A 55,505-nucleotide genomic window follows, 5' to 3' on the forward strand; every position below is an offset into this window, starting at 1 on the left:
TTACATTCCGAACCCGGAAGTTAAGCTTCTCTGCGCCGATGGTACTGCACTCGCCAGGGTGTGGGAGAGTAGGTCGCCGCCGCACAAATATTGGTCAGTAGGGCCCGCCGTGGGTTTCCCGGCGGGCTCTACTGCGTTGCACGAGGGTTAGGCCCGTCCGGGTGTCCGGGCGGGCCTTTTTGCGTTTACTGAGGCTTCTCGCGGAGGCCGGCCCATGTCCAAGCCAGGGAAACACATGATCGGGTTTGGCCCGGGGCGCGAGCCGTACCCGCAGATCAGTAGGGTTGAGGGTGTGGAGTACAGAGCAGTGGAGCGCGCCATCATGGAGCGCGGTGTCGAGTGGGACTTCGAGCCGACGCTGGGGCGGGTGACCGCGCTGCTGGAGTTGCTCGGGGAGCCGCAGAAGGCGTACCCGATCGTGCACATCGCGGGGACGAACGGCAAGACGAGCACGGCGCGGATGACGGAGACGCTGCTGCGCGAGCGCAACCTGCGGGTGGGGCGGTTCACCAGCCCGCACCTGGTGACGATGCGCGAGCGGATCGTGGTGGACGGCAAGCCGCTGAGCGAGGAGCGGTTCGTCGAGGTGTTCGAGGAGGTGCTGCCCTACGTCGATCTGCTGGAGCGCGACGGCGGGCGGCGGGTGCAGTTCTTCGAGGTGCTGACCGCGATGGCGTTCGCCGCGTTCGCGGACACGCCGGTGGACGTGGCGGTGATCGAGACCGGGATGGGCGGCACGTGGGATGCCACGAACGCCGCCGACGGGGACGTGGCCGTCATCACGCCGATCTCGCTGGACCACACCGACCGGCTGGGCGAGGACATCGCGACCATCGCCGGGGTGAAGGCCGGGATCATCAAGCCCGGCGCGACGGTCATCCTCGCGCAGCAGGAGCTGGAGGCGGCCGAGGTGCTGATGCGCCAGGCCGCCGAGACCGGCGTGGTGGTGGCGCGGGAGGGTCTGGAGTTCGGGGTGCTGGCCCGCGAGGTGGCGATGGGCGGGCAACTGCTCACGCTGCGCGGGCTGAAGGGCGCCTACGACGAGGTGTACCTGCCGCTGTACGGCGCCCACCAGGCGAGCAACGCGGTGTGCGCGCTGGCGGCGGTCGAGGCGATGACCGGGGGCGACGAGCCGCTGGCCACCGACCTGGTCCGGCAGGCGTTCGCGCAGGTGACGTCGCCGGGCCGGCTGGAGGTCGTGCGGCGGGGCCCGACGGTGGTCGTGGACGCGGCGCACAACCCGGGCGGCATGCAGGCGACCATCGAGGCCGTGGAGGAGTCGTTCGACTTCGCCAAGGTGATCGGTGTCGTCGCGGTGATGCGCGACAAGGACGTGTCGGGCATCCTCGAACTGCTGGAGCCGGTGCTGGAGGAGGTCGTGGTGACGACGAACTCCTCGCCGCGGGCGATGCCGGCCGCGGAGCTGGGCGTGCTGGCCGAAGGCTATTTCGGGGCGGACCGGGTGCACGTGGTCGAGCGGCTGGACGACGCGATCGACCGCGGCATCGGGATCGCCGACGCGCAGGGCGAGTTCAGCGGCACGGGCGTGCTGATCACCGGGTCCGTGGTGACCGCGGGGGACGCACGGCATCTGATGAAGGCCGGGGACGAGGAGTGAGCCGCGCGGAGCTGGAGCCGGCGCGGCGAGAGGCTGGAGACGAGACGTGAAATTCGTCGTGACACCGGGACTGCGCCGCCTGTGCGCCACGGTGCTGGGCATGGAGGCGATCGTCGTCGGGCTGGTCACGCCGGTGGCGATCAAGCTGAACGACGTGGCCCCCGCGCTGGCGGTGACCGCGGGCGTGGGCCTGGCGGTGTTGTGCGTGCTGGTGGCCGGGATGCTCAAGCGGCCGTGGGCGTACGCGGCGGGCACGGTGGTGCAGGTGCTGGCGATCGCCACCGGTTTCCTGGTGCCGACCATGTTCTTTCTTGGCGGACTCTTCGCCGTGCTGTGGATCACGGCGATTATCGTCGCTCGCCGTGTCGAGGGCGTGACTTCGCGCTAAAGTCGGCCTACATGGCCGTCCCCCCAATTCAGCGGTCCCAGCAGGCGGCTGCCGCGGGACCGGGCACCAGCGCAGGCTGGTACACCTCACCCCTCCTCTTCGACGTCGTGCTCGGGGCGCTGCTGCTGGTCGCGCTGCCGCTCGCGATCGTCGCCATCCCCAACACCGTCTCGGTCGTGGGCGATCTGCTGCCGCAGGAGATGGACCGCGTCGGGCTGATGCGCGCGCACGGGTTGTCCGTGCCGGCGACGATGCTGACCGTGCCCTTGGCGGCGATCGTGCTGCGCAAGGTGAAGGTCGCGCATCTGCTGGTCGGCGGGCTCGCCCTGCTGGCGGTGGCGGACGTGCTCGGCGGGTTCGCCGGCTCGACCTTCATGGTCGGCGTGCTGCGCGTCCTGCACGGCGTGGGCGCCGGGTTGCTCATCCCCGCGACGCTGGTCGCCGCCTGGGACCGCGGGCCTGCGCTGCGCGCGGTCTGGGCGGGACTGCTGGCCGCGAGCCTGCTCTGCGCGCAGGCGCTGGCGTTGTGGCCGCTCGACGGGGTCACGAGCTGGAAGATCACGCTGCAGCCGTACCCGCTGCTGACCGGGGTGGCGCTGGCGCTGGCGGCCGGATACTTCGTGCTGTGGGTGCTGCGCGGCGAGAACGCGACGCCCGCGCCGCAGGGCGTCGAGCACAGCCGGTTGTCGCTGTCGGCCGTGCCCGCCGCGGGCATCGCGGTGCTGGCGATCGGCACGACCTACAGCGACTGGGGCGCCTTCCTGGTGCTGGCCGCGGCCGCGCTCTCGGTCGGCGCGCTGCTGGCGCTGGCGTCGATCGGCAACCGGGAGGGCCGCACGCTGGCCTACGCGGTGGTCGCGGTCGGCACGGTCGTGCTGCCGACCGCCGCGCAGACCACCATGGTCGAGATGGGCGGTATGGGCGGTCCGGGGCTGAAGGGGCTGTGGGCGCCGTTCCTGATCGCGGCCGTGCTGACCGTTGCGGCCGCGTTCTGGGCAGGCGTGTACGGCGGAGCCATGCGCCGGTGGCTGGTCTCGGCCGGGCTGCTCAGCATGGTGATGGGGCTGTGCGGGATCCGCCTCATGGTGCCGACGTCCGAGGGGATCTGGCTGGCCGTGCCGTTCGCGCTGCTCGCGGTCGGGGCGGGGGTCGCGCTCGTGGGGGCGTTGCGGCAGGCCGGGGTGGGGTCGGCGTTGTTCGCGTTGACGTTGTGCTTTCCCGGGGTGCTGGCCGGATACCTGCTCGGTACCGGGGTGCAGGTGATGCGGGTCGCCGGGTCGCGGACGCGGCAGCAACTGGTGGACAACTTCGTCGGCGCGCTGCACGGGTGGGCGCTGGTGGGTGGGTTCCTGGTCGTCGTGGTCATTCTGCTGGCCTCGTTCCTGGCTCGCGGGCCGGGGGCGGAGACCGAGGCCGAGGGTGACGCTCCTCCGTCGGAGGAGGCCGTCGTCGCGGCTCCCGAGGTGTCGCCGCCGGTGTTCGCCAAGCCGTACGCGACCAAGAAGCCCGCCGAGGAGCGGGAGATGGTCACCGTGTCGGCGCAGGGGGACACGGGGGGCGCGAACGCGGCGGCGAAGGCGCCGGCGGGCGAGGCGGGGCGACGGAAGACGCCTGCTGAGCCGGAGAAGGGGCCGGATCAGGCGGAGGCCGAGGAGGCCGAGACCCGCGCCGAAGGCACCGAAACCACCGGAAGCCCCGAGAGTGCGGAGAGTGCCGAGAGCGCGGTGGTGGCGGAGGACGAGGCCGACGACGCGCCGACCGGGGAGGTGCCGAGGGTGGTCACCAGCGCCCAGCTCCCGGTCGTGCCACCCCCGGCCCAGTCACCAGAGGACGGGGACCGGCTGTAACCGAGAGGGCGGGGGTGCGCGTAACGGTAAGCTGTGCGACGTCACGCGCATCTGTCGCGACCAAGATCTGTTCAAAGGAGAACCTCCCGTGTCCGAGCGCACTCTTGTCCTGATCAAGCCCGACGGGGTGAAGCGTGGCCTCATCGGTGACGTGATCGCCCGCATTGAGCGCAAGGGCCTCAAGATCGTCGCCATGGAGCTGCGTCAGCTCGACGCCGAGGTCGCCAAGGCGCACTACGCCGAGCACTCCGAGCGTCCGTTCTTCGGCGAGCTGGTGGAGTTCATCACCTCCGCTCCGCTGGTCGCGCTGGTCGTCGAGGGCCCGCGCGCGGTCGAGGCCTTCCGCGCCCTGGCCGGCCTCACCGACCCGGTGAAGTCCGCTCCCGGCACGATCCGCGGCGACCACGCCCTGGAGATCGGCGAGAACGTCGTGCACGGCTCCGACTCGCCCGAGTCCGCCGCTCGCGAGATCAAGATCTTCTTCCCGGACCGCTTCTAAGGTCTGCCGGAAACGCCGGATCCCACGGGGGTCCGGCGTTTCTGCTGTTCAGGGACGGTGGAAAAGGGCGAGCCGGTGTAAAAGGAGGGTCGGCTAGCGAGGAAAGATTTTTCTGGTGCGGAAGCGCTCATTGCGCCACAGGGTGGGTACGTCACGTTACGATTCGGGTGCGATCCGTAGTCATCCGCGTACGACGTGACGGAAGGCCACTTTCCCCATGGGCAGCAAGCTCGCCTTTCTCGGCCGCGACATGGCGGTCGACCTCGGCACCGCAAACACGCTGGTCTACGTGCGCGGCCGCGGCATCGTCCTGAACGAGCCCTCGGTCGTCGCCATCAACACCGCGACCGGAAAGATCGTGGCGGTTGGCATCGAGGCCAAGCGCATGATCGGCCGGACGCCCGGCAACATCGTCGCCGTGCGGCCGCTGAAGGACGGCGTGATCGCCGACTTCGACGTGACCGAGCGCATGTTGCGCTATTTCATCCAACGCGTGCATCGGCGACGCCATTTCGCCAAGCCGCGCATCATCATCGCGGTGCCGAGCGGCATCACCGGCGTGGAGCAGCGCGCGGTGAAGGAGGCCGGCTACCAGGCCGGGGCCCGCAAGGTCTACATCATCGAGGAGCCGATGGCCGCCGCGATCGGCGCGGGGCTGCCGGTGCACGAGCCGACCGGGAACATGGTCGTCGACATCGGCGGCGGCACCACCGAGGTGGCGATCATCTCGATGGGCGGCGTGGTGACCAGCCAGTCGATCCGGGTCGGCGGCGACGAGCTGGACCAGGCGGTGATCAGTTTCGCCAAGAAGGAGTTCAGCCTCATGCTCGGCGAGCGCACCGCCGAGGAGATCAAGATGGCGATCGGCTCGGCCTGCGAGACGGGCGACGAGTGCCATGCCGAGATCCGCGGGCGCGACCTGGTGAGCGGGCTGCCGAAGACCGTCGTGATCAGCGGCGAGGAGATCAGGAAGGCCACCGAGGAGCAGGTCAACGCGATCGTCGACGCGGTGCGCACGACCCTGGACAAGTGCCCGCCCGAGCTGTCGGGCGACATCATGGACCGCGGCATCGCGCTGACCGGCGGCGGGGCGTTGCTCAAGGGAATGGACGACCGCATCCGGCATGAGACAGGGATGCCCGTCCACCTGGTCGACAACGCGCTCGACTCGGTGGCGCTCGGCTCCGGCCGGTGCGTGGAGGAGTTCGAGGAACTGCAGCAGGTTCTGGTTCCGGAGGCACGGCACTCATGAGGGACACGCGCCGCGCCCGGCTGATCCTCGGACTGCTGCTGACCGCGGCGCTCGTGATCCTGACCGTCGACCATCGCGCGGGGGACGGCTCGCCGCTGGGCCCGCTGCGCGGGATCGGCGCTTCGGTGTTCGGTACGGCGCAGCAGGTCGGCTCCTCGGTGACCCGCCCGATCGGGTCGTTCTTCAGCGCGCTGGTCGACGCGCCCTCGGCGCAGGAGCGCATCAAACGGCTGGAGGCGGAGAACGCCCGGCTGCGCTCGGGGCTGGCGACGGCCGCGCTGGACAAGTCCCGGTCGGCCGAGCTGCAGCGGATGCTGGGGCTGGCCGGCACGGGCGGGTACACGGTGCTCCCGGCCACCGTCATCGCCCGGCGCGGGCACCCCGGGTTCGAGGACGCGATCGAGATCGACGCCGGCACCGCCGACGGGGTCCGCCCGGACATGACGGTGCTCAACGGCGACGGCCTGGTCGGGCGGGTGGTCGCGGCCAGCGGCAGCACGGCGACCGTGGTCCTGCTGAGCGATCCCGCCTCCTCGGCGGGCGCGCGGGTGGAGGGCGGCAACGAGCTGGGCGTGGTGAGCGGCGTCGGCAACAGCGGGCGGCTTGTGCGCTTCCGGCTGCTCGACTCGACCGCGCCGCTCGCGCGGGGGCTGCGGCTGGTGAGCTTCGGGTCGGAGAAGGGCACGCCGTACGTGCCGGGGGTGCCGATCGGGGTGATCGAGCAGGTCGAGGCCACGCCGGGCGAGCTGACGAGGAGCGCCTACGCCCGGCCGTACGCGAACTTGAGCGCTCTGGACGTGGTGGGCGTGGTGGTGCGGGCGCCGACGCGGCAGCCGCGGGACGCGGTGCTGCCGCCGGCGGCCAAGGAGTCGCGGTGATCGCCGCGCTGGCGCTGGTCGCCGCGCTGCTGGTCCAGATGACGCTGGTGAACCGGCTGCACCTGCCGGCAGGTGGGGTGCCCGACCTGGTGCTGCTGACCGTGATCGGGCTGGCCTCGACGCGCGGGCCGGTGGCGGGGGCGGTCATGGGCTTCTGCGCCGGGCTGCTGGCCGACCTGATGCCGCCGGCGGCGCACCTGGTGGGGCAGTACGCCTTCGTCTACGCGCTGATCGGCTTCCTGGCCGGGCGCGGCGTCGGCGGGCCGGTGACGACCGTCGTGCTCTGCGTGGTGCTGGCGCCGGTGCTGGCCGCGGCGGTGGGCGGGCTGATCGGCGACTCGCGGGTGACGATGGCGACGCTGACCGAGATGGTGCCGGTGACCATGGTGTACACGCTGATCCTGGCGCCGGTCGTGGTCTGGACGATCTCGTGGAGCGGCAGGGGGAGGCTGGCGACGTGACCCGGATGCGGACTCGGCTGGTCGTGCTGCACGTGCTGGTGCTGACGCTGCTGGCCGTGCTGGCGGTGCGGCTGTGGCAGGTGCAGGTGGTCCAGGGGCACGAGTTCGTGTCGGCCGCCGCCGAGACCCGCAACCGCAACGTGGTGGTGCCCGCGGTGCGGGGACAGATCCTCGACTCGTCGGGACGGCCGCTGGTGCGCAACCGCACGGCGCTGGTGGTGTCGGTGGACCGCCAGCAGGCGACCAGGAACCCGAAGGTGCTGCAGCGGCTGGCGGAGGTGCTCGACCGGCCGGTCAAGACGCTGGAGAAGCGCATCAGGCCGTGCGGTCCCGGCGTGACCCGGCCGTGCTGGACCGGCTCGCCGTACCAGCCGATCCCGATCGACGACCGGGTCAGCACCCGGGAGGCGCTGACCATCCTGGAGCGCCAGGAGGAGTTCCCCGGCGTGACCGCGGAGGTGCAGGCGGTCCGCGAGTACCCCGGCGGCCGGGCGGGCGCCCAGATGCTCGGCTACCTGCAGCCCGTCACCGAGGAGGAGCTGGAGCGGCGCGACGGCCTGAAGGCCGGCTTCTCCGGCGTCGACCTGGTCGGCCGCGACGGGCTGGAGGCGACCTACGACGAGGAGCTGCGCGGCAAGCCGGGCCTGCGCAAGGTGCAGGTCGACCGGCTGGGCAAGCCGATCGGGGTCGAGCAGCAGGTCGCGCCGATCCCCGGGGACACGCTGGTGACCAGCATCGACGCGCGGATCCAGGGCTTCGTGGAGAAGGCGGTGCACGGGGCGATGAAGAAGGCCCCGCGGGCCGACGGCGCGGCGGGCGTCGTGCTGGACGCCAAGACCGGCCGGGTGATCGCGCTGGCCAGCGCGCCGGGCTATGACCCGGCGGTGTGGGCCGGCGGCATCTCCGAAGCGGAGTACCAGCGGCTGCTGTCGGAGAAGGCGGGCAAGCCGCTGGTGTCGCGGGCGATCAAGGGCGAGTTCGCGCCGGGTTCGACCTTCAAGGTCTCCTCGGTGGCGGCGATGTTGCGCTCCGGCTACCCGATCAAGGGCACGTACGGGTGCCCGGGCGCGTTCATGGTGGGCGACCGGCCCTTCCACAACTTCCGCGGCATCGGGCTGGGCACGCTGACCATGCACACCGCCCTGGTGAAGTCGTGCGACACCATCTTCTACAAGGCCGCCTACGAGGAGTGGATCCGCGACGGCGGGCTGCACGCCGGCCCCAAGGCCAAGGAGCGGTTCGCCGCGACCGCGCGGGCCTTCGGCTTCGGCTCGCCGACCGGGATCGACATCCCGGGCGAGTCGGCCGGGCGCATCCCGGACCGGGCGTGGAAGAAGAACCTGTGGGCGCAGACCAGCGCGGAGACGTGCAAGCGCTCCCGCACCGGCTACCCCGAGGTGAAGAGCGCGTCGCGGCAGGCCTTCCTCAAGCGGCTGGCCCACGAGAACTGCGTCGAGGGCTACCTGCTGCGTCCGGGTGACGCGGCCAACTTCTCCATCGGCCAGGGCGACGTGCTGTCCACGCCGCTGCAGCTCGCGCGGGCGTACGCGGCGCTGGTGAGCGACGGCAAGCTGCGCAGCCCGCGCATCGGCTGGGCGCTGGTGCGGCCGGACGGCACGCTGGTCAAGAAGATCGAGGTGCCGGTGGTCGGGAAGCTGCCGGTCAGCCCCGCCGAGCGGGCCTACATCAAGAACGCGCTCAGCCAGGTCGCCTCCGACGGCACCGCGGCCGGGGCCTTCTCCGGCTTCCCGATGGACCTGGTGAAGATCGGCGGCAAGACCGGAACCGCCGAGGTGTACGGCAAGGCGGACACCTCCTGGTTCGCCTCCTTCGCGCCGACGCAGAACCCGAAGTACGTGGTCGTGGTGATGGTCTCGCAGGGCGGCATGGGCGGCCAGACCGCGGCGCCTGCCGTACGGGAGATCTACGAGGGCATCTACGGCATCAAGGGCACCGAGCCCGTCAAGCCGGTCACCAAGCTGCCGACGATCGCCCCGGACGGGACGGTGCAGCGATGACCGAACGCACGTTGCTCGCCAGGAGGCGGCCCTTCACCCGGGCGGGGGCGCGGGCGGCGGTCTGGAAGCTGGACGGGGTGCTGCTGGTCGCGGTGGTGGCGTTGTGCGTCATCGGCACGCTGCTGGTGTGGTCCTCGACCCGCACCTGGGCGCCCGGCTCGACGGGACTGGTGAAGAAGCACCTGCTCAACGTGGCGATCGGGCTGGCGCTGAGCAGCGCGGTGGCGATGCTGGACTACCGGCTGCTGCGGGCCTACGCGCCGGTGATCTACGCGGTCACCGTGATCGGACTGGTGCTGGTGCTGACGCCGCTCGGCACCGAGGTGAACGGCTCGCACTCCTGGATCATGCTGGGCGGCGGCTTCGCCATCCAGCCGTCGGAGTTCGCCAAGCTGGGGCTGGTGCTGTTGCTGGCCATGCTGCTGGCCCGGCCCAAGGAGGGCACCGACCGGCCGCGCTGGCTGGACGTGTTCCTGGGCGCGCTGGCGGCGGCGCTGGCGATGGGGCTGGTCATGCTCCAGCCCGACCTGGGCACCACGCTGGTGATGGGCGTCATCTTCGTCGGCGCGCTGGCCATCGGCGGGGTGCGCAAGCGGCTGCTGATCGGCCTGGCGCTGGCGGCGGTGGGCGGGGCGGCGGCGGTCTTCTACTTCGAGCTGCTGGAGCCGTACCAGCTCGCGCGGCTGACCGCCTTCATCGACCCGAGCACCGACCCGCGCGGCGTCGGCTACAACAGCACGCAGTCGATGATCGCCATCGGCTCGGGCGGGCTGTTCGGCAAGGGCCTGTTCGACGGCGGGCAGACCACCGGGCGGTTCGTGCCCGAGCAGCACACCGACTTCGTCTTCACCGTGGCCGGTGAGGAGTTCGGCTTCCTGGGCTCGGTGACCGTGGTGGCGCTGCTCGGCGTGGTGCTGGTGCGGGGGCTGAACATCGCGCGGCTGTGCGACGACCGCTTCGGGACGCTGGTCGCCGGGGGGATCGTGTGCTGGTTCGCCTTCCAGATCTTCGAGAACATCGGGATGACCGTCGGCATCATGCCGATCACCGGCCTGCCGCTGCCGTTCGTGTCCTACGGCGGGACCGCCACCTTCGCCAACCTCATCGCGGTCGGCCTGTTGCAGGCCATCCGGATGCGTGACCAGGCCTTCACCTAGGCAGGCCCGGCCATGCCCGGCGTCCCGATAGTCTTGGGGTATGTCTGTCGAGTCGATTTTCCCGCGCCTGGAGGCGCTCCTGCCCGCGGTGCAGAAGCCGATCCAGTATGTGGGGGGTGAGCTCAACTCGACCGTCAAGGACTGGGACGAGGCCGAGGTCCGCTGGGCGTTGATGTACCCCGACGCCTACGAGGTGGGCCTGCCCAACCAGGGCGTGGCGATTCTCTACGAGATCCTCAACGAGCTGCCCGGCACGCTGGCCGAGCGCACCTACGCGGTCTGGCCCGACCTCGAGAAGCTGATGCGCGAGCACGGCGTCCCGCAGTTCACCGTGGACGGTCACCGGCCGGTGCGCGCCTTCGACGTCTTCGGCGTCTCCTTCTCCACCGAGCTGGGATACACCAACATGCTCAACGCGCTCGACCTGGCGGGCATCCCGCTGGTCGCCGCCGAGCGTGGCGAGGACGACCCGATCGTGGTGGCCGGCGGGCACGCGGCGTTCAACCCCGAGCCGATCGCCGACTTCCTGGACGCGGCCGTGCTGGGCGACGGGGAGCAGATCTCCATCGCGATCAGCGAGGTCGTCCGCGAGTGGAAGGCCGAGGGACGGCCCGGCGGGCGCGACGAGCTGCTGATGCGGCTGGCCGAATCCGGCGGCGTGTACGTGCCGAAGTTCTACGACGTGACCTACCACCCCGACGGGCGCATCGCCCGGGTGGCGCCCAACCGCTCCGGCGTGCCGTGGCGCGTGCACAAGCACACGGTGATGGACCTCGACGAGTGGCCCTACCCGAAGAAGCCGCTGGTGCCGCTGGCCGAGACCGTGCACGAGCGGTTCAGCGTCGAGATCTTCCGCGGCTGCACCCGCGGCTGCCGCTTCTGCCAGGCCGGGATGATCACCCGGCCGGTGCGCGAGCGGTCGATCACCACGATCGGCGACATGGTGGAGAACGGCATCCGCGAGTCGGGCTTCAACGAGGTCGGCCTGCTGTCGCTGTCCAGCGCCGACCACTCCGAGATCGGCGAGGTCGCCAAGGGGCTGGCCGACCGCTACGAGGGCACCAACACCTCGCTGTCGCTGCCCTCGACCCGGGTCGACGCCTTCAACATCGACCTGGCCAACGAGTTCTCCCGCAACGGCCGGCGCTCCGGCCTCACCTTCGCGCCCGAGGGCGGGTCCGAGCGCATGCGCAAGGTGATCAACAAGATGGTCACCGAGGAAGACCTCATCCGCACGGTGACCACCGCCTACGCGCAGGGGTGGCGGCAGGTGAAGCTGTACTTCATGTGCGGGCTGCCCACCGAGACCGACGAGGACGTGCTCGGCATCGCCGACCTGGCCAAGAAGGTCATCGCCGCGGGCCGCGAGGTCACCGGCTCGCGCGACATCCGCTGCACCGTCTCCATCGGCGGCTTCGTGCCCAAGCCGCACACGCCCTTCCAGTGGGCCGCGCAGGCCGACGCCGAGACCGTCGACCGGCGGCTCATGGCGCTCAAGGACTCGCTGCGCAACGACAAGCAGTACGGCAGGTCGATCGGTTACCGCTACCACGACGGGAAGCCGTCCATCGTCGAGGGCCTGCTCTCGCGGGGCGACCGTCGGGTCGGGGCGGTCATCCGCGCAGTCTGGGAGGACGGCGGGCGCTTCGACGGGTGGAGCGAGCACTTCTCCTACCAGCGGTGGCTCAAGTGCGCCGAGCAGGCCGGAGTCGACGTGGCCTGGTACACCACGCGCGAGCGCGAGGAGAACGAGGTCCTGCCGTGGGACCACCTCGACGCCGGGCTCGACCGCTCCTGGCTCTGGCAGGACTGGCAGGACGCGGTCAACGGGGCCGAGGTCGAGGACTGCCGGTGGACGCCGTGCTACGACTGCGGCGTCTGCCCGACGATGGGGACCGAGATCCAGATCGGGCCCACGGGCCGGAAGCTGCTCCCGCTCACCGTCGTCTGACGCTGCGGACCTGTCGGTGGCCCTCCTTCTAGGGCCTGAGCTGACGCTGCCTACGGTTTGAGGAACTCGCGGGCGCCGCGCAGGGCGGGCCATCGGGTGCTGCGCAGGCGGGTGTCCAGCGGGTACGGCTGCGCCGCCCGGGCGGAGCACACGCTCGCCGGGTCGAGGCCGTCGCGGGCGGCGATCAGCCGGCCCAGCTCCAGGCGGCTCACGTCGTCGGCGCCGGCCAAGTGCACCACGCCGGTGAGACCGGAGCCGGCCAACTCCACCAGGGCCGCGGCCAGGTCGGTCACGTGCACGGGAGTGCGGAGCACGTCCTCGAAGCAGGGGATCCCGTCATGGACCAGGCGCTCGTGCGGGCTGGCCCCGCCGTCGCCGATGACCAGGGAGATGCGCACGATCACCGCGTCGGGGCACAGCCGGGTGACCGCCTCCTCGGCCGCCGCCTTGGCTCTGCCGTACGGGGTGATCGGGGCGGGCGAGGCGCTCTCGTCATAGGGAGCGCGGTCGCCGCCGAAGACGGCGTCGGTCGAGACGTGCACCAGCCGGGCCCCGGTACGGCTCGCCGCCGCGGCGACCGCGGCGCTGCCCTGGACGATGACCCGGTCGTCGCCGTACCTGGCGGCGGTGTGCACGATGACGTCCGGCGCGAGCCGCGTCACGAGGGCGAGGGTGGCGTCGTCCCGGGTGAGGTCGAGGCGTTCCCAATGTCCGCTTCCGGACAGGCGGGTGCCGTGCACGGCGAAGCCCGCCGCGGCGGCGGCCGCGGCCGTGACACCGCCGACGAATCCGCTCGCACCGGTGACCAGCATGCTTTTCATCGCATGATGATGGCACGTGACCGGGACGTGACCGGAGCGGACAAGATCGTGGAGGTCAGCGGGGGTTGATGGCTTGCCCGCGGCCTTATCCTGAGGGGGAAGAACTTCCAACAGGATGGAGAGGCAGCCCACCCGCCGGGTACGGCTCGCCTTGACGTGAGAAAGGAAAGACAGGCTCTGAAATCTGTTCCCGAAGGGCCGGCTCCCGCGCCGACGGCGCAGCGCCTTCGCGTGCGCTACGCCAAGCGTGGCCGCCTGCGATTCACCAGCCACCGCGACATCTCGCGGGCGGTGGAGCGGGCGGTTCGCCGCGCCGGAATCCCGGTCGCGTTCAGTGCGGGTTTCTCACCCCACCCCAAGATCTCCTACGCGGGAGCGGCGCCGACCGGCGTCGCCAGCGAGGCCGAATACCTCGAGATCGGCGTCACCGAGCCGTGTGACCCGGGCCGGCTGCTGGCCGATCTGGACGCCTCGCTGCCCCCCGGCCTCGACGTGCTCGACGTCGTCGAGGCGCGCACGGCGGGCTTCGCCGAGCGGCTGGAGGCCTCGGTCTGGGAGTTGCGCCTGCCCGGAGCCGACGCGGGGTCGGCTCGGAGCGCGGTGGAGAAGTTCCTCGCGGCCGAGACCGTGGAGGTGGAGCGCCTCACCAAGAAGGGCATCCGCCGGTTCGACGCGCGCGAGGCTGTGCTCAGCCTTGAGGAAACAGACAGAACCGCAGCTCAGGTGCCCGGGCAGTCGTGTGTCATACTGCGCATGGTTGTTCGGCACATGACTCCTGCCGTTCGACCCGACGACGTGCTCGCAGGTTTGCGTCATGTGGCCGACTTCGCGCCGCCGATTCCCCCCGAGGTGATCAGGCTGGCGCAGGGGCCGCTCGATGCGACCGGTGAGCCTGCCGACCCGCTCGACCTTGACCGCGACACGACGCGCGGCGGCGACACGGGACCGGCGGGCGAGCACGGCGGCGGTTAGGCAACGCCCCACCAGGTGTTGCCGCCCCTGACAGGACTTGGCGCCCGCGCCCTCTCCGGAGGACGCGGGCGGACAACGAGACACGAGAGCTCCCGCGCGGCGCAGACCCTGCGCCCGGGAGCTGACGGGAGAACGCCCGCATGCTCGACAACGAGCCCAACGCCGGCGCCGCAGGCGCCGACGGGGACACAAACGAGGAACGAAGCACCGCCAAGCGGCGCAGGTCGGCCAGCCGGCCCGCCGGCGCACCCGTGGACGACACGCCGAGCGTGATCGTCGTCAACCCGGGAAAGCCGGAGGACTCGGCCGAAGCCGGCGGCTCGGCCGGGACCGGGGGTACGGCCGGCAGCGCGAGCTCCGCCGGGACCGGAGGTACGGCCGGCAACGTGAGCTCGGCCGGGACCGGAGGTACGGCCGGCGCCGCGGGCTCGGCTGAGGCCGGGAGCCCGGTCGAGGCCGCGGTGGGTGCGGTGGTCGAGGAGGCCGTCGCCAAGCCCAAGCGCGCTCGCCGGACCACCAAGAAGGCCGCCGCCGAGGCCGCCGCTGCCGAAGAGGCCGCCGCCACTGCGCCCGCCACCCCCACCGCTGCGGGCGGTGCCCCGGTGAGCGACGCCGCCGGTGCTCCGGCTGGCCAGGCCGACGCCTCCGCGGGAGCGGGGGCGGGGGCGGGTGCCGGGGCCAGGCGTGCGCCGGTGAAGAAGGCCGCGCGGGCTGCCGGTCCGCCGCCCGAGGTGGAGGACGAGGCGCCGAGTGCGCCGGTCACCCGGCTGGCGGGGTCGGCGTCCGAGGTGGTCGTGGCTCCGGCCGCGCCGGTCGCGGAGTCCGGGCCGGTCAAGAAGGTGACGCGGGCCGCCGGTCCGCCGCCCGAGGTGGAGGACGAGGCGCCGAGCGCGCCGGTCACCCGCCTTGCGGGGTCGGCTTCCGAAGTCGTCGTGGCGCCGGTCGCTGGGGAGAGCCCGGTCAAGAAGGTCACCCGCGCCGCCGGTCCGCCGCCCGAGGTGGACGAGAGCGCCGGACCGCGGGCCCAGAGCGCTGAGGCGGCCGCTCAGCCGGTCAAGGCCACCAGGGGCACCACGAGCCGCACCCGCCGGTCCAAGGCCGCGGAGAGCGCTCCCAGCGCCGCCGAGACCGCTGCCCAGCCCGCGACCGCTCAGCCCGCGACCGCTCAGCCCGCGACCGCTCAGCCCGCGACGGCTCAGCCGACGACTGCCCAGCCGACCGTCGCCCAGCCGTCCGCCGCTCAGCCGTCGGGCCTCGAGGCCGCGACCGCTCAGCCCGCGACCGCCGCGCAGCCGGTAGAGGCGTCCGTCCAGGGCGAAGGCTCGGCGGAGCAGCCGGTCAAGGCGGTCAAGCGGACCCGCACCCGGAAGAAGGCCGAGCCGGAGCCGGTGGTGGACGAGGTCGCCGCCGACATCCTGGAAGTGCTGCCCGAGGACGAGCCGCTCGACGACGAGCCCGCAGGTGAGGACCTCGACGAGGAGCCGATCACCCGCCCCGGCCTGCTGTCCGACCCGTTCGGGTTCACCGCGCGCCGCGACGACCAGCCGGTCTTCCAGCGCCCCGCGGCCATCTTCACGCCGCTGTTCCAGGCGCCCGACCCGAGCCAGGCGATCCCGGCCCGGCCGGAGCCGGTCGTGCCCGCCGTACCGCAGGTGACGGTCACCGAGACCGACGACACCGAGCTGGACGAGGCGGAGGACGACGAGAGCGAGGACACCGAGGACGACGGCGACCGTGAGGAGGCCGGAGGCCGCCGCAGGCGCCGCCGGCGCGGTGGCCGGGGCCGCGGCAAGTCCCGCGAGCGCGACGACGCCGACGAGGCGGAGGAAGGCGCCGAGGAGGAGGCCGCGGAGCAGGAGGAGGAGCAGGACGAGGAGTCCTCGTCCGGCTCGCGCAGGCGGCGTCGCCGCCGGCGTCGCGGCGACGACTCCGACGAGCCGGCCGCCACCCCCGACGACCCGCCGAACACCGTGGTGCGCATCCGCGCGCCGCGCACCGGCCGCGCGGCCCTGCTGGACGTGGCCGCCGACGGCGTGCAGAGCGTGCGGGGCTCGACCCGGCTGGAGGCCAAGAAGCAGCGCCGCCGCGAGGGCCGCGAGCTCGGCCGCCGCCGTCCGCCGATCATCACCGAGGCGGAGTTCCTGGCGCGCCGCGAGTCGGTCGACCGCATGATGGTGGTCCGCCGCACCGGCGACCGCACGCAGATCGCGGTGCTCGAGGACGGCATCCTGGTCGAGCACTACGTCAACCGCGAGGCCAGCCAGTCCTACGTGGGCAACGTCTACCTGGGCAAGGTCCAGAACGTGCTGCCCTCGATGGAGGCGGCCTTCGTCGACGTCGGCAAGGGCCGCAACGCGGTGCTGTACGCCGGTGAGGTCAACTTCGACACCGCCGGGCTGGAGGGCCAGCCCAAGCGCATCGAGACCGCCCTGAAGTCGGGGCAGTCGGTGCTGGTGCAGGTCACCAAGGACCCGATCGGGCACAAGGGCGCGCGGCTCACCTCGCAGATCTCGCTGCCGGGCCGCTACCTGGTGTACGTGCCGGACGGGTCGATGACCGGCATCAGCCGCAAGCTGCCCGACAAGGAACGCACGCGGCTCAAGAGCATCCTGAAGAAGGTCATGCCGGAGAACGCGGGCGTCATCGTGCGCACCGCGGCCGAGGGCGCTTCCGAGGACGAGCTGGCGCGCGACGTGGCGCGGCTGTCGGCGCAGTGGGAGGCCATCCAGAAGAAGGCCAAGTCCGCCTCGCCGCCCGAGCTGCTGTCGGCCGAGCCCGACCTGACCATCCGGGTCGTGCGCGACGTGTTCAACGAGGACTTCACCTCGCTGGTCGTGCAGGGCGAGGACGCCTGGGAGACGGTCGACGAGTACGTGAAGTACGTCGCGCCGCATCTGGAGGACCGCCTGTCGAAGTGGGACGGGGCCGAAGGCGACGTCTTCGCGCACTACCGCATCGACGAGCAGCTCGGCAAGGCGCTGGAGCGCAAGGTGTGGCTGCCCAGCGGCGGCTCGCTGGTGATCGACCGGACCGAGGCCATGACCGTGGTCGACGTCAACACCGGCAAGTTCACCGGCCAGGGCGGCAACCTGGAGGAGACGGTCACCAGGAACAACCTGGAGGCCGCCGAGGAGATCGTGCGCCAGCTCCGGCTGCGCGACATCGGCGGCATCATCGTGATCGACTTCATCGACATGGTGCTGGAGTCCAACCGCGACCTCGTGCTCCGGCGGCTGCTGGAGTGCCTGGCGCGCGACCGGACCAAGCACCAGGTCGCCGAGGTCACCTCCCTGGGTCTGGTGCAGATGACGCGTAAGCGGGTCGGCCAAGGCCTCCTGGAGGCCTTCTCGACGCCGTGCGACTGCTGCAACGGCCGCGGGGTCATCGTCTCGACCGAGCCGGTCGAGTCGAAGCCCGAGCCGCGTGGCACGCAGGGCAAGATGGCTGTCGAGAAGGCGGTCGCGGATAAGGTCTCGGCAGCTAACGGGGCTCCGAGTCGTGATACTGTGACCGGTGCGCTGGAGGACGTTCCTCACGAGGACGACCAGGCAAACCAGACTTCTGGCAGGGGGCGGCGACGCTCCCGCCGAGCCAAGTCCGCCGACTGATTCGGCGGACGGCCGACGATCCGTCCGGTTCGACGACGTTGCCGTTCATCCGGTAACCTAGTAAACCGGTGCGCTCAGTGGCGCGCCTTCTTTGCGCGCCCACCTGGGTCGTCGGTTTTCCTGACGGAGACGGGTGCTCGGGCGCAGCATTCGGCGATTGGTGACCGGTCCTCCCGGGCGCCCATCGCACAGCAGACAGTAGAAGGGTTCCGCGGTGTACGCGATCGTTCGTAGCGGCGGCAGGCAGCAGAAGGTGTCCGTCGGCGACGTCCTTGAGATCGACCTGGTCGCCGGTGAGGTCGGTTCCTCGGTCTCGCTGCCGACGGTGCTCGTCGTCAACGATGGCGATGTCACCACCGAGGCGGGCAAGTTCACGGTGTCGGCCGAGATCCTCGGCGAGACCAAGGGTCCGAAGATCCGCATCCTCAAGTACAAGAATAAGACCGGTTACAAGAAGCGCCAGGGTCACCGCCAGCGGTACACCCAGGTGAAGGTCACCGGAATCGACAAGGCCTGATTGGGAGTTTGAGAAATGGCACACAAGAAGGGCGCATCGTCCACTCGGAACGGCCGTGACTCCAACGCCCAGCGCCTTGGCGTCAAGCGTTTCGGCGGCCAGCTCGTCAACGCGGGCGAGATCATCGTCCGTCAGCGTGGCACCCACTTCCACCCGGGTGACAACGTCGGCCGTGGTGGCGACGACACGCTGTTCGCGCTGACCGCTGGTCACGTGCAGTTCGGCTTCAAGCGCGGTCGCAAGGCCGTCAGCATCGTCCCGGCCGCGGAGTAATCGCGCGCCGACGAGCGTTGATGCGAGGGGTGGATCGACAGGTCCGCCCCTCGTTTCGTGTTTTCGGGGGTCGGTTCGCCGGCTGCCGGGGCATGGATGGGGTACGGCACGCGTTCCGTTGACCAGGGGGCGGTCGCGGGGGGAACCGCGCGGCTCGGCCCGGCTGGACCGGCCGGGAAGACCGGCCCTGGCTGCCCAGGCCTCCGACGGGCTCGGCGTAGCTGACCCGTGGCCCCGAGTGGGCCGGGCGTAGCGGGGCCGGCCCCGTGGGTCTCGTCGGCCGTCTCCCTGGAGGGGGCCCGGCCACGTGCGGCGGTTGGGCCTGACCGGGCGCCAGCCGTACAGAATCTAGGTTTTTGGCTTTGGAGGCGGAAATGCCGGACTTTATCGATCAGGTGGTGCTGCACATCACCGCCGGCGACGGGGGACACGGCTGCGCCTCGGTCCACCGGGAGAAGTTCAAGCCGCTCGGCGGCCCCGACGGAGGCAACGGCGGGCGCGGCGGCGACGTGATCCTGGAGGTGGACCCCAACACGGCCACCCTGCTGGACTACCACCGCAGGCCGCACCGCAAGGCGGAGAACGGCAAGCAGGGCCACGGCTCCAACCGGGACGGCGCCAACGGCGGCGACGTGATCCTGCCGGTGCCCAACGGCACGGTGGTGAAGGACGCCTCGACCGGCGAGGTGCTGATCGACCTGGTCGGCGCGGGCACGCGGTACGTCATCGCGAAGGGCGGCCAGGGCGGGCTGGGCAACGCGGCGCTGGCCTCGACCAAGCGCAAGGCGCCCGGGTTCGCGCTGCTGGGCGAGCCGGGTGACGGGCTGGACGTGGTGCTTGAGCTGAAGAGCGTCGCGGACGTGGCGCTGGTCGGCTTCCCGAGCGCGGGCAAGTCGTCGCTGATCGCGGCGATCAGCGCGGCCCGGCCGAAGATCGCCGACTACCCGTTCACCACGCTGGTGCCCAACCTGGGCGTGGTGACGGCGGGGGAGACGGTGTTCACCGTCGCGGACGTGCCGGGGCTGATCCCGGGGGCCTCCGAGGGCAAGGGCCTGGGCCACGAGTTCCTGCGGCACGTGGAGCGCTGCGACGCGCTGGTGCACGTGATCGACATGGCGACGATGGAGCCCGGGCGCGACCCGATCTCCGACTACGAGGCCATCGAGAAGGAGCTGCACGCCTACGGGCAGCTCGAGGACCGGCCGCGGATGGTCGTCCTGAACAAGGCGGACGTGCCGGACGGGCGCGAGCTGGCCGAGATCGTCACGCCGGAGTTCGAGGCGCGCGGGATGCGGGTCTTCACCATCTCGGCGGCCACGCACGAGGGCCTGAAGGAGTTCATCTTCGCGATGGGCGAGTGGGTCGCGGCGGCGCGCGCGGCCAAGCCGGTCGAGGAGCCGACGCGGCTGGTCATCCGGCCTCGGCAGCTCGGCGAGGCGGGCTTCACCGTCCGCAAGGTGGGCGAGAACACCTTCCAGGTCACCGGTGAGAAGCCGGAGCGGTGGATCAGGCAGACCGACTTCACCAACGACGAGGCCGTGGGCTACCTGGCCGACCGGCTGGAGCGGCTCGGCATCGAGGACGAGCTGGCCAAGGCGGGCGCCACCGCCGGGGCCGAGGTGGTCATCGGCTCGATGGAGAACGGCTACGTCTTCGACTGGCAGCCGACCCTCAACGCCGAGGCGGTCCGCCAGGGCCCGCGCGGCACCGACAACCGCCTGGGCTGACCCCCGTACAGCACTTGAGCTCACGCGGCCTGGGCGACTCGCCCGGGCCGCTTCGGCATCCGGCTCCGCCGCCGTCTCGGATGGCGAAACAGCGGCGGGCCGGGTGACCGGTCTCAGATAGGGTTTTCGCGTGCGGGAACAGATCAGCGCGGCGTCGAGGGTAGTGGTCAAGGTCGGCTCCTCCTCCCTCACCACGCCACAGGGCATGATCGACGTCGATCGCGTCGACGCCCTCGTCGACGTGCTGTCGGCGCGCCGCCGCACGGGCACGCAGCTCGTCCTGGTCTCCTCGGGCGCCATCGCCGCCGGGCTCGGCCCGCTCGGCCTCAGCGCCCGGCCGCGCGACCTGGCCACCCAGCAGGCCGCCGCCTCGGTCGGCCAGGGGGTGCTCGTCGCCCGCTACACCTCCAGCTTCGCGCGGTACGGCCTGCGCGTGGGCCAGGTGCTGCTCACCGCCGACGACATGATGCGCCGCGCCCACCACGCCAACGCCCAGCGCACCCTCGACCGGCTGCTCGACCTGGGCATCGTGCCGGTGGTGAACGAGAACGACACCGTCGCGACGGATGAGATCCGTTTCGGCGACAACGACCGGCTGGCCGCGCTGGTGGCCCACCTGATCAGGGCCGACGCGCTGGTGCTGCTGTCGGACGTGGACGCGCTCTACGACGGGCCGCCGTCCAGGGCCGGTTCACGCCGGCTGGCGGAGGTGCGCGGGCCGGAGGACCTGGCCGGGGTCGAGATCGGCCGCAACGGTTCTGCGGTCGGCACCGGCGGCATGGTCACCAAGGTCCAGGCGGCGCGGATCGCGACCGGCGCGGGCATCCCGGTGGTGCTCACCGGCGCCGCGCACGCGGCCCACGCGCTCGCCGGAGCCGACGTCGGCACCTACTTCCACCCCGGCGGCCGCCACCCGGGCACCAGGCTGCTCTGGCTCGCGCACGCCACCACCGGGCGCGGCCGGCTGACGCTGGACGACGGCGCGGTCGAGGCCGTGGTGACGCGCCGCAAGTCGCTGCTGCCCGCGGGCGTGCTCTCGGTCGAGGGCGACTTCGCCGCCGGCGATCCGGTGGACCTGGTGGGGCGCGGCGGCGGCGTGGTCGCGCGCGGGCTGGTCAACTTCGACGCGGGGGAGATCCCGGGGCTGCTCGGGCGCTCGACCAAGGAGCTGGCGAGCACGCTCGGCCCGGAGTACGAACGCGAGCTGATCCATCGCGACGACATCGTCATACTTGAATCCCACCAGCCTTAGGAGAGCGCGATGTCCGAGGAGTTCCTGAAGGTCGCCCACGCGGCACGAGCGGCCGCCGCCGAGCTGGCCCCGCTGCCGCGGGCGCCGAAGGACCGGGCGTTGCGCGTGCTGGCCGACGCCCTGGTCGCGGCCACCGCGCAGATCGTCGAGGCCAACGGCCGCGACGTGGAGCGGGCCCGGGAGGCGGGCACGCCGGAGGCGATGATCGACCGGCTGCGGCTCGACGCCGGGCGCGTGGCGGCCATCGCCGAGGCGGTGCGCCAGATCGCCGACCTGCCCGACCCGGTGGGCGAGGTGGTGCGCGGCAACACCCTGCCCAACGGCCTGGAGCTGCGCCAGGTGCGCGTGCCGCTGGGCGTGATCGGCATCATCTACGAGGGCCGCCCCAACGTCACCGTCGACGCCGCGGCGCTCTGCCTCAAGAGCGGCAACGCGGTGCTGCTGCGCGGCTCCTCCAGCGCCTACGAGTCCAACACCGCGCTGGTGCGGGTGATGCAGGAGGCACTGGCCGGCACCGACGTGCCGGCGGGCGCGGTCCAGCTCGTGCCCGGCCTGACGCGCGAGTCGGTCAAGGAGCTGATGCGCGCTCGCGGGCTGGTGGACGTGCTGATCCCGCGCGGCGGGGCGTCGCTGATCACCTCGGTGGTGGAGGAGTCCACGGTGCCGGTGATCGAGACCGGCGTGGGCAACTGCCACGTCTACGTGGACGCGGGGGCCGACCTGGGCATGGCGCTGGAGATCCTGCTCAACTCCAAGACGCAGCGGACCTCGGTGTGCAACGCGGCCGAGTCGCTGCTGGTGCACCAGGAGGTGGCCGCGGAGTTCGTGCCGCTGGCCATGGCGGCGCTCCAGGCGGCGGGCGTGACGGTCCACGGCGACGCCGCGTTCGTCGCGCACGGCGCGGTCGAGGCGACGGAGGAGGACTACTTCACCGAGTACCTCTCGCTCGACCTGGCCGCCAAGGTGGTCGGCTCGCTGGAGGAGGCCGTCGCGCACATCCGCACCTACGGTTCCGGGCACACCGAAGCGATCGTCACCCGCTCGCAGCAGGCCGCCCGCCGGTTCGTCTCGCTCGTCGACTCGGCGGCGGTCGCGGTCAACGCCTCCACCCGCTTCACCGACGGCGGCGAGTTCGGCTTCGGCGCGGAGATCGGCATCTCGACGCAGAAGCTGCACTCCAGGGGCCCGATGGGGCTGCCGGAGCTCACCTCCACCAAGTGGATCTACACCGGAGAGGGTCACGTCCGGGATTGAGCGGCGTGTCATCGTGCCCTGACGGTGGGTAAACGCTTGACTGGGCGCATGGAGATCGTCGTCGCGCTCGCCTTCTCGGCGGCGGTGCTGTTCGGGGCCGACCGGCTGCTGCTGTGGCTCGAGGCCAAGGGCCACGTGAACTGGCGCCGCAAGGGCCGCAAGCGGCTGAACGACCAGCCGGCGGCCGGTCTCGACAAGCTCCTTCGGAAGTAACGGCGCGCCTTGAGTAATTGGCGTGCCCTTCAGCGTTAAAGTTGTGCCCTTATGGGCGCAGGGGAGGGACGGTGAGCAAGCTCGGCAAGGTCGGGCCCTACGCCCTTCTTGAACGGCTGGGCCGTGGCGGGATGGGTGAGGTCTACCTCGCCACCAGCCGTCGTGGCGATCAGGTGGCCGTCAAGGTGCTTCGCGACCTGGTCAACGATGACAACGCCAGGATCCGGCTGGATCGCGAGGTGCGCGCGCTGCGCAGGGTCGAGAGCCCCTATGTCGCCCGCGTGCTCGACGCCGACCTGGAGTGCTCGCGTCCCTACCTGGTCATGGAGTACATCGACGGGGACACCCTGCTCCACCGGGTACGGCGAAGCGGCCCGCTGCTCGGCGCCGACCTGCTCGAACTGGCCCGCGGCATCGCGACCGCGCTGGCGATCGTGCACGCGGCCGGGATCGTGCACCGGGATCTGAAGCCGGCCAACATCCTGATGAGCGACGACGGCCCGGTGCTGATCGACTTCGGCATCGCGCAGGTCAGCGACGCCACCCGGTTGACGCTCACCGGCACCTTCCTCGGCACGCCCGGCTACGCGCCGCCCGAGCTGTTCGCGGATGAGCAGGTGGCCGAGCCGGCCGATGTCTACGCGTGGGCGGCGACGGTCGCGTTCGCGGCCACCGGGCGGCCCACCTTCGGGCGGGGCACGGCCGAGGCGCAGATGTACAACGTGCTGAACGGGCAGGCCGACCTCAAGGGGGTGCCCGCCGGGCTGCTGCCGCTGGTGCGGGCCTCGCTGAACCGGGAGCCGGCCAAGCGGCCGACCGCCGCGATGCTGGCCGACCGGCTTTCCCGGCTGGTCAAGGCCGCCTCCGACGCCGAGCCGCCCAAGCCTCGCACGCCTGCGGACGGGCGGGTGCGGGGGCGCACGATCGTGGAGGAGGGGCAGGGCGCCGGCGAGCGCGGCCGGGCCGCCCGGCCGGCGCCGGAGGAGGACGGGACGACCCGGACCGGTCGCCGCGCCACCGACGACGGAGCGGCTCGTCCCGGGCGTGGCCGTGCCGCGGAGGACGGGACGGCTCGCCCGGGCCGGAGCCGCGTGATGGACGAGGGAACGGGGCGGGCTGCCCGGGGCCGCGCCGCCGATGACGGCGCCGCACGGTCGTCCCGTGGGGACGGGGCGGCGCGTTCCGTGCGGGGCCGGGCGGCGGAGGAGTCTCGCGGGCGGGCGGCGGAGGAGGCCAGGGGACGGGCGTCGGAGGAGTCGCCGGGCCGGCTCCTGCGGGGGCGGGCTGCCTCGGACGACGGGCCCGGCACCGGTGAGCGCGTGCGTGGACGGCTGCCCGGGCGGGGCCGGGGCGAGGCCCGTGGGGGAGTCGTCGCCCGGGTGGCCGCCGAGGCGCGGCCCGGGGTGGCCGGCCGTACCGCGGGGGTGGCCAAGGTGCGGCGGGCCCGCCGGACGGCCGAGGCCGGGGCGGAGGCCCCGGCGACCGCGCTGCCGGCCGGGAACGTGGCGTTGCTGGTGCTCGCCGTCCTCGCCGTGCCGTGCGTGGTGGCGACGGTGATCTGGCCGGTGGCGACCTTCGGGATCACCGCGGCCTTCGTGATCCTCACCCGGACCCTCTGGGCCGGGCACTGGCTGGTGCGCAACCGGACCTCGCGCCGGATCCGCATCACGCTGCGCGTGCTGAGCTTCCCGTTCGCCGCGGCGGGCGCGGCGCTGGCCGCCGCCGTGTGGCCGGGGGTGCCGGCCGCCGCCCTGGCCGGGCTCACGTTGTGGGCGGTGGCCGGCGGCGAGCTCGGCGGCGACTGGTGGCAGCAGGTGGCCCCGGTGACCGCGGCGGGCGTGGTCTTCGGGGTGGTCTGCGGCGGCATCCTCGGGCGCGAGATCGAGCGCATCGGCGCCCGCCTGCCCGACCTGCGCCGCGAGGGGTTGCGCGCCCTGGCCGTGCTGGGCGGGTTCGTCGCCTTGTGCGCGGCCGCGGTGCGCGCGATCGCCCTGCTGCTCTAGCCGATCTTCGACGGCGGGGCGGTCCAGGTGTTGCAGGCGCCCGGGTCGGCCTGGGCGAAGCCGCGCTTGGTCCAGGCCTTGATGGTCGAGGCCTTGCCCCACTCGCGCGGCCGGCCCGCCTCGTCGCCCTGGAACAGCGAGAGCAGGTAGTCCCAGTCGTCGTCGGTACGGCCCGGCAGCGGCCACACGCTCTTCATGAACGCCCCGGCCAGGCAGTCGTTCTGCAGGGAGTAGCGGCGGATCTGCTCGCTCAGCTCGGCCTTGTTCCTGTACGGCGCGGCGTCATAGGCCGCCCCGATGCCGACGAGCTGCTGGACGTGCATGGCGTACATGGTCGCGGTGTTGGAGAACAGCCACAGGTCGCCCGGCTCGTTGAGCCACTCGTTGCCGAGCTGGACGGCGATGGTCGAGGTCTTGCCGCAGTACCAGGACTGGGAGTCGCCCTCGCCGATCTCCATGTCGCACCACTTGCGCGGGAACTTGGCCAGGTACTTGACGTTGACCGGCTTGAACGGCAGCCCGGCGGCGGTGAGGTGCTGCTGCCAGGTGCGCTCCAGGCAGGTGATGACCGCGTCGATGTAGGCGCGGGCGTCGGCGCGGTTGCGCGGCCTGATCTCCTGCTCCGCGCAGGTGCTGTCCTGCAGCGGCCCCGCCCGGTAGAGCGGGTTCTTGGTCAGCACGGGATCCGTGACGGGGTAGGCCGCGCCGCTGAGCGGGAGCACGGACAGCGCGGCGAGGAGGGCGAATTTCACGGATGTGACAGTAGGGGCTCCCGGCAGGCGTGGAAAAGGTCTGGAAGATGACTTTCTTCCAGACCTTTTACCAGGTGAGCAGGGTGGTCAGCTCGTGCTTCCGCCGTCGCGGCGGGCGAAGCGGTTGAAGATCCGCTCGCCGGCGTTGACCGCGCCCTCGGCGACGTCGCGCAGCACGCCGATGAACGGGTCCTGCGACTCCGACCAGGACCGGCGGTAGGACTCGGCCGCGGCCTTGACCTCCTCGGAGACGCGGGCGTTGGCGTCGTCCTCACGGCGGGGGTAGTCGCCGGCCAGGATCCGCTCGTAGTCGCCGCCCCGGTGCCACTTGTCCAGCTCGGCGACGCGGACCACCGCGAACGGGTGGGTGGTGCCGAGCAGGTTGAGCACCTTGAGGAAGCCGTCACGCAGGTCTCCCGCCGTGTCGTACTCCTGGTACTGGGCGAGGAAGGCCTCGATGTTCATCTCGTGCGTGTAGTCGCCGCCGGCGAGCTTCATCAGCGCCCGCTTGGCCGCCTCGGGGTTCTGCCCGGTGAGCAGGCCGCCGCGGTCGCAGGAGAGCTCGGACTTGCGGTACCACTCCTCCAGGCCCGCGACGATCGCGCGCAGGCCGATGTAGCCCAGCGGGATCCAGGCGACGCGGGTGGCGAGGCGGGTGAGGATGTCGAGCATCGTGCGGTAGACCGCGTGGCCCGACAGGATGTGCGCGGTCTCGTGGCCGATGACGAAACGCTGCTCCTCCTCGTTCATGAGGTTCAGCAGACCCGTCGTCACGACGATGAACGGGTCGTCGAAGCCGATGGCCATGGCCTGGACGCGCGGGTCCTGCTGGACGTAGATCTCAGGCACGCGGTGCAGGTCGAGGGTGTAGGCCGCGTCGCGGCCCATGTCGTAGAGCGAGCGGAACTGGGTCTCGCTCACCCGTACGGCCGAAGCCAGGTACATGAGGCGGAGCCGTCGTTCGCTGATCAGGCCGGACATCTGCTTGAGCACCGTGTCGAACCCGCTGAGCTTGCGCAGAGCGACCAGCGCGGACCGGTCTGCGGGGTGTTCGTAGGCACGGGACGAGATGCCGGGCAGTTGGACGCGGCTGCGATCCGGGGTGGTCGTCATGCGGGCATGCTACGTCCGCGATTGGTGTGGTGCGCGATTCCTTGGGAAGGGGGTGCCGTAAAGCTTCGTACGGCTTGCGCGTATCTTCCCAAGCATGATGAACGCGCCACGTGGGGAGGGGAAGCGCCGCCTGGGGGTCATGGGCGGCACTTTCGACCCGATCCACCATGGTCACCTCGTCGCGGCCAGCGAGGTGGCCCATCATTTCGACCTCGACGAGGTCGTGTTCGTGCCGACCGGCCGGCCGTACCAGAAGGACGACCAGCAGGTGTCGGCGCCCGAGGACCGGTACCTGATGACCGTGATCGCCACGGCGTCGAACCCGCGCTTCTCGGTCTCGCGGGTGGACGTGGACCGGCCGGGCCCGACGTTCACCATCGACACCCTGCGCGACATCGCCGCGCACTACGGGCCGGACACCGAGATCTACTTCATCACCGGCGCGGACGCGCTCGCGGCGATCCTGAGCTGGCGGGACGTGGACGAGCTGTTCGAGCTGGCGCACTTCGTGGGCTGCACCCGGCCGGGGCACACGCTGCGCGATCCGGGGCTGCCCAAGGGGAAGGTCAGCCTGATCGAGGTGCCGGCGCTGTCGATCTCCTCGTCGGAGTGCCGCGAGCGGGTCGAGGGCGGCGAGCCGATCTGGTACCTCGTGCCGGACGGCATCGTGCAGTACATCGGCAAACGAGGCCTGTACCGGCCTTAATCCACGTGCGGGGTGGCTCGGAGCCGTGGAAGGGTAACCTGGAAGCAGTAGTGCTTACCGTGGAGGACTGACCCGCATCGTGACCGCATCCGACAGAGCCGTCCAGCTCGTCAAGATCGCCGCCGAGGCGGCGGCCGACAAGCTGGCCGACGACATCCTCGCCTACGACGTCAGTGAGCAGCTCGTGATCACTGACGCCTTCCTGCTGTGCTCCGCCAGCAACGACCGGCAGGTCCGCGCGATCGTCGACGAGATCGAGGACCGCCTGCGCATCGAGGCCGACGCCAAGCCGGTGCGCCGGGAGGGCGAGCGCGAGGGCCGCTGGGTCCTGCTCGACTTCCTCGACATCGTCGTGCACGTGCAGCACGAGGAGGACCGCACCTTCTACGCCCTGGAGCGGCTGTGGAAGGACTGCCCGGCCATCGGCCTGCCGGAGAGCGTCCGGCAGACCAACATCCAGCGGGCCCGCCCTTGAGCCGGAGAATCGTCTGCCTCCGCCATGGGCAGACCCTGTGGAACGTCGAGCACCGCTTCCAGGGGCACTCCGACATCCCGCTCGACGAGACCGGTCACGCGCAGGCGGCCCGCGCCGCCTCGCTGCTCGCCTCGTTGCGCCCGTCGCTGATCGTCTCCTCCGACCTCCAGCGGGCCAACGACACCGCGCTCGCGCTCGGCCGCCTGGTCGGCCTGCCGGTCGCGGTGGACAAGGACTTCCGCGAGCGGGGCGGCGGCCTGTGGGAGGGCCTCACCCGCCGGGAGATCGCCTCCCGCTGGCCGGAGGAGTACGTCAACTGGGAGGCGCCCGAAGGTGAGGACGTCGCCGACGTGGCCGAGCGGGTCTCGACGGCGATGCGCCGCTGGGCCGCCCAGCTCGACGACTCGGGCCTGCTCGTCATCGCCTCGCACGGCGCCGCGCTGCGGCTCGGCATCTGCAAGCTGCTCGGGCTGCCGCAGGAGCTGTGGCACTCCATGGGCGGGCTGGGCAACTGCTCCTGGTCGGTCCTGGAGGAGGGCCGGCAGGGCTGGCGGCTGCTGGAGCACAACGCGGGCACCCTTCCGGAGCCGGTCAACAGCGACGACAGCCCGGCCGCGACCGACGATTAGGTGAATTCGCGGGGAAGCGGATATGCTCTCCGAGCGCCGCAACGGGCGGACCCGAAGCGGTGACCAGGGGCTATGGCGCAGTTGGTAGCGCGCTTCCATGGCATGGAAGAGGTCTGGGGTTCGAATCCCCATAGCTCCACCCCGATCGAAGCCGCCGTTGACCTCAGTCAGCGGCGGTTTCCGCGTTTTCCGGGGCGTGCAGCATCGGCACCAGGAAGCGCCGTGCGACCGCGGCGAGCTGCGTGTCGTCGTCGAGGTCGACGACCTCGCTGGGGATGGTCAGGAACGACGTCGAGATCCGCACCATCATCTCGGCCACCAGGTCGACGTCCAGATCGGCCGCGACGTGGCCGGCGCGTTGCTCGTGGCGGAGCTGGCCGGCGACGAACTGCCGCACGATGGCGAGCGTCTGGCCGCCGTCGGCGGTCATGGACGGCACCAGCAGGTCGGGCCCGGCCGCGATGAGCCCGCCGATCAGCGGGTTGCCGCGGATGGCCCGCAGTGAGGACACGAAGCCCAGCACGACCCGGTCGGCCGCGGTGCCGGCCTGCTCGATGTCGATCAGGAACTGGTCGAAGTAGCGCCGGAACTCGCGGCGGACCACGTGCTCGACCAGCGTGTCCTTGGTGTCGAAGCGGCGGTAGACGGTGATGCGGGAGACCTTGGCCAGCCGGGCGACGTCCTCCATCGTGGAGCGCCTGATGCCCATCCGGCAGAACTGCTCGTAGGCCGCGTCCAGGATGCGGGTCCGCAGCTCGTCGGGGTCGCCGACGCCTTCGACGGCGTCGACGTAGGCGCGTTCGAGCAGCGACTCGGAGTCCGCCGGCGCCAGGAAGCCGGAGAGCACAGATTCCACGATCACCTCCTGCAGAGGATTCTGCCGCACGGGCGGCCTTGTGATGTCTGTCACACTATGGTCTGATGATGATACACGGACTCATGATCTGTTTCTCAGTATCACCCTGGCACCACGGCATGTCCTGAGCGGGACCCCCCACCTCGAAGGAGTGCAGAGCAATGGCAGAGCTGAGCAGGCGCGAGATACTCATCTCGGGCACCGCCCTGGGCGCGCTGGGCGCGCTGGGCATGACCGCCCCGGCCCAGGCGAGCTCCCTCACCGCCGGCTGGGAATGGCCGGCCAGCGGGTCGATCGCCGGTTCCGGCAGCGGCGCCGATCCCCGCTGGGTGTGGGACGAGGTGGCCGACCCGCTCCTCGCCTCGCTGTTCGAGCGCGGGCTCATCCCCGAGGTCAACCGGCTGCTGTACGACTGGAACCACAACGACCAGCCGCTGCCCGCCGGGCTGCCCGATGACCTGCGGGCCTTCATCGAGCAGGCGCGCGCGCTGCCGCCGTGGGTCGACCACGCCAAGCTGGAGGCCGGAGCCCGCTTCCACGCGCTCAAGGGCAACTACATCGTCGTGCTGACCATCGTCGGCGCCGGCATGCTGGCCACCGCCATCCCAAAGGAGGCGCAGGCGGTCTACTACTCCGCGGGCGGCGCCGACCTCAAGGACCGGGTCGCCAAGACCAACATCCTGGCCTACGCGGTCCGGCCGCGGAACGCCTGGACGGCCGGCGGCACGGCGGTGGTCGAGGCGGTGAAGACCCGCCTGGTGCACGCGGCCGTGCGGCACCTGCTGAAGTCCTCGCCGCACTGGCCCGGGCCCATCCCGATCAGCCAGGAGGACATGCTGGTCACCTGGCACACGCTGGCCACCTACTCCATGCGCGGCCTGCGCGACTGGAACGTGCGCATCTCCTCCGCCGAGTCGGCTGGGTACCTGCACTCGCTGCAGGTGATGGGGCACATGCTCGGTATCCGCGACGAGTTCCTCCCGGCCACGTGGGAGACCTCCTACACGCAGTCGGACATCGTGCTGCCGCGCAACATGGGGCCGACGCGGGAGGGCGTGGAGCTCAACGCCATCCTGCGGCAGATGCTCGCCGAGCTGACCAGCCCGGGCGGCATCGACAAGCCACTGGTCAACGCCTTCTGCCGCTACCTCACCGGCAACCAAGTGGCCGACTGGAACGGCATACCCCGCGAGCCGCTCTGGGACCCGGTGGTCAGGACCGCCTGGCCGCTGCTGGTGAAGTTCCGCGAGGGCGTCATCGGGCTGCCGCTGGTGCCGGGCGCGGCCTGGCTGCTGGACGAGATGGTCAAGAAGTGGACCACCTACTACCTCACCCGGGGCGCGCAGACGAAGATCGTGATCCCGACCGGCAACCGGCCCGGCTGAGCGCGTCCGCAAGCGCTCAGAAGGTGCGCAGCCAGCGCCGGAAGCGGTCGAGGTGGTCGCCGGGCTTCAGCGGCGGCAAGATCCTGCGGAGCTCGGCGTCGGTGACCGGGCGGGCGTCGAGGGCGGCCCGCCGGAGCAGCGCTCCGGCGACCTTGAGGCCGCCTTCGACGCGGACGTCCAGGCCGCCGCGGCGGACGGTGAAGCTGTGCCGGTCGTCGTGGCGGGCGTAGGTGAGACCGGCGGCGTCCCTGGTGCACTCGACGGCCAGGAAGCAGAGGGAGTCGTCGTTGGCGTAGGTCACGTGGAGCGCGATCGTGACGCTGTGCGGGCCGGTCGCGGCGTGGTCGAGCGGCTCGTACACCATGCCCGGCGGGGTGCCGGAAGGCCGGCCGCGGTAGCCGGGGACGGTGACGGCGTAGTACGCGCCGGTCTGCTCGTGGCCGTCGCCGAGCTCGCCGGCCGTGGCCGGGCGCACGGTCCGGGCGGCGGCGCGCACCAGGTCGTGGCTGACCGCGGGGCTCGCGATGACGGTGACGAAGCGGCGGCCCACGGAGACCTGGTAGCCGTGCTCGTTCGCGTTGTGCCGGTACACCAGGCCGTCCGCCTCGACCCGGCAGGAACCCCAGCTCAGCCGGGAGTCCGTCGCGGTGGGCTGGCCGCACATCCGCTCGCCCGCCCGGAGACCCTCGTGGACCGTCGTGGTGAGGTAGCGAGGACCGGGCACCGCCGCGGGATCGGCCGGGCGGAAGCCGCCGCCGCCGAGCCCGCCGCCGTAATCACGGTCGTCGCCGGGGACGTAACCGGGGATGGCCACCGCGTAGGCGGTCTCGCGGGGCAGGTGGGCGATCGCGAGCCGCCGTTCCAGGTCGTCGGGCGGTTCGCGGCGGAGCGCCACGACGCCGGCGCCGGTCAGGGCCACGCTCAGCGCCAGGGCGGCGGCGCTGAACGGCCAGGGGCGCAGCAACATCCCGGCGACCAGCGCGTACGGCAGGCCGCCGAGCAGCAGGGTGGCCTGGGCGTCGCCGCTCACGCCCAGCCCGGCGGCGTCGGTCGCCGCCCAGCCGAGGGCCCAGCCTGCCGTACCGGCCCCGAGGACCAGGCCGGCCCACGCCGCCCGCCGCCAGGCCGTGGCGCCCAGCGGTGAGGCCTGGTGGGTGGCCTTGACCAGCACGATCAGGTAGGCCATGACCACGGCGAGACTCACCGCCACGGCGACCACGAGCAACGAGGTGCCTCCGGCGAAGGCGGCGATCAGCAGGATCTGCAGGGCCAGCGGCATGGCGACCGCGCCCACCACCCAGGCGCCGGCCACCTGGGCCGCGATCAGCAGGGGCTTGACCGCCCTCGACTCGAGCACCCGTCAAGGATGCCGGGAATGTCGGGAGAGCGCATTTTTGCGAGGTTGGTCGCGCCGAGGAAGCCGCGTCGCGAATCGCCGGAATCCCCTGCTAACGTCACGTTCCTGGCCGGTCGCGGGACTTCGGTGCCGACTTCCGGAACCCACCTTAGAAGTGATGCTTCGCTGCTCGGACCTCCACTCCCCGGCCGGCCAGGACGACGGGGAGGGCGCATGGACGTCGGGTACGAGGACCTGCTGCTGTTCGTGAACGCGGCGACGGCGGCGACGGGGCAGCGCGAGTTCCACTCCGGGCAGGCGAGCCAGACGTTGTCCCTGGACTTCCTGCACGAGTACATCCGGGGCAACTACCCGGAGGTGTACGCGGCGGTTCTGGCGCTGGAGCTGAACGACCACAACGCGGCCCGGGTGATCCGGCACCTGCTGGCGACCTCGGGCGGCGGCGAGCTGGTGTCCCAGCGGCTGGCGCGGATGTCGCCGCCGCGGGTGTACGCGCTCTTCCGGGAGCTGCGCGCCGCCGGGGTGAACAACCGGCGGACCCGCGCGGTGCTGCGCGACTGGCTGCGGGCGCGGCCGGACCTGGCGTTCGACGCGGTGAAGTACCGGGCCGGGCTGAAGTCGGCGGTGCGGCACGCGCATCTGAAGCTGGAGGGCGAGCTGCCGGACTTCCTGTTCGCGCCGTTCTCGCGCCAGCGCTACGAGACGCCCATCCTGGAGGCCTGGCGGCGCGCGCACTTCGACAAGGAGGCCCTGTACAGCCTGCCGTACACGGTGGCCGAGGGGTTCGCGGCCCGGCGCGGGATCAAGCGGGAGGTCTTCCTGGAGCGGATCGCCCCGAAGCTGACCCGGCTGGAGCGGTTGCGGCTGCTGGAGTCGGCGGGCCGGGCGGGCACGGACACGCGAGCCGACCTGGCGGCCATGCCGCTGGTCCGGCTGGCGTCCTACGTGTTGTCGCTGCCGGTCGCCGAGCGGGCGGCGCGCCGGGCGGAGCTGACCGGCGCGCTGAGCGCGGCGGCGGTGCGGGTGGCGGGCAAGCGCGCCGGCACCTGGGGCCGCGTGGCGGCGGTCCTGGACGACAGCTATTCGGCCTTCGGCTCGCCGGTGAAGCGGAACCGGCCGCTGGCCGTGGCGCTGGCCTGCGACCACCTGCTGGCGGCGCTGGCCGGGCAGTACCGCGCGCACTGGGTGTCCGGGACGGTCGATCCGCTGCTGGTGCGCGCGAGCGGCCCGAGCCCGCTGGGCATGCGGCTGATCGACGCGCTGGAGGAGCGGCCGGAGCGGCTGGTGATCGTCTCGGACGGCTGGGACAACGCGCCGCCGGGCCTGGCCGCCGAGGTGCTGCGCGTGTGGTCCGACCGGCTGGACCGGGCCGGCGAGGTGCGCCTCGTGCACGTCAACCCGGTCTACGACGCCGAGCGGTTCGAGGTGCGCGCGTTGTCGCCGCTGGTGCCGACGGTCGGCATCCGCGACGCCGAGCACCTGCCGGCGCTGGTGGAGCTGGCGCAGTTCGCGACCGGGCGGACCGACGTGGCCGACCTGCTGGCCTATCTGGAGAGGCGATGATCGAGTTCACCGGGCTGGTGGCGAAGGCCCCGCAGACGTGGGGCGGGGTCCGGCTGGTGCCGCTGGTGCGGCCGGAGCCGATCGTCGACCTGCGCCTGCACCCCAAGGTCTACGGCGACGAGCTGTCGGTGGTCGCGCTGCCGGATCGCAGCGCGTACGTCGCCTACGTCCCGCACGCCTTCGTGGCCTCGTGGAGCGAGGACGGCAGCCCCGCCGCCGCGTACGGCACGCAGCTCGGCGAGGCGGGGCCGCGCGAGCACATCCCGGTCCAGCAGCGGCGCGGGATGGCGCGGCGCACCGAGCCGAACCGGCTGCGCTTCCTCCCGCTGCACCTGGCGCTGGAGGGCTTCCTCTCCCTGCACTTCAAGGGCCCGTCCATCGCATGGGCGGAGTGGTCGCAGCGCGCCCTGCGGCACGGGCTGTCGCCGCGCGGCGAGGAGGCCTACACCGGCGCGCAGGTGCGGGGCCTGGACGACGCGCTGCGCGTGTTCGAGATCCACCCCGGCCAGTGCGGCGTGGCGGTCTACGTCTCCGACGCCCTGGCCGCCGCCTTCGTCGTCCCGCACCAGGAGGACTACCGCGCGCTGCACCCGACGCTCGTCCGCGACCTGTACGGCGAGCTGATCCACGACTACGCGTGGTACCACCCGGCGGTGCGCGACTTCCCGGTCACCCTCGACGAGAGCCGCATCGCCTCCGTGGCCGACCTGAGGTCAGAGGCGCTGCGCCAAGCCGAGGAGTGGGCCGCCTTCCACGCCACCGTCATGGCCGGCGGCCTGCACGCCTCGCACTGGGACGAGATCTACCGGATGGGCCGCTTCACGCTGCGCCGCTTCCTGCCCTCCTTCGAGCGCGACACCGAGAGCCACCTCGGCGAGACGATCACCACGGACGACGGCCGGCTGGCCTATCTCAAGACCTTCCGGCTGTCGGAGCCGCAGCGCCGGCGCGGCTACCTGCTGACCCGCCTGGCCGCGCACGACTGGAACCTCGCCGCCACGGCCACGGCGCTGGGGTGCGGCGTGGCCGAGCTCGGCGTGCGGCTGGAGCGGGCGGGCTTCGGGCACCTGCTGCGGCAGGACGTCCTGGACGGTTACCGCAAGGCGGGCCGCTGAGCGCGGGCGCGCAGCAGGAACCCCGCCACCGCGGCCGTGAAGAACATGAGGATGCCGTAGGTGGCCGCCGGGATGGCCATCTGCGTGTTGACCAGCACGTAGCTGGCCACGGTGATGGCCAGGGTGGAGTTGTGGATGCCGATCTCCATGCAGGAGGCGATGGCCTGCTCGCGCTCCACCCCGGCCAGCCGGGGCGCCCAGTAGCCGACGGTGAGGCTCAGCACGCTGAACAGCAGGGTGATCAGGCCGACCTCGGCGAGGTAGGTGCCGATGTTGGCCCGCTCCTGCCAGACGGCGCCGAGGATGACCAGCACCAGGATGACCGCCGAGGCGATCTTGACCGGCTTGCCCATCCGCTCGGCGAAGGCGTTGCGGCGGGCCTTGACCAGCATGCCGAGCACGACCGGCACCAGGACGATGGCGACGACCTGGAGGGTCTTGTCGAGCTGGAGGCCCAGGCCGCTCGCCTGCGCGCCGAAGAAGCCGACGGACAGGTTGGCGATCAGCGGCAGGGTGACCACGGAGATCACCGAGTTGATCGCGGTCAGCGAGATGTTGAGGGCGACGTCGCCGCCGAACAGGTGGCTGTAGAGGTTGGCCGAGGTGCCGCCGGGCGAGGCGGCCAGCAGCATCATGCCGACCGCCAGGACCGGCGGCAGGTCGAACAGCAGGATCAGGCCCAGGCAGAGCGCGGGCAGGAGCAGGATCTGGCAGGTCAAGGCGATGATCGCGGCCTTGGGGTAGGCGGCGACGCGGCGGAAGTCGCTCACCGTGAGGCTGAGCCCGAGGCCGAACATGATGACGGCCAGGGCGAAGGGGAGGGCGACGGCGGCAAGGCCCATGGGGGTGGGATCCTCTCGGGGGTGGGGCTCTTGTCCCTGGATGGTTGATGAGCGGGTCTCACGTGTCAACGGAGGAACGGGATGACAGCGACTTTTCCGGCCGGTGTGGTCGGCTACCGCGGCTTCCAGGCCGGTGACGAGGCCGGGCTGGTCGAGGCGTGGAACCTCAGCCTGCCCGCCGATCCGACCACGCGGCGGTGGGTGCGGGACCGGGTGCTGCTGGACCCCAACTTCGACCCGGCCGGGTTGCGGGTGGCCGTCCTGGACGGGCGGGTCGTGGGGTGCGCCTACGCCGTGCGCCGGCTGGTGCCGCTGTCGCCGTACGCGGCCGGGACGGAGACGGAGGCCGGGTGGATCCCGTTCTTCTTCGTCGAGCCGGGGATCCGGGGGAGCGGGGTGGGGCGGCGGCTGGTGGGCGAGGCGCTGGACTTCCTCGCCCGGGAGGGGCGCAACCGGGTGGACGTGGCCGGGTACACGCCGAACTACGTGGCTCCGGGGCTGGATCTGGAGCTCTATCCGCAGGCCCGGGGGCTGCTGGAGAAGCTGGGCTTCCGGGTGGTGACCACCGCGCTGGCCATGGACCGGTCGCTGGTGGGGTACGCGCCGCCGTCCGAGGTGCTGGAACTGGCGGCCAAGCGGCTCGCGGAGGGCTACGAGGTGGGGTGCCCGGCCGACGGGGAGCTGCCGGAGCTGGTGCGCTTCGCCGGGACGGGCTTCAACCCGGACTGGGCCGAGGCGATCAGGAGGTTCCCGGACAACGAGCGCCTGCTGGTCGTGCGCAAGGACGGGCGGATCGCCGGGTTCACCGCCTACGGCGCCTACCAGGGCCCGGCCGAGCGGTTCGGCCCCTTCGGGGTGGACCCGGCCGAACGCGGGACCGGGCTCGGCAAGATCCTGCTGCACCGCACGCTGGCCCGGATGCGGGCCGAGGGGCTGCACGGGGCCTGGTTCCTGTGGACCGGCGAGGACAGCCCGGCCGCCCGGCTCTACCTGGGCGCGGGCTTCTCGATCACCCGGACCTACCACCTGATGCGCTGGACGTCGCGCTGACCCGTTCCTCCCCGTAGAAGCGGGTCAGCGCGGCGGCCACCTCGGCGAGCCGGCGGCGCAGCTCGACCGGCCGCACCACCTCGACCTCGCCGCCCAGCCGCAGGAACTCGCCCAGGGCGACGTCGACGCCCTCGATCGGCACGACCGCGGTGACCCAGCCGTCGGCGTCGGGCTCGCCCGCGCTCTCCCGGGCCGCCGTCTCCATGCCGGGCGTGATCAGCGTGCCGAGCCGCTCCAGGCCGCGCGGCGACAGCCGTACCACCGCCTCGCCCTGGTGCAGGCGGGCGGCGAAGGCGGTGAGGTAACCGCGCCAGTAGCCGGCCAGGTCGAAGTCCGCCGGGCGGGTGAAGTGCTCGTCCAGCGGGTGGAGGTCCTGGATCATCCAGACCCGGTAGGTGCGCACCTGCCCGCCGCTGCCCGCCACGACGTACCACCGCCCCGCCTTGACCACCAGCCCGTACGGCTCCAGCCGCCGCGTGACCAGATGCGGCGCCTCCCAGCGCCGGTAGCGGACCTCGATGACGCGCTGGTTCCAGACCGCGTCGGCCACGGCGGGCAGGAAGGGCAGCTCGTCGCGCTCGCGGTACCAGCTCGGCGCGTCGAGGTGGAAGCGCTCCTGGACGCGTTCGGCCCGGTCGCGCAGTTCGACCGGGAGCGCGGCCTTGAGCTTGAGCTGCGCGGCGGCCACCACCGAGCCCAGCCCGAGCTCGGCGGCCGGGCCGGGCAGCCCGGCGAGGAACATCGACTCCGCCTCGTCGGCGGTCAGCCCGGTGAGCCTGGTGCGGTAGCCCTCCAGCAACTGGTAGCCGCCCGACGGCCCCGCGTCGCCGTACAGCGGCACGCCCGCGGCGTGCAGGGACTCGACGTCGCGGTAGATCGTGCGCACCGACACCTCCAGCCGCTCGGCGAGCTCGCGGGCGGTCATCCGGCCGCGCGTCTGCAGCAGCAGGAGGATGGACAGCAGCCGGGAAGCGCGCATGACACTGACAATAGATGGCAGCGATGACGGTTTACCGTCCGGCCATGAACGACTTCGACTTCCTGGAGGGCAAGTGGACCTCCAAGCAGCGTTATCTCAAGAAGCGGCTCGCCGGCTGTGACGAATGGGAGGAGTTCACCGGCACCACGGTCGCGACCCGGCATTTCGGCGGCGCGGCCTGCGTGGACGAGGTGTACTTCCCCGAGCGCGGCACGTCCGGGTTGACCCTGCGCCTCTACAACCCCGAGACCGAGCTGTGGTCGATCTACTGGGCCAGCAGCAAGACCGGCGTGCTCGACACCGTGCCCGCGGTGGGCCGGTTCGAGGGCGACCGCGGCGAGTTCTACGCCGACGAGTTCCACGAGGGCACGCCGATCATCTGCCGCTTCGTCTGGACCGTCCAGGACGCCGACCACTGCTCCTGGGAGCAGGCCTTCTCCACCGATCAGGGCAAGACGTGGGAGGTCAACTGGGTGGCGGACTTCACCCGCGCCTAGCCGGAGGCGCCAGGCTCAGGCGCGCGTGGCGAAGAGCACGATGCCGAAGGCGATGGCGGCCACGACCAGGAGCGCCGCGCTCGCCACGACCACCCACCACCAGGCCGAGCGCGGCGGCTTCGCCTCGATCACCGGCACGTCGGGAAACAGGTCCGGCGTGTACGGCAGGCGCACCGTCTCCGGGTGCGGCTGCTCGGGCGGGGGGACCGGCTGGACCGGCTGGCCGGGCGTGGGGATCCGGCGCTGGACCGTGCGGTCGTGCTCTTCGCTCATGACTTTTCCCAATATATCGCGCGAAGAGCGGCCGGTACGGCGTGCCGTACCGGCCGGATTCTTCACATAGCGCGCAAATATGCCAAGGAAGGCATGAAGAAGTACTCCCCGCCGAGCATGGTCACGGTCTGCTCGACCTGCTTGACCGCGACCGTGCGGCCGGGCTGGTCCCAGACCTTGGGGAAGGTGACCTTGAGCTCGCGGGGGCCCTGGCCGATGACGGGGTCGTGGCCAGTGCCCTCCCGCTCGAAGGACGGCTCGTTGGCCCAGCTCCGCTGGGTGAACTCGAACTGGCCGATGCCCTCGGGCCCGTCGGCGACCCGGGAGTTGAACGCCATGAACAGCAGGCCGACGCCCCCGCCGGGCCGCTCCTCGGGCGGGAGCTCGTCCCACGGCCGGTCGGCGCGCTCGCCGTACGTCTGGCCGCGCCTGGCCATGATCACCTCGCGCCCGAAGGAGCGAGGGTTGGTCTTGCGCACGTGCCCGCTGAACGGGCAGCGGTTGCCCTCGCCGTCGCGGTCGAAGGTGAAGTCGTTGCCGACCGGACCGCCGGCCGCCTTGCTCTTGCCGGTCAGCGGCGTGCCGTCACGGAAGCGGCCGACCAGCATGGCTCCGGCGCGGGCCCGGTCGTCGCCGACCAGGCCGAGCGCGTCGGCCAGGTCCTCCTCGATCTGCTGGAAGGCCCGCACGTTCTGCTCCAGCTTGCGGAAGACGAAGTAGCTGCCGAAGTGCCGGCGCGGATCGGCCGCCAGCGGGTCGGCGACCAGCACGTTGCCGAGCGGGAAGAACGGGTCCCAGTGCTCGCGCGGCTCGCGCTCGACCTCGTCGGCCAGGAAGAGCGGCTGGCTGCGGCCGTCCACGTACCCGAAATGCTCGATGCCGTCCCCGGCCGGGTTGCGCAGGCCGCGCCCGGTCTCCTCGCCGAGCACCCGCGCCGAGGCCGGCAGGTCGCGCACCAGCTCCTCGCGCAGCGCCTCGACCGGGCCGGGCTCGGCGTCCCCGATGAGCAGCACGGCGTGGATCTCCCGCTGGTAGGCGCGCTCCCACTCGGCCACGGGCGGGTCGTTGACCTCGGTGATCCGCTTCTTCATGCCGTCGCGGAAGGCGGCGTCCCCGAACCGGCGGATGTCGGCGACGCTGTGCCCCAGGTCGCGGTAGCCGGCGCGGCTGATGCCCAGCCCCACGTACGGCGAGCCGCCCCGGCCGCTCCTGGCGAACTCCCGCACCTCCTCCAGGTGCTGCCGCGCCGACTTCATCCTGGTGCGGGCGACGCGGCGCAGGTAGGCGCGGCCCTCGGCGACGTCGTTGAAGCGCAGGAAGAGCACGGTCAGGTGCTCGCGGACGTGCGCGCGCAGGATGTTGGGCTGGAGATTGGCGAGCATCTCCTTGGTGTCGGCGTCGAGCGTGGGCGAGTCCCAGGCCAGGGGTCGTGCGTTGGCGAGGTCGACAGGCATGGTGTCGAGTCCTTTCCCCGTGAGGTGTCGTGGTTCTCCGGGCCCCGCAGGATGAGACTCAGGGCACGGGCGAAAAGTTGGTACGACCCGGGCGGTATCCGAGCCGCCTTCCGCCGGGGGATCCGCCGGCCCACCGGCGGTGCCAGGGTGAGGGGATGGACGACAGAGCTCTCCGGATCGCGCTCGGCGCGGTGGCGGCCGGCATCGCGCTCATCTTCGTGCTCGGCGCGCTGCTGCACACCGGCGTGCCGCTGGGGCCGCTGCGCGAGCCGGTCATCGTCCCGGCGACCATCGCCGAGACGGTGTGCGGGCTGGCGCTGCTGGCCGCGGCGTGGGGCGCGCTGGGCGGCCGGGCGTGGGCGTGGCGGGGACTGCGGGCGGGCTACACGGTCGCGCTGGCGGGAGTTTTGGTCGGCACCCTCGCGCTGGCGCTCGGCCGGGGCGAGGCGACGGTGCTCAACACCTGGTATCACGGCACCGTCGCGACGGTGCTGATCGCCGGGCTCGGTGCGCAGCTCTACCGGGCGCGCAGGTAGGCGTCGGCCTCGGTCAGGCGGTCCTCGCCGAAGACCGGGATGCCGTGCTGCTCCAGCAGCGCGGTGGTGACGCCCGGCCCGGGGACCCGGCCGCCGGTGAAGGTGCCGTCGTAGACCGCGAGGGAACCGCAGGACGGGCTGCCCTCCTTCAGGACGGCCAGCCGTACGCCGGAGCTGAGGGCCAGGTCGAGCGCCTGCCGCGCGCCGGACAGGAAGGCGGCGGTGACGTCGCTCCCGTCGGCGGCCAGGACGCGGGCGCGGCCGGCCAGCACGTCGGCGCCCGAGCCGCCCGGCTCGATCTCGGCGGCGGCGCGGGGGATCGGCAGCCCGCCCTCGACCTCCGGGCAGAACGGCACCAGCCGCCCCTCCTCCCGCCAGCCGGCCAGGATCGCCGAGGCGCTGGTCTTGGCGCCGCCGTCGTAGCGCACGCGGCGGCCCATCAGGCAGGCGCTCACCAGGATCCGGTCCATGGACCCCATGGTAGGAGCGGTAGCCTTCTCGCCATGTCCCAGACCCTCGCCACCGGCATCATCGTGGGCGCGCTCGTCCTGGCGGTGGCCAGCCTCGTCGTCGCCATCCGCAACCGGGCGATGGGGGTCGTCCTGCTCGTCGGCTTCGCGGTGCTGGAGCTCGCGGTGCTGGTCCAGGCCGGGATCACCGTCGCGGCGGCGGTGGGCGGCGAGGGGCCGGCCGAGCAGGCGACGCTCTACGGCTACACGGCCGGCGTGGCGCTGATCGCGCCCGCGGGCGTCTTCCTGGCGCTGGCCGAACGGTCGCGGTGGGGCGCGGCGATCCTGGTCGTGGCCGGGTTCGCGGTCGCGGTGATGACCGGGCGGCTGCTGCAGATCTGGGCCGGGCAGTGAGCACCCCGATCGGCACCGGGCCGGGCCGCGCGCTGCTGGCGCTCTACGGGCTGTTCGCGCTGGCGGCCGGCGCGCGGGCGGCCGTGCAGATCGCCACCCGGTTCGACGAGGCGCCGCTGGCCTACGCGCTGTCCGCCTTCGCGGCGGCGGTCTACGTGGTGCTCGCGGTCGCGCTGGCGACCGGGCGGCGCACGCTCGCGTTGTGGGCGCTGGGCATCGAACTGGCCGGAGTCCTGGTCATCGGGACGGCGAGTGTCATCGATCCGGCGGCCTTCCCCGACGAGACGGTCTGGTCGGTTTATGGGAAGGGATACCTGTTCATCCCGCTGATCCTGCCGCTGGTGGGCCTGTTCTGGTTGCGGCGGAGGCGTTAGCGCTCCGGCGAAGCGGGCAGGGGGCGTTACATGAGCACGATCGAGCACTCCGTAGATGTCAATGTCCCAGTGCGGACGGCCTACAACCAGTGGACGCAGTTCGAGAGCTTCCCCGAGTTCATGGAAGGCGTGGAGTCGGTCAAGCAGCTCACCGACACCCGCACCGCTTGGGTGGCCGAGATCGCGGGAGTCCGTCGTGAGTTCGAGGCGGAGATCACCGAACAGCACCCGGACGAGCGGGTCGCCTGGCGCACGGTGGAGCAGCCGCACCAGGCCGGTGTGGTGACCTTCCACCGGCTCGACGACTCCACCACGCGGGTCACCCTGCAGATGGAGTACGACCCCAAGGGCTTCATCGAGACCGCGGGCGACTGGCTGCAACTGGTCCGGATGCGCGTCCGCAACGACATGGAGCGTTTCAAGCGCTTCATCGAGTCCCGTGGGAGCGAGACCGGCGAGTGGCGCGGCGACGTGCCCGGCCCGCACCAGAGCGGGTCCACCTACGGCACGGGCGACCAGCCGATGCCTCCTGGCACCATCGGCGGCGATCCTTACCCGCCCTCGCCCGACCTGCCGGCGCCCGGACCCGGCCCGCTGCGGCCGGAGGACCCGCCGCCGCCCATGCGCCCGGTCATCTGACCTGACGGGACGCCGAGGCCCTCTTCCCACCTCTCCGGGAAGGGGGCCTCTTCCTATGGTCAGGAATAAACCAACATTTCGGACCTGTTAGCATTATTCGTCCCATGATTCCACGAATGGAGGCTGTGCCGGCATGAGCGTGCTCACCGAGAGCAGGAGCAAGAGCGGCTCGCTGGTATGGCTGCTGGTCCTGGGCATCGTCCTGGCCGCGCTCAACCTCCGCACCGCGGTGACCAGCGTCGGCCCGCTGCTCGACCAGCTCTCCGCGGGCCTCGGGATGACGAGCGTCGGCACCGGCCTGCTGACCACCCTGCCGGTCCTGGCCTTCGCCACCGTCGGCGCGGTCACCCCCGCGATGGCGCGCAAGGTCGGCGAGCACCGGCTGCTGCTGGTCGCGCTCGGCCTGCTCGGCGTCGGCCTCGCCACCCGGGCCCTGGTCGACAGCGCCCCCGTCTTCCTGCTGAGCAGCGCCGTGGCGCTGTCCGGCGGCGCGATCGGCAACGTGCTCATCCCCACCCTGATCAAGCGGCACTTCCCGGGCCGCGTGGGCGTGATGACCACCGTCTACACCACCGCCCTGGCCGTCGGCACCATGATGGCCGCCGCCGCGACCGTGCCGATCGAGCGCGCCGCGGGCGGCGACTGGCACGTGGCGCTCGGCGTCTGGGCCGCGCTCGCGGTCGTCGCCGCGCTGCCTTGGCTGGCGCTGCTGCGCAGTGAGCCGCAGCGCGACACCGGCCGTACCGAGGCCGGGCCCGGCCGCCTGGTCCGCAGCAAGCTGGCCTGGTCGGTCGCGGTCTACTTCGGCACGCAGTCGATGATCGCCTACATCATGTTCGGCTGGCTCGCCAAGATCCTCACCGACGCCGGTTACACCACCAGCCAGGCCGGCCTGGTCCTCGGCGTGTTCACCGCGCTGAGCATCCCGATCTCGCTGATCATCCCGGTGCTGGCCACGCGCTTCCGCGACCAGCGGCCCGTGGTCGTCGCCCTGGTCGCCTTCTACGTCGTGGGGTTCACCGGCATGTGGATCTCGCCGTCCTGGGTCTGGACGGTCTTCATCGGCGTCGGCATGGGCTCCTTCCCGCTCGCGCTGATGATGCTGGCCCTGCGGACCCGCACCGCCGACCACACCGCCGCGCTGTCGGCCTTCGGGCAGAGCGCCGGGTACCTCATCGCGGGCGCCGGGCCGCTGGTCGTGGGCGTGCTGCACGAGGCGACCGGGGGGTGGGCGCTGCCGTACACGCTGATCTTCTTCGTGCTGGCCGTGCAGCTCCTGACCGGGCTTTACGCGGGTCGCAACCGCTTCCTCGAGGATGAGCCTGCGAAGATTTCCGGATGAAGTCCACTATCGTCACCTTCCCTGACGGGCAGGTGTCCGGCCGCTCCGAGGTCGTCGGAACCGTCCAGGCCGGTGACGCGCTCGGCGTGATCGTCGCCGAGACGCCCTTCCATCCGCTCGACCACACCTGGCCCGACCAGCCCGCCGACCGCGGCCTGCTGGCCGGGCACCCCCTTCTCGGCTGCGTCACCGGGGCCACCGCCGGTGACGGGCAGGTCCTGCTCGGCGCCGACATCCCGGTACGGCGGGGCGACCCGGCCTGGCAGTGGCTGGTCGTCCACCTCGTCGAGCCGGCGGCGGCCGTCGAAGCCGGGGCGGAGGTCACGCTGGAGGCCGACGCCGGCTACCGTGCGGCCCTGTCGGCCGGGCACACCGCCTGCCACCTGGCCGCCCTCGCGCTCAACGCCGCCCTGGCCGGGCACTGGCGCAAGGAGACCGGGGCGGACTCGCTCGGGCAGCCGAACTTCGACCAGCACGCCATCACCTCCTCGACCATCGTCGAGAACGGCAGCGTGGACGTGTACCGGCTGGGCAAGTCGCTGCGCAAGAAGGGCTTCTCCGCCGACGGGCTCGACTGGGCCGAGGTCGCGGGGCGGGTCAACGGGATCCTCGCCGGGTGGGTGGCCGCGGACGCGCCGGTGTGGATCGACGCGCCGGACGGGACGCTGACCGCTCGGCGTACCTGGCACTGCGCGTTGCCCGAGGGGGAGGGGTGGATCCCGTGCGGCGGCACGCACGTGCACCGCACCTCCGCGCTCGGTGGGGTGCGGGTGGAGCTGGAGCCCGGTGAGTCGGAGCTGACCATGCGCACCTACGCGGGCTCCTCGTAGCGGGCTGCATTCGGAAAGCGCGCTTCCTTGGTGTGCGGTCTGCCGGCAAAAGTGTCAGCAAGAGCTGACACTTCCGGCTGTGTCAGCTTATGCTGACATCATGAGAGTCACCGAGCTCGCCGAAGCGGCCGCCGGCCCCGATCCGGGCACCGGGCTGGCCGCCTGCGCCGCCCTGCGCTCCCTCCTGGAGGAGCTGGAGGCGGTGCACGTCTCCAACGCCCGCGACCGGGGCTGGTCCTGGGAGCAGATCGCCGCCGCGCTCGGCGTCCGGCGGCAGACCGCGCACCGCAAACACGCCAGGAGGTAGTCCCGTGCTCGACAGGTTCACCCCCGAAGCCCGCAGGGCGTTCGTCCGCGCCGGCATCCTCGCCCACGACGCCCGGCCCGAGGGCGGCCGCTTCGGCACCGACGCGCTCCTGCTCGCCCTCGCCGAGCAGCGCCCGTTCGCCGGCCCCGTGCCCGCCTTCACCCTGACCCCGGACGCCGTCCCGCTGGCCGCCACGCCGGGCCGCGACCTGCTGGCCACCCTCGGCATCGACCTCGACGAGGTGCGCCGCCGTACCAGGCACGGCGTGGACGACCCGGCCCGCTGGCACCTCGACCGGCTCCTGCTCCGCCTCACCCTCCGCGGCCCGCTCGGCGACCTTCCGCTCACCCTGCACCTGCGCAAGGTCGTCGAGGTCGCCGCGTGGAAGCCCGGCCCGATCACCGGCGAACGCCTGCTGTGGGGCCTGCTCGCCGACGCCCGCAACGGCGCCGCCCGCACCCTTCGTACGGCCGGCGTCGACCTCGCCGCCCTGGTCGCCCAGGCCGGCGTCCCGGTCCGCCGAGCCGCCTGAGCACCGCCCCCGCGGGTGCCACGATCATGGTCGTGGCACCCGCCGGATCCGCTAGACTATTCCCGCAAGCGAGGGGCTATGGCGCAGTTGGTAGCGCGCTTCCATGGCATGGAAGAGGTCTGGGGTTCGAATCCCCATAGCTCCACCTCTCACTTACGACGAACCGCCGCATCGCGGCGGTTTCGCTTTTTCCACGGTGCCGCCATGATGTGACCCGGCGTGGATCATCCCGCGAGGGGAGCACCGGTGCAGTCGCAGCGCGCTGATCAGACGCGGTGGTTCCGGGCGCTCGTGGTCGTGCTGACCCTGGCGGCGCTGGGTTCCATGGTCGAGGGGCAGGCGCGGCAGAACGCGGAGCGGGTGGCGGCGGCCCGGACGCTGGCGCTCAAGGGCGCCGAGTTGCGCGAGGTCGACGCTGTGGCCGCCCGCCGGCTCGGCGCGGCGGCGGTCAGCCTGCACGACGACGATCAGACGCGGACGGCGCTGGCCGACACCCTGGCCAACGAAGGGCTGACCGATCTGGTGGAGGCCTCCCGCTCGGACGACGTGGCGATGACGACGGACGGGTCCTTCCTGCTGGGCAGGTCTGGCTCCGGCACGGTGCGCCGCTGGTACCTGCCGCGCGGGCGGGGCGAGCCGGGCGCGCTCGACTTCGGCGGCTCGGTCGACGAGCTGGCGATGTCGGCGGACGGGGAGATCGTTTTGACGGCCGAGTCCTACGAGGGCGTCGGCGTGTGGCGGCTCGGCGAGCGGACCCGGCCGGTCAAGGCGGCCTTCCTGCCGGTCGAGGAGTACTTCGGCCCGCTCGTGCTGTCCGGCGACGGCAGGACGGCGCTGGTCTCCTACGGGCTGGACGAGCCCGAGGCCGTGGCGGTCGAGGTGTGGGACCTGCGGAGCGTGTCCGAGCCGGTCCGGCGGGCGACGCTGAAGATCCGGGGCCCGCACCTGTACGACCTCGCGCTCAGTGCCGACGGGCGGACGGCGGTGGCGGTCCGGGGCGGGGAACCGGGGGCGGTCGTCTGGGACCTCACGGATCAGGCGCGGCCGGTCGCGGTCGGCGAGCTGCGGACCGAGGGGCACGGGGAGGAGTCGGTCGCGCTCAGCCCGGACGGGCGGCGGGCCCTCCTGGGCATCGGCTCCGGCGGCGGCGCGGACGTCTGGGACCTGACCGACCGCGCGAAGCCGGTGCGGCTGGCGTCGCTGGGCGGGGAGTTCCGCGACGTGTTCGCCGTCGCCCTGGCCCGCGCCGGCGAGCTGGCGCTCATCGCCGACGCCCGAGGGCGCGCGGTCCTGTGGGATCTCACGACGCCCTCCCATCCGGTGCGGCTGGCCACCCTGAGGACCGGTGGGCGGTCCGCGGAGGCGGTCGCCATGAGCGAGGACGGGCGGACGGCGGCGCTGGGCAGCCCGATGGCCGGGCCGAGGGTCTGGGACCTGTCGCAGGTGGAGCCCGACCCGCTGGACGTGGTCTGCCGGGCCACGGCGGAGGCGGATGTCATCCCGGCCGAGACGTGGACGCGCTACGTGGGCGAGGAGGGGGCGGCGTACACCGACGGCGACTTCGTGTTCTGCGAGAAGTAGCGGAGGAGGGGTAGGACTGGCCGGAGGGCGGGTTGGGGGGGCTGGCCGGAATGAACCGGCGCCCCCGCGGTGTGAGGATGGACCCGGTCTCGCGCGTCGGCGCGGGCGGACCGGGGAGAACCACATGATCAAGTTGGCGGGAGCGGTCGCCGTGGCGGCCGGGCTGGCGTTGACGCCCGGCACGGCGGGGGCGGCGGCGGGTGGGGGCACGGAGCGCCGCCGGCGACCGGCGAGGGCTACGAGCGGACCGTGCGGGCCGCCTTCGGCGAGCGCGCGGCGGGGGTGCTGGCCCGCTACCCCCTGGAACGGTACGGGGCGCCGGGGACGAGCCGCGCCGGGCACGCCCTGCGGGATCTGCTGACCGACCATCTCTGGGCCGCCCCGGCGGTGCGGACCAACCGGCTGCTGGCCGCGTGGGTGCCGACCTACGCCTACGAGTTCGCCGACCGGCGGGCTCCGTGGGCGAGCAGCACGCCGGTGACGCCCAGCTTCCCCACCGGCGCCTTCCACGCCTCCGAGCTGCAGTATCTCTTCGAGGCGAGCTACTTCACCGGCCGGACGCTCGCGCCCGACCAGGCTCGGCTGTCCGACACGATGATCGGCTACTGGAGCCGGTTCGCCCGGCACGGCGACCCCAACGGCCCCGGCGCGCCCGCCTGGCGTCCGGCCCAGCCGGGACGGGACGCCGTGCTGCGGCTGGCGCCCGGCCCGCGCGGCATCGGCCCGGTGGACCTGTGCCGCGCCCACCGGTGCGGCTTCTGGGGCGCGCACCGGCAGCCGGAGGGTGGCGCGGGTTAGGCTGGACCGCGTGCGTATCGCCACGTGGAACGTCAACTCCGCCAAGCAACGCGTGCCGCGCCTGCTGCCCTGGCTCGACGAGCGGCAGCCGGACGTGGTCTGCCTGCAGGAGACCAAGCTCGCCGACGCCGCCTTCACCGAGTTGCTGGGCCAGGAGTTCGAGGCCCGCGGCTACGAGCTGGCGCTCCACGGCGAGGTGCAGTGGAACGGGGTGGCGCTGGCGTCCCGGGTGGGGCTGGAGGACGTGGTCACCGGGCTGGCCGACGCGCCGGGCTTCCCGCACCCGGAGGCGCGTGCGGTGGCCGCGACCTGTGGCGGGATCCGGGTGCACTCGGTGTACGTGCCGAACGGGCGGACGCCCGGCTCGGATCACTACCACTACAAGCTGGCCTGGCTGGCTGCGCTGAAGGCGGTGGTGGCGGCCGGGCCGGCCGACGCGCTGGTCTGCGGTGACGTCAACGTCGCGCCGGCCGACGAGGACGTGTTCGATCCGGGGGCGTTCGCGGGGTCCACGCATGTGACGGCGCCGGAGCGGGAGGCGCTGGCCGCTCTCGGGCTGCGGGACGTGGTGCGGGAGCGGTGGCCGGATCGGCGGGTGTTCTCCTACTGGGACTACCGGGCCGGGATGTTCCACAAGGATCTGGGCATGCGGATCGACCTCGTGCTGGCCTCCGATCCGGTGGCCGAGCGGGTGCGGGCGGCCTGGATCGACCGGCAGGCGCGCAAGGGGACGGGGCCCAGTGACCACGCCCCGGTGATCGTCGACCTCGACGAGGCGCCGGACGGGGACATCGGCCCGGTGGTGCCGCCGCCTTCCGCACCGGCGGCCCGGAAGGGCACGAGCCGCCTGCCGCAGGACAAGGCTCCTCAGTCCTGAGGGCGCCTGCCGTACCGCGAGAGAAGTAGGGCGGCGGGCGGGCGGTGCGTCCGCGGGGGTAGCCGGATCCGGCTCCCCGGGCCGACGCGCGGACCGGGGCGGGCCGGAGAAGGTGAGGGCATGAGACCTTACCGATTCGGCGCCGTAGCCGGTTTCGCCCCCGACGCCCAGACCTGGACCGATATCGCCCGCCGCAGCGAGGAGCTGGGCTTCGACACGCTGCTGGTGCCCGACACCCACCGCACCTTCTCGCCGTTCGCCGCCGCGGCCGTGGCGGCGACGGTCACCACGACGCTCAAGGTCGGCACCTACGTGCTCGCGAGCCCGCTACGCACGCCCGCGGCCGTGGCCTGGGAGACCTCGACCCTGCGGACCCTGACCGGCGGGCGTTTCGAGCTCGGCCTGGGCGCGGGCCGGCCGGACAGCGAGCAGGACGCCGCCCGCCTCGGCGTGCCGTTCGGGACGCCCGGCGAACGGCTGGCACGGGTGGCCGAGACGATCGACCTGGTCGAGGACGTCCCGATCCTGCTGGCCGCCTCCGGCCCGGCGGCCCTGCGCCTCGCGGCCGGCAAGGCCGACACCGTCGCGCTCGCGGTGCCTCCGCACGCCACCGAGGAGCAGCTCGCCGCCAAGGTGGACGAGCTGTACGAGCTGGCCGGCGACCGGTTCGGCGAGCTGGAGCTGGCCATGAACCTGGCGGCGGTCGGCGACGAGGTGCCCGCCTGGCTGGGACCGGAACGCGAAGGCGTGGGCCTGCTCCGGGGGTCGGTGACCGAGATGGCCGACACGCTGCGGCGGCGGCGCGACAAGCTGGGCATCTCCTATGTCTCGGTGAACGCGCAGTTCCTGACCCAGTTCGCCCCGGTCATCGCCCGGCTCGCCGGAACCTGACGGGAGCTGACAGGTAAGGGCCCTAGCGTGAGGCCCATGATGGCCAAGGGCACCTTTAAGGGCCCTAGCGTGAGGCCCATGATGGCCAAGGGCACCTTTGAGACGCACGACTGGACCCAGGGCGAGCCGTACGCCGACCACGACGGCGTGACGATCACCCCGGTGACGCTCGGCAAGACCTTCCACGGCGACCTGACCGGCAGCGGCGTCGTCCACATGACCATGGCGACGACCCCGGTCGAGACATCACGTTCGTACGTGGCCGTCGAGCGGGTCACCGGCACGCTCGCCGGCCGGACCGGCGGTTTCCTGCTCCAGCACAGCGCCTTCAGCGACCGGGGCGAGCAGTCGCTGCGGGTCACGGTGGTGGCCGACTCGGGCACGGGGGACCTGACCGGACTGCGCGGCGAGATGACGATCCACGTCGACGAATCCGGGGCGCACTCCTACGTGTTCGACTGGGTGTGCGGGTAACCGGAGCCGGCGGCTTGACCTTTTCACACGCTCCCGGCTGTTGTAGGACGGGAGCGTGAGCCACTGGGCCTGGGGTCCCGAGCCGGACCCGCACGAACTGCGCGAGAGCGCCCGCCTGATCGCCGCGGTGACCGGGTTGGGCGATCCCGCCCGCTGGCGTCCGCCGGTGCCCTTCCCCGAGGTACGGCTGCCGCCGCCCCGGGTGCCGGTGCCCGAGCACCTGTCCGGCTTCTGTACGGCGGAGCCGTACGAACGGGCCCGGCACACCTACGGCCAGGCCTACCGCGACCTGGTCCGCGCCTACCGCGGCGACTTCGCCAACGCCCCCGACCTGGTCGCCCGCCCCCGCACCGAGGAGGAGATCGACCGCGCCCTGGAGTGGGCCCAGACGGTGGGCGTCGCGGTGATCCCCTACGGCGGCGGCACCAGCGTGGTCGGCGGCGTCGAGGCCCGCTTCGACGCCCCGGCGCTCTGCCTCGACCTGGGCCGGATGGACCGGGTGCTGGAGGTGGACGAGTACTCGCGGGCCGCGCTGGTCCAGGCGGGCGCGACCGGCCCGGCGCTGAACGCGCAACTCCCGGCCGGGCTGCAACTGCGCTTCTTCCCGCAGTCCTACGAGTTCTCCACGCTCGGCGGCTGGATCGCCACCCGGGCCGGCGGGCACTTCGCCACCGGGCACACGCACATCGACGACCTGGTGGAGTCGGTGCGCGCGCTGACCCCGTCGGGGGTGTGGGAATCGCGCCGAGTGCCGGGCAGCGGCGCCGGGCCGTCGCCGGACCGGTGGCTGCTCGGCTCCGAGGGCGCGCTCGGGGTGATCACGCAGGCGTGGGTGCGGCTGCAGCAGCGCCCGGAGGTCAAGGTGTCGGCGCCGGTGACGTTCAAGGAGTGGGACGCGGCGGTCGCGGCGGTGCACGAGATCGTGCAGGCCGGCCTGAACCCGTCCAACTGCCGCCTGCTCGACGCCGGGGAGGCGGCGCTGGCCGCGCGCGGCGACGGGCACGGGCCGGTGCTGCTGCTGGGCTTCGAGTCGGGGCCGGTCGAGGCGCTGCTGGCGGCGGCGCTGGAGCTGGCCAGGCGGCACGGCGGCGAGCCGGGCGCCACCCGGCAGGACCGCGAGTGGAAGGGCTCCTTCACCCGCATGCCGTACCTGAGGAATGCCTATCCGGGGCTGGACGTGCTGGTGGAGACGGTCGAGACGGCGGTCACCTGGGACCGGTTCGAGCGCCTGCACGAGGAGGTCATGGGGCTGGGCCGGATCACCTGCCGGCTCGCCTTCGTCTACCCCGACGGGCCCGCCCCGTACTACACGATCATGGCGCCGGGCGGGGACTGGGACTCGATCAAGGCCCGCGTCTCCGAGGCGATCCTGCTCAACGGCGGGACGATCACCCACCATCACGCGGTCGGGCGCGACCACCGCTTCTGGTACGACCGGCAGCGGCCCGAGCCGTTCGCGCTGGCGCTGCGGGCGGCCAAGGCGGCGCTCGACCCGGCGGGGATCCTCAACCCGGGCGTGCTCGTGTAGCGCCGAGCCTCAGCCGAAGGCGCGGCGGTAGGCCGAGGGGGAGGTGCGCATCAACCGGCCGAAATGGTGGCGGAAGGTCACCGGGCTGTCGAAGCCGACCGCCGCGCCGACCTCCTCGACCGGGACGCCGCCGCGCTCCAGGAGCGGCAGGGCCGCGGCGACGCGCTGCGAGACGACCCAGCGCAGCGGCGAGGTGCCGGTCTGCTGCTTGAAGCGGCGCAGGAAGGTCCGCTCCGCCATGTGCGCCTTCCGCGCCAGCTCGGCGACGGTGATGGTCGTCGTCAGGTGCTCCAGCGCCCAGGCCATCGCCCGCGCCACCCCGTCGTCGGCGGCTATCGGGGTCACCGCCGCCTGGATGAACTGCGCCTGCCCTCCCTCGCGGTGCGGCGGCACGACCAGGCGGCGGGCCACCGCGTTGGCCACCGTCGCGCCGTGGTCCTTGCGCACCAGGTGGATCAGCAGGTCGAGCCCGGCTGCGCTGCCCGCGCTGGTCAGCACGTCGCCGTGATCGACGTAGAGCACGTCCGGGTGGACCTCCACCTGCGGGAAGCGCCGCTGCAGCAGCTCGGCGTAGCGCCAGTGCGTGGTGGCGGGCCGGCCGTCGAGCAGCCCGGTCGCGGCCAGCGCGAAGGCGCCCGAGCAGATCGACACCAGCCGCGCGCCGTTGCGGTGCGCGGCCAGCAGCGCCTCGACGAGTCCGGGGGAGGTCTCGCCGTGCACGTCGGCGACGCCGGGGACGATCACCGTCTCGGCCTGGGCGAGGGTGTCGAGGCCGTGCTCGGCGCGCACGGTGAAGCCGCCCACCGCCCGCATCGGCTCGGTCGTCTCGGCGCAGACCCGCAGGTCGTACCAGGGCACGTCCAGCTCGGGCCGGGGCAGGCCGAAGACCTCCACCACGCAGCCCAGCTCGAAGGGGGCCATGCCCTCGTAGGCCAGCACGGCGACCGTGGGCAGCCTGGACGGCAGGGGGAGCAGCATGTCCGGATGGTACCCGGCCCGCGGGTCAGGGCCGGGAGACGGGCACCGGTTCGAGGCCTTCCGGCTCCTTGCCGGGATACAGCCCGGTGAGCAGGGTGCTGACCGTGTACAGGTGCCACGCCTGCCCCGGCTTGGTGACCACCGGCCCGGCGAACAGCGCCCGCACCTCGTCCGGGTTGACGATCGGCTCCAGCACGTCGAGATGGCCGATCACCTGCTCGCGCAGGATCGCCGACAGCGCGGGTCCCGGGCTGGTCCGCCACGACCAGCCGCCGCCGGTCGAGACCGTCGGCATCGACGGCGGCGGCACGTGCTCCCACGGCCAGCGCTTGCGCAGGTCACCGGCGAAGCGCCACGGCTTGCCCTCGATCGGCACGTCGCGCAGCGCCGGGGCGAAGCGCAGGATGAGCCGGTAGATCACTTCCTCCGACAGCCGCCAGCCCTGGTCGAGGCCGAGCGCCGCCCGCGCCACCCGGTTGTCGAGGAAGGGCCGCACCGGGTCGCCGCGGCGCAGCGAGCCGGCCCGCGCGCTGGCCTGCCAGCGGCCGACCTTGTACCAGATGTAGATGTGGTCGAGCGCCTCCAGCCGGTTCTTCCGCGCCTGCCAGGGCTTGGCCAGCTCACGCGCGTGCTCGTTGGCGTCGGCGCTGAACAGCTTCTCGTCCTTGAAGAAGGTGGTGTTCACCCGGCGCAGCAGCGCCTTGTCGCTCAGGTCGGTCTGCAGCAGGTTGAGCGAGCCCGCGCGCAGGGTCTCGCCGCTCTGCCCGGACATGGTGGGCTTGTCGGCATAGGGCAGGTAGCTCACGATCGTCTCGTAGGCAGAGGTCATGCCCTCGCAGGTGCGCAGCGTCTCGTAGGCGCGCGCCAGCGGGTGCTCGACCAGCACCGCGTCCTTCTGCGCGGTCTGCGCCGGCGGGATGACGGTGTGCTCCACGCCGAGCCGCGCGGCGATCTGCCGGGCCAGGATCACGTCCGGGTGGGTGTCGAGCCCGTTGGTGGTCACCCGGAACGGCACCTTGGCCGCGTGGAGCAGCGCGGCGAGGATGCGCGTGTCCCGCCCGCCGGTCAGCGCCAGGTTCACCGGCTCGCCCGCCGCCCGCAGCGGCTCCACCGTCGCCAGCAGCGCCTCGGCCAGCTCCGAGATCGCCGCCCGCTTCGCGCGCCCCGACGCGGGGGGCGGCGCCGCCTCCGGCAGCGGGGTCTCCGAGATCGTACGGCTCCCGCCGCGCACGCTCAGCCGCGACGAGGGTCGCAGCGCCGACACCCCGAGATAGGGCGTCTCGTCGGACAGGAAGAACCCCTGCCGCGCCATCGACTGCAGCGCCAGCACGTCGAAGGCCGGCCGCTCGCTCGCCACCAGATGCACCAGCAGCGCCCGGCTGCCGACAACGTGCAGCTCGGGCGTCTCGGCGTAGAACACCGGGCAGACGCGGTTGATCGCGGTCGCCGCGGTCAGCTCGCCGTCGCGCGCCACCCAGGCCGACAGGCAGCCGCCCACGGTGTCATCGGGCAGCCGGGTGACGTCCTTGGGATCGGCGAGGTGGCCGTTGACGCCGACCACCCGGTCGCCGGTCCGGTGCAGCAGTCCCGGTTCGCGGCTGTCGTCGGGCTCGTTGCTCCAGCCGAACAGCGAGACGCCGCGGCCGTGCCACTCCTCGCCGCGGATGACCTCCGGGGGGACCGGAAAGGCGGATTCGATCACGGAACGGACCCGGTCCAGGACACGTTCCGGAATCTCCGCCTGCTTCGCGGCCACTCCCAAATAGACGCGCATGAGGCTCATGCCTACCGGATCGCACGGGTTCATCACAACTGATCCGCGGTCCGCCACGGTTTGTTGTCGTTTGCATAACGGGCCCGGCCAGGCGGCTTCGCGCGCCGTCGTAGGGCGTGGAGGTGCATGACATGAAATTTCGTCTGATCGCGTTGATCGCGGGGTTGGCCGCCCTGCTCGTCCTGGCCGGTTGCGGCGGCAGCGGCACCACGAGCGGGCCGGAAGGCGGCCAGGTCGCCTCTCGCGACCGCGCTCCCGAGGCGGCCACGCAGGCCGAGTCGCCCAAGGAGGCGAAGCCGGAGGAGGGCCAGGAGAAGGACACCAGACAGGCCCAGATCTCGACCTTCGCCCTCGACGTGGACACCGCTTCCTACGGCTATGCCCGCCGTACCCTCGGGGAGGGCCGCTGGCCCGAGCCGGCGAAGATCCGGCCGGAGGAGTTCGTGAACTCCTTCCGCCAGGACTACGCCCAGCCCGACGGGGAGGGCTTCACCGTGCACGTGGACGGCGCGCTCGTGCCGGGCGAGCGTGACCAGGGCGTGATCCGGGTCGGGCTGCAGACCCGCGCCGCCGAGGCGGCCGAGCGGCGGCCGGCCAACCTCACCTTCGTCGTGGACGTCTCCGGCTCCATGGCCGAGCCGGGCCGCCTCGACCTGGTCAAGAACTCGCTGCGCACGCTCCTGGACCAGCTCGCGCCCGGGGACCAGGTGGCCGTGGTCGCCTTCGCCGAGTCGGCAACCGTGCTGGCCGGGATGACCCCGCTGGTCGACCGGGACGACCTGGCGGACGCGATCAACGGACTGGACATCGGCGGGGGCACCAACCTGGCCGCCGGACTGGTCAAGGGCTACGAGGTGGCCGCGCAGGGCTTCCGCCCGGCCGCGACCAACCGGGTGATCGTGCTCTCCGACGGCCTGGCCAACGAGGGCGAGGTCACCTGGCAGGGCATCCTCGACCAGGTCAAGGAGCACGCGGGCCGGCAGATCACGCTGCTCACCGTGGGCGTCGGCCGCGACTACGGCGACGAGCTCATGGAGCAGCTCGCCGACAACGGCGACGGGCACGCGATCTACGTCAGCAGCCAGGAGGAGGCCGACAAGGCCTTCGCCACCCACCTGGCCACCACCATCGAGTTGCGCGCCCGCGACGCGAAGGCGCAGGTCGTCTTCAACCCCTCGGTCGTGGAGTCCTACCGGCTCATCGGCTACGAGAACCGGCAACTGGCCACCGAGGAGTTCAGGGACGACTCCCGCGACGGCGGCGAGATCGGCCCCGGTCACGCGGTGACGGCGCTCTACGTGGTCACCCTCAAGCCCGGCGCCTCCGGCCAGCTCGCCACGGCCACCGTGCGCTGGCAGCACCCCGACACCCGCGAGCCCGCCGAGTCCGCCAAGTCGATCGAGACCGGCCAGCTCGGCCAGGACCT

The 55,505-nt window shown here is 72.4% G+C and carries 54 protein-coding genes, 2 tRNA genes and 1 rRNA gene (1 of these 57 running past the window's edge); 45 read left to right on the plus strand and 12 right to left on the minus strand.

Annotated elements, in window-relative coordinates:
* The 11 genes from rrf to AB0I67_RS37510 all read left to right on the plus strand — a co-directional run.
* Positions 1 to 85: ribosomal RNA gene (rrf, locus tag AB0I67_RS37460) — 5S ribosomal RNA — on the plus strand; the annotation flags it as partial.
* Between the two features lie 237 nt (positions 86 to 322).
* Positions 323 to 1,618 carry a folylpolyglutamate synthase/dihydrofolate synthase family protein gene (locus AB0I67_RS37465; protein WP_357934283.1) on the plus strand — a complete coding sequence of 432 codons (1,296 nt, stop codon included), beginning with the start codon at positions 323 to 325 and terminating at the stop codon, positions 1,616 to 1,618.
* Between the two features lie 46 nt (positions 1,619 to 1,664).
* Positions 1,665 to 2,006 carry a DUF4233 domain-containing protein gene (locus AB0I67_RS37470; protein WP_357934054.1) on the plus strand — a complete coding sequence of 114 codons (342 nt, stop codon included), beginning with the start codon at positions 1,665 to 1,667 and terminating at the stop codon, positions 2,004 to 2,006.
* Positions 2,007 to 2,017: 11 nt separating this feature from the next.
* Positions 2,018 to 3,853 (plus strand): hypothetical protein, encoded by a 1,836-nt coding sequence (locus AB0I67_RS37475; RefSeq protein ID WP_357934057.1) that lies wholly within the window; start codon positions 2,018 to 2,020, stop codon positions 3,851 to 3,853.
* A gap of 88 nt (positions 3,854 to 3,941) precedes the next feature.
* Complete coding sequence (gene ndk, locus AB0I67_RS37480) at positions 3,942 to 4,352, plus strand: nucleoside-diphosphate kinase (protein ID WP_357934060.1); 411 nt, start codon at positions 3,942 to 3,944, stop codon at positions 4,350 to 4,352.
* Between the two features lie 217 nt (positions 4,353 to 4,569).
* Positions 4,570 to 5,604 carry a rod shape-determining protein gene (locus tag AB0I67_RS37485; protein WP_357934063.1) on the plus strand — a complete coding sequence of 345 codons (1,035 nt, stop codon included), beginning with the start codon at positions 4,570 to 4,572 and terminating at the stop codon, positions 5,602 to 5,604.
* Positions 5,601 to 6,482, plus strand: coding sequence for a rod shape-determining protein MreC (gene mreC / locus AB0I67_RS37490; protein WP_357934065.1), 882 nt, complete (start codon positions 5,601 to 5,603; stop codon positions 6,480 to 6,482). Before AB0I67_RS37485 ends, mreC begins: the two co-directional genes overlap by 4 nt.
* Positions 6,479 to 6,943, plus strand: a complete 465-nt coding sequence (gene mreD / locus AB0I67_RS37495; RefSeq protein ID WP_357934068.1) for a rod shape-determining protein MreD — start codon at positions 6,479 to 6,481, stop codon at positions 6,941 to 6,943. The genes mreC and mreD overlap by 4 nt, the downstream gene beginning before the upstream one ends.
* 5 nt (positions 6,944 to 6,948) lie before the next feature.
* A complete protein-coding gene (gene mrdA, locus AB0I67_RS37500; RefSeq protein ID WP_357934071.1) occupies positions 6,949 to 8,961 on the plus strand; it encodes a penicillin-binding protein 2 in 2,013 nt (670 codons plus the stop codon).
* Entirely contained in the window at positions 8,958 to 10,118 is a 1,161-nt protein-coding gene (rodA, locus tag AB0I67_RS37505; protein WP_357934074.1) for a rod shape-determining protein RodA, read from the plus strand. Before mrdA ends, rodA begins: the two co-directional genes overlap by 4 nt.
* 40 nt (positions 10,119 to 10,158) lie before the next feature.
* On the plus strand, positions 10,159 to 12,069 hold the full coding sequence (locus AB0I67_RS37510) for a TIGR03960 family B12-binding radical SAM protein (protein ID WP_357934077.1): 1,911 nt from the start codon (positions 10,159 to 10,161) through the stop codon (positions 12,067 to 12,069).
* 50 nt (positions 12,070 to 12,119) lie between these two features.
* Here AB0I67_RS37510 and AB0I67_RS37515 read toward each other — a convergent pair whose 3' ends face one another.
* Complete coding sequence (locus AB0I67_RS37515) at positions 12,120 to 12,890, minus strand: sugar nucleotide-binding protein (protein ID WP_357934080.1); 771 nt, start codon at positions 12,888 to 12,890, stop codon at positions 12,120 to 12,122.
* 177 nt (positions 12,891 to 13,067) lie between these two features.
* On the opposite strand from AB0I67_RS37515, the gene AB0I67_RS37520 reads away from it, so the two are divergent.
* From AB0I67_RS37520 to AB0I67_RS37560, 9 genes are all read left to right on the plus strand, one after another.
* Positions 13,068 to 13,862 carry a TIGR03936 family radical SAM-associated protein gene (locus tag AB0I67_RS37520; protein WP_357934286.1) on the plus strand — a complete coding sequence of 265 codons (795 nt, stop codon included), beginning with the start codon at positions 13,068 to 13,070 and terminating at the stop codon, positions 13,860 to 13,862.
* A gap of 140 nt (positions 13,863 to 14,002) precedes the next feature.
* Positions 14,003 to 17,470, plus strand: a complete 3,468-nt coding sequence (locus AB0I67_RS37525; protein ID WP_357934082.1) for an Rne/Rng family ribonuclease — start codon at positions 14,003 to 14,005, stop codon at positions 17,468 to 17,470.
* 214 nt (positions 17,471 to 17,684) lie between these two features.
* Positions 17,685 to 17,987, plus strand: a complete 303-nt coding sequence (gene rplU / locus AB0I67_RS37530; protein ID WP_357934085.1) for a 50S ribosomal protein L21 — start codon at positions 17,685 to 17,687, stop codon at positions 17,985 to 17,987.
* Positions 17,988 to 18,002: 15 nt separating this feature from the next.
* The gene (rpmA, locus tag AB0I67_RS37535; protein WP_357934087.1) at positions 18,003 to 18,260 is read left to right on the plus strand and encodes a 50S ribosomal protein L27; all 258 of its coding nucleotides are present in this window, start codon (positions 18,003 to 18,005) and stop codon (positions 18,258 to 18,260) included.
* A 374-nt stretch (positions 18,261 to 18,634) separates the two neighbouring features.
* Positions 18,635 to 19,987, plus strand: a complete 1,353-nt coding sequence (gene obgE / locus AB0I67_RS37540; RefSeq protein ID WP_357934090.1) for a GTPase ObgE — start codon at positions 18,635 to 18,637, stop codon at positions 19,985 to 19,987.
* 130 nt (positions 19,988 to 20,117) lie between these two features.
* Complete coding sequence (gene proB / locus AB0I67_RS37545) at positions 20,118 to 21,239, plus strand: glutamate 5-kinase (RefSeq protein ID WP_357934092.1); 1,122 nt, start codon at positions 20,118 to 20,120, stop codon at positions 21,237 to 21,239.
* Between the two features lie 9 nt (positions 21,240 to 21,248).
* Positions 21,249 to 22,493: a glutamate-5-semialdehyde dehydrogenase gene (locus AB0I67_RS37550; protein WP_357934095.1), complete on the plus strand. Its 1,245-nt coding sequence runs from the start codon at positions 21,249 to 21,251 to the stop codon at positions 22,491 to 22,493.
* A 48-nt stretch (positions 22,494 to 22,541) separates the two neighbouring features.
* Positions 22,542 to 22,706: a hypothetical protein gene (locus AB0I67_RS37555; RefSeq protein WP_357934098.1), complete on the plus strand. Its 165-nt coding sequence runs from the start codon at positions 22,542 to 22,544 to the stop codon at positions 22,704 to 22,706.
* A gap of 71 nt (positions 22,707 to 22,777) precedes the next feature.
* On the plus strand, positions 22,778 to 24,709 hold the full coding sequence (locus tag AB0I67_RS37560) for a protein kinase (protein WP_357934100.1): 1,932 nt from the start codon (positions 22,778 to 22,780) through the stop codon (positions 24,707 to 24,709).
* Here AB0I67_RS37560 and AB0I67_RS37565 read toward each other — a convergent pair.
* Positions 24,706 to 25,461 carry a hypothetical protein gene (locus AB0I67_RS37565; RefSeq protein ID WP_357934103.1) on the minus strand — a complete coding sequence of 252 codons (756 nt, stop codon included), beginning with the start codon at positions 25,459 to 25,461 and terminating at the stop codon, positions 24,706 to 24,708. The genes AB0I67_RS37560 and AB0I67_RS37565 overlap by 4 nt on opposite strands.
* Before the next feature lie 87 nt (positions 25,462 to 25,548).
* Complete coding sequence (locus AB0I67_RS37570) at positions 25,549 to 26,574, minus strand: M48 family metallopeptidase (protein WP_357934104.1); 1,026 nt, start codon at positions 26,572 to 26,574, stop codon at positions 25,549 to 25,551.
* Positions 26,575 to 26,668: 94 nt separating this feature from the next.
* Between AB0I67_RS37570 and nadD the strand changes: the two genes are divergently transcribed.
* The 4 genes from nadD (at position 26,669) to AB0I67_RS37590 (ending at position 28,523) form a co-directional block, all read left to right on the plus strand.
* On the plus strand, positions 26,669 to 27,280 hold the full coding sequence (nadD, locus tag AB0I67_RS37575; RefSeq protein WP_357934106.1) for a nicotinate-nucleotide adenylyltransferase: 612 nt from the start codon (positions 26,669 to 26,671) through the stop codon (positions 27,278 to 27,280).
* Positions 27,281 to 27,359: 79 nt separating this feature from the next.
* Positions 27,360 to 27,755 (plus strand): ribosome silencing factor, encoded by a 396-nt coding sequence (gene rsfS, locus AB0I67_RS37580; RefSeq protein WP_357934109.1) that lies wholly within the window; start codon positions 27,360 to 27,362, stop codon positions 27,753 to 27,755.
* Positions 27,752 to 28,384, plus strand: coding sequence for a histidine phosphatase family protein (locus AB0I67_RS37585; RefSeq protein WP_357934111.1), 633 nt, complete (start codon positions 27,752 to 27,754; stop codon positions 28,382 to 28,384). Before rsfS ends, AB0I67_RS37585 begins: the two co-directional genes overlap by 4 nt.
* A 66-nt stretch (positions 28,385 to 28,450) precedes the next feature.
* Positions 28,451 to 28,523: transfer RNA gene (locus AB0I67_RS37590), tRNA-Ala, on the plus strand.
* 24 nt (positions 28,524 to 28,547) lie between these two features.
* Here AB0I67_RS37590 and AB0I67_RS37595 read toward each other — a convergent pair.
* Positions 28,548 to 29,240, minus strand: coding sequence for a TetR/AcrR family transcriptional regulator (locus AB0I67_RS37595; protein WP_357934114.1), 693 nt, complete (start codon positions 29,238 to 29,240; stop codon positions 28,548 to 28,550).
* 161 nt (positions 29,241 to 29,401) lie between these two features.
* On the opposite strand from AB0I67_RS37595, the gene AB0I67_RS37600 reads away from it, so the two are divergent.
* Positions 29,402 to 30,625 carry an oxygenase MpaB family protein gene (locus AB0I67_RS37600; RefSeq protein WP_357934117.1) on the plus strand — a complete coding sequence of 408 codons (1,224 nt, stop codon included), beginning with the start codon at positions 29,402 to 29,404 and terminating at the stop codon, positions 30,623 to 30,625.
* Between the two features lie 16 nt (positions 30,626 to 30,641).
* Here AB0I67_RS37600 and AB0I67_RS37605 read toward each other — a convergent pair whose 3' ends face one another.
* Positions 30,642 to 31,982, minus strand: a complete 1,341-nt coding sequence (locus tag AB0I67_RS37605; protein WP_357934119.1) for a hypothetical protein — start codon at positions 31,980 to 31,982, stop codon at positions 30,642 to 30,644.
* A gap of 213 nt (positions 31,983 to 32,195) precedes the next feature.
* Between AB0I67_RS37605 and AB0I67_RS37610 the strand changes: the two genes are divergently transcribed.
* Together AB0I67_RS37610 and AB0I67_RS37615 are read left to right on the plus strand one after the other, a co-directional pair.
* The gene (locus tag AB0I67_RS37610; RefSeq protein ID WP_357934121.1) at positions 32,196 to 33,545 is read left to right on the plus strand and encodes a hypothetical protein; all 1,350 of its coding nucleotides are present in this window, start codon (positions 32,196 to 32,198) and stop codon (positions 33,543 to 33,545) included.
* Positions 33,542 to 34,660: a hypothetical protein gene (locus tag AB0I67_RS37615; RefSeq protein ID WP_357934124.1), complete on the plus strand. Its 1,119-nt coding sequence runs from the start codon at positions 33,542 to 33,544 to the stop codon at positions 34,658 to 34,660. The genes AB0I67_RS37610 and AB0I67_RS37615 overlap by 4 nt, the downstream gene beginning before the upstream one ends.
* Here the strand turns inward: AB0I67_RS37615 and AB0I67_RS37620 are convergent.
* Positions 34,639 to 35,502, minus strand: coding sequence for a bile acid:sodium symporter family protein (locus tag AB0I67_RS37620; RefSeq protein WP_357934127.1), 864 nt, complete (start codon positions 35,500 to 35,502; stop codon positions 34,639 to 34,641). The two genes, AB0I67_RS37615 and AB0I67_RS37620, sit on opposite strands and share 22 nt — an antisense overlap.
* An 81-nt stretch (positions 35,503 to 35,583) precedes the next feature.
* Here AB0I67_RS37620 and AB0I67_RS37625 point away from each other — a divergent pair, with 81 nt between their 5' ends.
* Positions 35,584 to 36,552, plus strand: coding sequence for a GNAT family N-acetyltransferase (locus AB0I67_RS37625; protein ID WP_357934131.1), 969 nt, complete (start codon positions 35,584 to 35,586; stop codon positions 36,550 to 36,552).
* On the opposite strand, the gene AB0I67_RS37630 is transcribed toward AB0I67_RS37625, so the two are convergent.
* Positions 36,512 to 37,531 (minus strand): WYL domain-containing protein, encoded by a 1,020-nt coding sequence (locus AB0I67_RS37630; protein WP_357934134.1) that lies wholly within the window; start codon positions 37,529 to 37,531, stop codon positions 36,512 to 36,514. The genes AB0I67_RS37625 and AB0I67_RS37630 overlap by 41 nt on opposite strands.
* Before the next feature lie 44 nt (positions 37,532 to 37,575).
* Between AB0I67_RS37630 and AB0I67_RS37635 the strand changes: the two genes are divergently transcribed.
* On the plus strand, positions 37,576 to 38,028 hold the full coding sequence (locus AB0I67_RS37635) for a hypothetical protein (protein WP_357934137.1): 453 nt from the start codon (positions 37,576 to 37,578) through the stop codon (positions 38,026 to 38,028).
* Positions 38,029 to 38,043: 15 nt separating this feature from the next.
* On the opposite strand, the gene AB0I67_RS37640 is transcribed toward AB0I67_RS37635, so the two are convergent.
* Both AB0I67_RS37640 and AB0I67_RS37645 read right to left on the minus strand, forming a co-directional pair.
* Positions 38,044 to 38,301: a hypothetical protein gene (locus AB0I67_RS37640; RefSeq protein ID WP_357934139.1), complete on the minus strand. Its 258-nt coding sequence runs from the start codon at positions 38,299 to 38,301 to the stop codon at positions 38,044 to 38,046.
* Positions 38,302 to 38,363: 62 nt separating this feature from the next.
* On the minus strand, positions 38,364 to 39,755 hold the full coding sequence (locus AB0I67_RS37645) for a hypothetical protein (protein WP_357934142.1): 1,392 nt from the start codon (positions 39,753 to 39,755) through the stop codon (positions 38,364 to 38,366).
* A gap of 155 nt (positions 39,756 to 39,910) precedes the next feature.
* Between AB0I67_RS37645 and AB0I67_RS37650 the strand changes: the two genes are divergently transcribed.
* Positions 39,911 to 40,291 (plus strand): hypothetical protein, encoded by a 381-nt coding sequence (locus AB0I67_RS37650; protein ID WP_357934145.1) that lies wholly within the window; start codon positions 39,911 to 39,913, stop codon positions 40,289 to 40,291.
* On the opposite strand, the gene AB0I67_RS37655 is transcribed toward AB0I67_RS37650, so the two are convergent.
* On the minus strand, positions 40,273 to 40,761 hold the full coding sequence (locus AB0I67_RS37655) for a DUF523 domain-containing protein (RefSeq protein ID WP_357934148.1): 489 nt from the start codon (positions 40,759 to 40,761) through the stop codon (positions 40,273 to 40,275). The two genes, AB0I67_RS37650 and AB0I67_RS37655, sit on opposite strands and share 19 nt — an antisense overlap.
* 33 nt (positions 40,762 to 40,794) lie before the next feature.
* On the opposite strand from AB0I67_RS37655, the gene AB0I67_RS37660 reads away from it, so the two are divergent.
* The 14 genes from AB0I67_RS37660 to AB0I67_RS37725 all read left to right on the plus strand — a co-directional run bounded on the left by AB0I67_RS37660 (position 40,795) and on the right by AB0I67_RS37725 (position 51,327).
* Positions 40,795 to 41,154, plus strand: a complete 360-nt coding sequence (locus AB0I67_RS37660; protein ID WP_357934151.1) for a hypothetical protein — start codon at positions 40,795 to 40,797, stop codon at positions 41,152 to 41,154.
* Positions 41,151 to 41,528 (plus strand): hypothetical protein, encoded by a 378-nt coding sequence (locus AB0I67_RS37665; protein WP_357934154.1) that lies wholly within the window; start codon positions 41,151 to 41,153, stop codon positions 41,526 to 41,528. Before AB0I67_RS37660 ends, AB0I67_RS37665 begins: the two co-directional genes overlap by 4 nt.
* A gap of 30 nt (positions 41,529 to 41,558) precedes the next feature.
* Entirely contained in the window at positions 41,559 to 42,167 is a 609-nt protein-coding gene (locus tag AB0I67_RS37670) for an SRPBCC family protein (protein ID WP_357934156.1), read from the plus strand.
* 133 nt (positions 42,168 to 42,300) lie between these two features.
* A complete protein-coding gene (locus AB0I67_RS37675) occupies positions 42,301 to 43,509 on the plus strand; it encodes an MFS transporter (RefSeq protein WP_357934159.1) in 1,209 nt (402 codons plus the stop codon).
* Positions 43,506 to 44,339 carry a metal-dependent hydrolase gene (locus AB0I67_RS37680; RefSeq protein WP_357934162.1) on the plus strand — a complete coding sequence of 278 codons (834 nt, stop codon included), beginning with the start codon at positions 43,506 to 43,508 and terminating at the stop codon, positions 44,337 to 44,339. The genes AB0I67_RS37675 and AB0I67_RS37680 overlap by 4 nt, the downstream gene beginning before the upstream one ends.
* 97 nt (positions 44,340 to 44,436) lie before the next feature.
* The gene (locus AB0I67_RS37685) at positions 44,437 to 44,646 is read left to right on the plus strand and encodes a helix-turn-helix domain-containing protein (protein WP_357934289.1); all 210 of its coding nucleotides are present in this window, start codon (positions 44,437 to 44,439) and stop codon (positions 44,644 to 44,646) included.
* Between the two features lie 4 nt (positions 44,647 to 44,650).
* Positions 44,651 to 45,178, plus strand: a complete 528-nt coding sequence (locus AB0I67_RS37690; RefSeq protein WP_357934165.1) for a Clp protease N-terminal domain-containing protein — start codon at positions 44,651 to 44,653, stop codon at positions 45,176 to 45,178.
* Positions 45,179 to 45,250: 72 nt separating this feature from the next.
* Positions 45,251 to 45,323: transfer RNA gene (locus tag AB0I67_RS37695), tRNA-Ala, on the plus strand.
* Positions 45,324 to 45,424: 101 nt separating this feature from the next.
* The gene (locus AB0I67_RS37700) at positions 45,425 to 46,759 is read left to right on the plus strand and encodes a WD40 repeat domain-containing protein (RefSeq protein WP_357934167.1); all 1,335 of its coding nucleotides are present in this window, start codon (positions 45,425 to 45,427) and stop codon (positions 46,757 to 46,759) included.
* 249 nt (positions 46,760 to 47,008) lie between these two features.
* On the plus strand, positions 47,009 to 47,557 hold the full coding sequence (locus AB0I67_RS37705; protein ID WP_357934170.1) for a carboxylesterase family protein: 549 nt from the start codon (positions 47,009 to 47,011) through the stop codon (positions 47,555 to 47,557).
* A 10-nt stretch (positions 47,558 to 47,567) separates the two neighbouring features.
* Positions 47,568 to 48,434, plus strand: coding sequence for an exodeoxyribonuclease III (locus AB0I67_RS37710; RefSeq protein ID WP_357934173.1), 867 nt, complete (start codon positions 47,568 to 47,570; stop codon positions 48,432 to 48,434).
* 120 nt (positions 48,435 to 48,554) lie between these two features.
* On the plus strand, positions 48,555 to 49,325 hold the full coding sequence (locus AB0I67_RS37715) for an LLM class flavin-dependent oxidoreductase (RefSeq protein WP_357934175.1): 771 nt from the start codon (positions 48,555 to 48,557) through the stop codon (positions 49,323 to 49,325).
* A 78-nt stretch (positions 49,326 to 49,403) separates the two neighbouring features.
* Complete coding sequence (locus AB0I67_RS37720) at positions 49,404 to 49,799, plus strand: DUF3224 domain-containing protein (RefSeq protein WP_357934177.1); 396 nt, start codon at positions 49,404 to 49,406, stop codon at positions 49,797 to 49,799.
* 55 nt (positions 49,800 to 49,854) lie between these two features.
* The gene (locus AB0I67_RS37725; RefSeq protein ID WP_357934180.1) at positions 49,855 to 51,327 is read left to right on the plus strand and encodes an FAD-binding oxidoreductase; all 1,473 of its coding nucleotides are present in this window, start codon (positions 49,855 to 49,857) and stop codon (positions 51,325 to 51,327) included.
* Between the two features lie 9 nt (positions 51,328 to 51,336).
* Here the strand turns inward: AB0I67_RS37725 and AB0I67_RS37730 are convergent, their stop codons facing one another.
* Both AB0I67_RS37730 and AB0I67_RS37735 read right to left on the minus strand, forming a co-directional pair.
* Entirely contained in the window at positions 51,337 to 52,305 is a 969-nt protein-coding gene (locus AB0I67_RS37730) for a helix-turn-helix domain-containing protein (RefSeq protein WP_357934183.1), read from the minus strand.
* 25 nt (positions 52,306 to 52,330) lie between these two features.
* Positions 52,331 to 54,079 (minus strand): asparagine synthase-related protein, encoded by a 1,749-nt coding sequence (locus tag AB0I67_RS37735; protein ID WP_357934186.1) that lies wholly within the window; start codon positions 54,077 to 54,079, stop codon positions 52,331 to 52,333.
* A gap of 131 nt (positions 54,080 to 54,210) precedes the next feature.
* On the opposite strand from AB0I67_RS37735, the gene AB0I67_RS37740 reads away from it, so the two are divergent.
* Positions 54,211 to 55,505 carry the 5' portion of a von Willebrand factor type A domain-containing protein gene (locus AB0I67_RS37740; protein WP_357934189.1) on the plus strand. Its footprint extends 190 nt past the window's final position, so only the first 1,295 of its 1,485 coding nucleotides appear in the window; it begins with the start codon at positions 54,211 to 54,213; its stop codon lies off the right edge, out of view.

The organism is Nonomuraea sp. NPDC050310 (assembly GCF_040655795.1).
GTDB lineage: Bacteria > Actinomycetota > Actinomycetes > Streptosporangiales > Streptosporangiaceae > Nonomuraea.

Bases quoted from the DNA above. Each gene is read 5' to 3' on its own strand.
- AB0I67_RS37620 (WP_357934127.1), bottom strand. From the start codon at position 35,502: ATGGGCCTTGCCGCCGTCGCCCTCCCCTTCGCCCTGGCCGTCATCATG.
- AB0I67_RS37615 (WP_357934124.1), top strand. From the start codon at position 33,542: ATGATCGAGTTCACCGGGCTGGTGGCGAAGGCCCCGCAGACGTGGGGC.
- AB0I67_RS37465 (WP_357934283.1), top strand. From the start codon at position 323: ATGGAGCGCGGTGTCGAGTGGGACTTCGAGCCGACGCTGGGGCGGGTG.
- AB0I67_RS37715 (WP_357934175.1), top strand. From the start codon at position 48,555: ATGAGACCTTACCGATTCGGCGCCGTAGCCGGTTTCGCCCCCGACGCC.
- mrdA (WP_357934071.1), top strand. From the start codon at position 6,949: ATGCGGACTCGGCTGGTCGTGCTGCACGTGCTGGTGCTGACGCTGCTG.
- nadD (WP_357934106.1), top strand. From the start codon at position 26,669: ATGATGAACGCGCCACGTGGGGAGGGGAAGCGCCGCCTGGGGGTCATG.
- AB0I67_RS37640 (WP_357934139.1), bottom strand. From the start codon at position 38,301: ATGAGCGAAGAGCACGACCGCACGGTCCAGCGCCGGATCCCCACGCCC.
- AB0I67_RS37655 (WP_357934148.1), bottom strand. From the start codon at position 40,761: ATGGACCGGATCCTGGTGAGCGCCTGCCTGATGGGCCGCCGCGTGCGC.
- AB0I67_RS37510 (WP_357934077.1), top strand. From the start codon at position 10,159: ATGTCTGTCGAGTCGATTTTCCCGCGCCTGGAGGCGCTCCTGCCCGCG.
- obgE (WP_357934090.1), top strand. From the start codon at position 18,635: ATGCCGGACTTTATCGATCAGGTGGTGCTGCACATCACCGCCGGCGAC.
- mreC (WP_357934065.1), top strand. From the start codon at position 5,601: ATGAGGGACACGCGCCGCGCCCGGCTGATCCTCGGACTGCTGCTGACC.
- AB0I67_RS37550 (WP_357934095.1), top strand. From the start codon at position 21,249: ATGTCCGAGGAGTTCCTGAAGGTCGCCCACGCGGCACGAGCGGCCGCC.
- AB0I67_RS37515 (WP_357934080.1), bottom strand. From the start codon at position 12,890: ATGAAAAGCATGCTGGTCACCGGTGCGAGCGGATTCGTCGGCGGTGTC.
- AB0I67_RS37675 (WP_357934159.1), top strand. From the start codon at position 42,301: ATGAGCGTGCTCACCGAGAGCAGGAGCAAGAGCGGCTCGCTGGTATGG.
- AB0I67_RS37475 (WP_357934057.1), top strand. From the start codon at position 2,018: ATGGCCGTCCCCCCAATTCAGCGGTCCCAGCAGGCGGCTGCCGCGGGA.
- AB0I67_RS37525 (WP_357934082.1), top strand. From the start codon at position 14,003: ATGCTCGACAACGAGCCCAACGCCGGCGCCGCAGGCGCCGACGGGGAC.
- AB0I67_RS37650 (WP_357934145.1), top strand. From the start codon at position 39,911: ATGGACGACAGAGCTCTCCGGATCGCGCTCGGCGCGGTGGCGGCCGGC.
- rpmA (WP_357934087.1), top strand. From the start codon at position 18,003: ATGGCACACAAGAAGGGCGCATCGTCCACTCGGAACGGCCGTGACTCC.
- AB0I67_RS37625 (WP_357934131.1), top strand. From the start codon at position 35,584: ATGACAGCGACTTTTCCGGCCGGTGTGGTCGGCTACCGCGGCTTCCAG.
- AB0I67_RS37610 (WP_357934121.1), top strand. From the start codon at position 32,196: ATGGACGTCGGGTACGAGGACCTGCTGCTGTTCGTGAACGCGGCGACG.
- AB0I67_RS37570 (WP_357934104.1), bottom strand. From the start codon at position 26,574: ATGACGACCACCCCGGATCGCAGCCGCGTCCAACTGCCCGGCATCTCG.
- AB0I67_RS37730 (WP_357934183.1), bottom strand. From the start codon at position 52,305: ATGCTGCTCCCCCTGCCGTCCAGGCTGCCCACGGTCGCCGTGCTGGCC.
- AB0I67_RS37720 (WP_357934177.1), top strand. From the start codon at position 49,404: ATGATGGCCAAGGGCACCTTTGAGACGCACGACTGGACCCAGGGCGAG.
- AB0I67_RS37600 (WP_357934117.1), top strand. From the start codon at position 29,402: ATGGCAGAGCTGAGCAGGCGCGAGATACTCATCTCGGGCACCGCCCTG.
- AB0I67_RS37645 (WP_357934142.1), bottom strand. From the start codon at position 39,755: ATGCCTGTCGACCTCGCCAACGCACGACCCCTGGCCTGGGACTCGCCC.
- AB0I67_RS37660 (WP_357934151.1), top strand. From the start codon at position 40,795: ATGTCCCAGACCCTCGCCACCGGCATCATCGTGGGCGCGCTCGTCCTG.
- AB0I67_RS37670 (WP_357934156.1), top strand. From the start codon at position 41,559: ATGAGCACGATCGAGCACTCCGTAGATGTCAATGTCCCAGTGCGGACG.
- rodA (WP_357934074.1), top strand. From the start codon at position 8,958: ATGACCGAACGCACGTTGCTCGCCAGGAGGCGGCCCTTCACCCGGGCG.
- AB0I67_RS37680 (WP_357934162.1), top strand. From the start codon at position 43,506: ATGAAGTCCACTATCGTCACCTTCCCTGACGGGCAGGTGTCCGGCCGC.
- AB0I67_RS37630 (WP_357934134.1), bottom strand. From the start codon at position 37,531: ATGCGCGCTTCCCGGCTGCTGTCCATCCTCCTGCTGCTGCAGACGCGC.
- AB0I67_RS37485 (WP_357934063.1), top strand. From the start codon at position 4,570: ATGGGCAGCAAGCTCGCCTTTCTCGGCCGCGACATGGCGGTCGACCTC.
- AB0I67_RS37555 (WP_357934098.1), top strand. From the start codon at position 22,542: ATGGAGATCGTCGTCGCGCTCGCCTTCTCGGCGGCGGTGCTGTTCGGG.
- AB0I67_RS37735 (WP_357934186.1), bottom strand. From the start codon at position 54,079: ATGCGCGTCTATTTGGGAGTGGCCGCGAAGCAGGCGGAGATTCCGGAA.
- AB0I67_RS37635 (WP_357934137.1), top strand. From the start codon at position 37,576: ATGAACGACTTCGACTTCCTGGAGGGCAAGTGGACCTCCAAGCAGCGT.